The 41,646-nt window shown below is 63.5% G+C and carries 40 protein-coding genes, 1 tRNA gene and 1 pseudogene; 14 read left to right on the forward strand and 28 right to left on the reverse strand.

The window, feature by feature from the left end; translation table 11 throughout:
- Positions 1 to 386: 386 nt before the first annotated feature.
- The 7 genes from argE to ACT9T4_RS23590 all read right to left on the reverse strand — a co-directional run bounded on the left by argE (position 387) and on the right by ACT9T4_RS23590 (position 9,210).
- Positions 387 to 1,550, reverse strand: a complete 1,164-nt coding sequence (argE, locus tag ACT9T4_RS23560; protein ID WP_499119240.1) for an acetylornithine deacetylase — start codon at positions 1,548 to 1,550, stop codon at positions 387 to 389.
- Complete coding sequence (locus ACT9T4_RS23565) at positions 1,543 to 2,220, reverse strand: DUF1028 domain-containing protein (RefSeq protein WP_499119241.1); 678 nt, start codon at positions 2,218 to 2,220, stop codon at positions 1,543 to 1,545. Before ACT9T4_RS23565 ends, argE begins: the two co-directional genes overlap by 8 nt.
- A gap of 10 nt (positions 2,221 to 2,230) precedes the next feature.
- On the reverse strand, positions 2,231 to 2,656 hold the full coding sequence (locus ACT9T4_RS23570; protein WP_042554711.1) for a RidA family protein: 426 nt from the start codon (positions 2,654 to 2,656) through the stop codon (positions 2,231 to 2,233).
- Positions 2,656 to 3,957, reverse strand: a complete 1,302-nt coding sequence (locus ACT9T4_RS23575; protein ID WP_499119243.1) for a flavin-containing monooxygenase — start codon at positions 3,955 to 3,957, stop codon at positions 2,656 to 2,658. The genes ACT9T4_RS23570 and ACT9T4_RS23575 overlap by 1 nt, the downstream gene beginning before the upstream one ends.
- A 174-nt stretch (positions 3,958 to 4,131) precedes the next feature.
- Positions 4,132 to 5,667, reverse strand: coding sequence for a sensor domain-containing diguanylate cyclase (locus ACT9T4_RS23580; RefSeq protein WP_499119245.1), 1,536 nt, complete (start codon positions 5,665 to 5,667; stop codon positions 4,132 to 4,134).
- Between the two features lie 331 nt (positions 5,668 to 5,998).
- On the reverse strand, positions 5,999 to 7,498 hold the full coding sequence (locus ACT9T4_RS23585; RefSeq protein ID WP_042554715.1) for an aldehyde dehydrogenase family protein: 1,500 nt from the start codon (positions 7,496 to 7,498) through the stop codon (positions 5,999 to 6,001).
- 383 nt (positions 7,499 to 7,881) lie between these two features.
- Complete coding sequence (locus ACT9T4_RS23590) at positions 7,882 to 9,210, reverse strand: alginate export family protein (protein ID WP_499119247.1); 1,329 nt, start codon at positions 9,208 to 9,210, stop codon at positions 7,882 to 7,884.
- Positions 9,211 to 9,598: 388 nt separating this feature from the next.
- On the opposite strand from ACT9T4_RS23590, the gene ACT9T4_RS23595 reads away from it, so the two are divergent.
- The 3 genes from ACT9T4_RS23595 (at position 9,599) to feaR (ending at position 12,768) form a co-directional block, all read left to right on the forward strand.
- Entirely contained in the window at positions 9,599 to 11,098 is a 1,500-nt protein-coding gene (locus tag ACT9T4_RS23595) for an APC family permease (protein ID WP_499119249.1), read from the forward strand.
- A complete protein-coding gene (locus ACT9T4_RS23600; protein ID WP_179539865.1) occupies positions 11,079 to 11,654 on the forward strand; it encodes a DUF3156 family protein in 576 nt (191 codons plus the stop codon). The genes ACT9T4_RS23595 and ACT9T4_RS23600 overlap by 20 nt, the downstream gene beginning before the upstream one ends.
- Positions 11,655 to 11,811: 157 nt before the next feature.
- Positions 11,812 to 12,768: a transcriptional regulator FeaR gene (feaR, locus tag ACT9T4_RS23605; protein WP_499119251.1), complete on the forward strand. Its 957-nt coding sequence runs from the start codon at positions 11,812 to 11,814 to the stop codon at positions 12,766 to 12,768.
- Between the two features lie 44 nt (positions 12,769 to 12,812).
- Here the strand turns inward: feaR and ACT9T4_RS23610 are convergent, their stop codons facing one another.
- The 7 genes from ACT9T4_RS23610 to ACT9T4_RS23640 form a co-directional block, all read right to left on the reverse strand.
- Entirely contained in the window at positions 12,813 to 13,580 is a 768-nt protein-coding gene (locus ACT9T4_RS23610; protein ID WP_499119252.1) for an SDR family oxidoreductase, read from the reverse strand.
- The gene (locus ACT9T4_RS23615; RefSeq protein ID WP_042554721.1) at positions 13,577 to 14,374 is read right to left on the reverse strand and encodes an SDR family NAD(P)-dependent oxidoreductase; all 798 of its coding nucleotides are present in this window, start codon (positions 14,372 to 14,374) and stop codon (positions 13,577 to 13,579) included. The genes ACT9T4_RS23610 and ACT9T4_RS23615 overlap by 4 nt, the downstream gene beginning before the upstream one ends.
- A complete protein-coding gene (locus ACT9T4_RS23620) occupies positions 14,361 to 15,182 on the reverse strand; it encodes a molybdenum cofactor biosynthesis F family protein (RefSeq protein ID WP_042554722.1) in 822 nt (273 codons plus the stop codon). The genes ACT9T4_RS23615 and ACT9T4_RS23620 overlap by 14 nt, the downstream gene beginning before the upstream one ends.
- A gap of 90 nt (positions 15,183 to 15,272) precedes the next feature.
- Positions 15,273 to 16,712, reverse strand: coding sequence for an amidase (locus ACT9T4_RS23625; RefSeq protein WP_499119254.1), 1,440 nt, complete (start codon positions 16,710 to 16,712; stop codon positions 15,273 to 15,275).
- A 60-nt stretch (positions 16,713 to 16,772) separates the two neighbouring features.
- Positions 16,773 to 18,002 (reverse strand): MFS transporter, encoded by a 1,230-nt coding sequence (locus ACT9T4_RS23630; protein WP_499119256.1) that lies wholly within the window; start codon positions 18,000 to 18,002, stop codon positions 16,773 to 16,775.
- A gap of 10 nt (positions 18,003 to 18,012) precedes the next feature.
- Positions 18,013 to 18,942 (reverse strand): SphA family protein, encoded by a 930-nt coding sequence (locus ACT9T4_RS23635; protein ID WP_082045825.1) that lies wholly within the window; start codon positions 18,940 to 18,942, stop codon positions 18,013 to 18,015.
- Between the two features lie 63 nt (positions 18,943 to 19,005).
- A complete protein-coding gene (locus tag ACT9T4_RS23640; protein WP_042554975.1) occupies positions 19,006 to 20,016 on the reverse strand; it encodes a helix-turn-helix domain-containing protein in 1,011 nt (336 codons plus the stop codon).
- Positions 20,017 to 20,507: 491 nt separating this feature from the next.
- Here ACT9T4_RS23640 and ACT9T4_RS23645 point away from each other — a divergent pair.
- Together ACT9T4_RS23645 and ACT9T4_RS23650 are read left to right on the forward strand one after the other, a co-directional pair.
- Positions 20,508 to 20,780 (forward strand): annotated as a pseudogene (locus ACT9T4_RS23645) (methyl-accepting chemotaxis protein); the annotation flags it as partial.
- A 108-nt stretch (positions 20,781 to 20,888) separates the two neighbouring features.
- Positions 20,889 to 21,980: a substrate-binding periplasmic protein gene (locus ACT9T4_RS23650; RefSeq protein ID WP_231570193.1), complete on the forward strand. Its 1,092-nt coding sequence runs from the start codon at positions 20,889 to 20,891 to the stop codon at positions 21,978 to 21,980.
- Positions 21,981 to 22,052: 72 nt separating this feature from the next.
- Here ACT9T4_RS23650 and ACT9T4_RS23655 read toward each other — a convergent pair whose 3' ends face one another.
- From ACT9T4_RS23655 to ACT9T4_RS23665, 3 genes are all read right to left on the reverse strand, one after another.
- Positions 22,053 to 22,724 (reverse strand): helix-turn-helix transcriptional regulator, encoded by a 672-nt coding sequence (locus ACT9T4_RS23655; RefSeq protein ID WP_042554725.1) that lies wholly within the window; start codon positions 22,722 to 22,724, stop codon positions 22,053 to 22,055.
- Positions 22,725 to 22,772: 48 nt separating this feature from the next.
- Complete coding sequence (locus tag ACT9T4_RS23660; protein ID WP_042554726.1) at positions 22,773 to 23,138, reverse strand: cupin domain-containing protein; 366 nt, start codon at positions 23,136 to 23,138, stop codon at positions 22,773 to 22,775.
- Positions 23,139 to 23,208: 70 nt separating this feature from the next.
- Complete coding sequence (locus ACT9T4_RS23665; protein WP_042554727.1) at positions 23,209 to 24,507, reverse strand: NAD(P)/FAD-dependent oxidoreductase; 1,299 nt, start codon at positions 24,505 to 24,507, stop codon at positions 23,209 to 23,211.
- A gap of 417 nt (positions 24,508 to 24,924) precedes the next feature.
- Here ACT9T4_RS23665 and hpaR (ACT9T4_RS23670) point away from each other — a divergent pair, with 417 nt between their 5' ends.
- Positions 24,925 to 25,347, forward strand: a complete 423-nt coding sequence (gene hpaR / locus ACT9T4_RS23670) for a homoprotocatechuate degradation operon regulator HpaR (protein ID WP_042554977.1) — start codon at positions 24,925 to 24,927, stop codon at positions 25,345 to 25,347.
- Between the two features lie 48 nt (positions 25,348 to 25,395).
- Here the strand turns inward: hpaR (ACT9T4_RS23670) and ACT9T4_RS23675 are convergent, their stop codons facing one another.
- From ACT9T4_RS23675 to ACT9T4_RS23715, 9 genes are all read right to left on the reverse strand, one after another.
- The gene (locus ACT9T4_RS23675; protein ID WP_499119258.1) at positions 25,396 to 25,944 is read right to left on the reverse strand and encodes a hypothetical protein; all 549 of its coding nucleotides are present in this window, start codon (positions 25,942 to 25,944) and stop codon (positions 25,396 to 25,398) included.
- A 69-nt stretch (positions 25,945 to 26,013) separates the two neighbouring features.
- Complete coding sequence (locus tag ACT9T4_RS23680; protein ID WP_042554729.1) at positions 26,014 to 27,468, reverse strand: NAD-dependent succinate-semialdehyde dehydrogenase; 1,455 nt, start codon at positions 27,466 to 27,468, stop codon at positions 26,014 to 26,016.
- Between the two features lie 39 nt (positions 27,469 to 27,507).
- Positions 27,508 to 28,311, reverse strand: coding sequence for a 4-hydroxy-2-oxoheptanedioate aldolase (gene hpaI / locus ACT9T4_RS23685; protein WP_042554730.1), 804 nt, complete (start codon positions 28,309 to 28,311; stop codon positions 27,508 to 27,510).
- Positions 28,312 to 28,328: 17 nt separating this feature from the next.
- Positions 28,329 to 29,132 (reverse strand): 2-oxo-hept-4-ene-1,7-dioate hydratase, encoded by an 804-nt coding sequence (gene hpaH / locus ACT9T4_RS23690; RefSeq protein WP_042554731.1) that lies wholly within the window; start codon positions 29,130 to 29,132, stop codon positions 28,329 to 28,331.
- Between the two features lie 8 nt (positions 29,133 to 29,140).
- The gene (locus tag ACT9T4_RS23695; RefSeq protein WP_042554732.1) at positions 29,141 to 29,551 is read right to left on the reverse strand and encodes a 5-carboxymethyl-2-hydroxymuconate Delta-isomerase; all 411 of its coding nucleotides are present in this window, start codon (positions 29,549 to 29,551) and stop codon (positions 29,141 to 29,143) included.
- Positions 29,552 to 29,630: 79 nt separating this feature from the next.
- A complete protein-coding gene (gene hpaD, locus ACT9T4_RS23700; RefSeq protein ID WP_042554733.1) occupies positions 29,631 to 30,554 on the reverse strand; it encodes a 3,4-dihydroxyphenylacetate 2,3-dioxygenase in 924 nt (307 codons plus the stop codon).
- Positions 30,555 to 30,665: 111 nt separating this feature from the next.
- Positions 30,666 to 32,126, reverse strand: a complete 1,461-nt coding sequence (hpaE, locus tag ACT9T4_RS23705; RefSeq protein WP_042554734.1) for a 5-carboxymethyl-2-hydroxymuconate semialdehyde dehydrogenase — start codon at positions 32,124 to 32,126, stop codon at positions 30,666 to 30,668.
- A gap of 24 nt (positions 32,127 to 32,150) precedes the next feature.
- A complete protein-coding gene (locus ACT9T4_RS23710; protein ID WP_042554735.1) occupies positions 32,151 to 32,915 on the reverse strand; it encodes a fumarylacetoacetate hydrolase family protein in 765 nt (254 codons plus the stop codon).
- A 10-nt stretch (positions 32,916 to 32,925) separates the two neighbouring features.
- Positions 32,926 to 33,573, reverse strand: a complete 648-nt coding sequence (locus tag ACT9T4_RS23715) for a fumarylacetoacetate hydrolase family protein (RefSeq protein ID WP_042554736.1) — start codon at positions 33,571 to 33,573, stop codon at positions 32,926 to 32,928.
- Between the two features lie 310 nt (positions 33,574 to 33,883).
- Between ACT9T4_RS23715 and hpaR (ACT9T4_RS23720) the strand changes: the two genes are divergently transcribed.
- The 5 genes from hpaR (ACT9T4_RS23720) to ACT9T4_RS23740 all read left to right on the forward strand — a co-directional run bounded on the left by hpaR (ACT9T4_RS23720) (position 33,884) and on the right by ACT9T4_RS23740 (position 39,220).
- Complete coding sequence (gene hpaR, locus ACT9T4_RS23720; RefSeq protein ID WP_499119262.1) at positions 33,884 to 34,306, forward strand: homoprotocatechuate degradation operon regulator HpaR; 423 nt, start codon at positions 33,884 to 33,886, stop codon at positions 34,304 to 34,306.
- Between the two features lie 19 nt (positions 34,307 to 34,325).
- Entirely contained in the window at positions 34,326 to 35,243 is a 918-nt protein-coding gene (gene hpaA, locus ACT9T4_RS23725) for a 4-hydroxyphenylacetate catabolism regulatory protein HpaA (protein WP_179539880.1), read from the forward strand.
- Positions 35,244 to 35,587: 344 nt separating this feature from the next.
- Positions 35,588 to 36,763 carry a Bcr/CflA family multidrug efflux MFS transporter gene (locus ACT9T4_RS23730; protein ID WP_042554740.1) on the forward strand — a complete coding sequence of 392 codons (1,176 nt, stop codon included), beginning with the start codon at positions 35,588 to 35,590 and terminating at the stop codon, positions 36,761 to 36,763.
- Between the two features lie 291 nt (positions 36,764 to 37,054).
- Positions 37,055 to 38,224: a p-hydroxyphenylacetate 3-hydroxylase oxygenase component gene (locus tag ACT9T4_RS23735; RefSeq protein ID WP_499119265.1), complete on the forward strand. Its 1,170-nt coding sequence runs from the start codon at positions 37,055 to 37,057 to the stop codon at positions 38,222 to 38,224.
- Between the two features lie 60 nt (positions 38,225 to 38,284).
- Entirely contained in the window at positions 38,285 to 39,220 is a 936-nt protein-coding gene (locus ACT9T4_RS23740) for a p-hydroxyphenylacetate 3-hydroxylase reductase component (protein WP_499119267.1), read from the forward strand.
- 103 nt (positions 39,221 to 39,323) lie between these two features.
- Here the strand turns inward: ACT9T4_RS23740 and ACT9T4_RS23745 are convergent, their stop codons facing one another.
- Positions 39,324 to 39,845 (reverse strand): BRO-N domain-containing protein, encoded by a 522-nt coding sequence (locus ACT9T4_RS23745; protein ID WP_499119269.1) that lies wholly within the window; start codon positions 39,843 to 39,845, stop codon positions 39,324 to 39,326.
- Between the two features lie 164 nt (positions 39,846 to 40,009).
- Between ACT9T4_RS23745 and ACT9T4_RS23750 the strand changes: the two genes are divergently transcribed.
- The 3 genes from ACT9T4_RS23750 to ACT9T4_RS23760 all read left to right on the forward strand — a co-directional run bounded on the left by ACT9T4_RS23750 (position 40,010) and on the right by ACT9T4_RS23760 (position 41,215).
- Positions 40,010 to 40,300, forward strand: coding sequence for a helix-turn-helix domain-containing protein (locus tag ACT9T4_RS23750; RefSeq protein ID WP_499119271.1), 291 nt, complete (start codon positions 40,010 to 40,012; stop codon positions 40,298 to 40,300).
- Positions 40,301 to 40,432: 132 nt separating this feature from the next.
- Positions 40,433 to 40,509: transfer RNA gene (locus tag ACT9T4_RS23755), tRNA-Ile, on the forward strand.
- A gap of 409 nt (positions 40,510 to 40,918) precedes the next feature.
- Positions 40,919 to 41,215 (forward strand): hypothetical protein, encoded by a 297-nt coding sequence (locus tag ACT9T4_RS23760; RefSeq protein ID WP_499119273.1) that lies wholly within the window; start codon positions 40,919 to 40,921, stop codon positions 41,213 to 41,215.
- A 33-nt stretch (positions 41,216 to 41,248) separates the two neighbouring features.
- On the opposite strand, the gene ACT9T4_RS23765 is transcribed toward ACT9T4_RS23760, so the two are convergent.
- Positions 41,249 to 41,497: a helix-turn-helix domain-containing protein gene (locus ACT9T4_RS23765; RefSeq protein WP_499119275.1), complete on the reverse strand. Its 249-nt coding sequence runs from the start codon at positions 41,495 to 41,497 to the stop codon at positions 41,249 to 41,251.
- Positions 41,498 to 41,646: the final 149 nt, after the last annotated feature.

The raw sequence follows: 41,646 nt of genomic DNA on the forward strand, positions 1-41,646 counted from the left end.
CACGAAGTCACTCTCTCCTCTGTGGGAGCGGGCCATGCCCGCGATTTCGCGCGCATGGCGCGCTCCCCCATAAAAGGGCCAATCGTGGTTGGTGCACGGTGGATGGGTGAAGCGTCGGCTACCCTGCGATTCGCTCGTAGGGTGGCGCTTCAGCCCACCGTTGCGGGGTTGGGTTCGCGCGGACTCGCGGGGTTTTGGTGGGCTGAAGCCCACCCTATGCCACGAAGTCACTCTCTCCTCTGTGGGAGCGGGCCATGCCCGCGATTTCGCGCGCATGGCGCGCTCTCACATAAAGAGGGCCAACCGTGGTTGATGCACGGTGGACGGGTAAGGCGTCGTCCACCCTAAGCTACGCTCTCTTCTATACCCCATCGAACAACCGGGAATCACAGCGGCTCGCGCAGGTAATCCGCCAGTCTCGAGAGCATCGCATCACACCCCTGGAGCTGTTCCACGCTGACGAACTCGTCGGGCTTGTGGCCCTGGTCCATGCTGCCGGGGCCGCAGACCACGGTGGGGATGCCGGCGCCGTCGAACAGGCCGCCTTCGGTGCCGAAGGCCACGGTGCCGAAATCACTCGACCCGCAGATCCTCGTCAGCAGGCGCGCGGCCTCGCTGTCGGGCGGTGTGGCAAGGCCGGGGTAGGCGCTCAGCGCTTGCAGGCGGATGTCGCTGGCGGCGCTCACCGCCTGCATCTTCGGCAGCAGTTGCTGGGCGGCGTATTTCTGCAATTCATCCGCCACGCTCTGCGCGTCGAAGCCCGGCAACGCGCGCACCTCGAAATCGAACTCGCATTCCGCTGGCACGATGTTCAGCGCGCGGCCGCCCTTGATCAGGCCGGTCTGCACGGTGGAGAAGGGCGGGTCGAAGCGCGCATCGTGGTGCTCGGGCTGTGCCAGGCGCGCGCCGATGTCTCCCAGGTGGCCGATCAGCCGCGCCGCGTACTCGATGGCATTCACGCCGTAGGGCGCGTACGCCGAATGGCAGGCGGCGCCATGCACTTCACAGCGCATCGCCAGCTTGCCCTTGTGGCCGAGCACGGGCTTGAGTTCGGTGGGTTCGCCGATCAGGCACAGGGTCGGTTTGTGCGGGCGTTTTTCCAGCTCGGCGAGCATGGAACGCACGCCGAGGCAGCCGACTTCCTCGTCGTAGGAAAACGCCAGGTGCACCGGCACTTGCAGCGGGCGTTGCAGAAACCCCGGCACCGCTGCGAGCACGCAGGCGATGAAGCCTTTCATGTCCGCCGCACCACGGCCGTACAAGCGCCCGTCCCGCTCGGTCAACTGGAACGGGTCGAGGGTCCAGGTCTGGCCATCCACTGGCACCACATCGGTGTGGCCGGACAGCACCACGCCGCCACGATCCTTCGGGCCGATGGTGGCGAACAGGTTGGCCTTGGTGCCTTCGGCATTGTGGAACAGCTCGCTGTCGACGCCGAACCCTGCCAGGTAATCGCGGACGAAGGCGATCAACTGCAGGTTGGAATCACGGCTGACCGTGGCGAAGCCGATCAGCCGCTCGAGCAGGGCGCGGCTGCTGGGCTCATTCATCACCCGGTACTCCGTAGCTTGGCGCGGTCGTCGGGTCGAGGGCGCGGGTCAGGTAATCCTGCATCTGCGGCCGGTAAGCCTGCCACAAGCCATCCAGCTGACCGATGGGGTCATCGTCGGCCCAGTCGACCCGCAGGTCGATGATCGGCCAGACCAGATCGCCCACCACCTTGAGCGCGGCCGAGTGCACCGGGCCGGCTTCGCCGCCAGCGGCCATCGCCCCGTGCATGGCCGCGAGCAGGCGGTCAGCCAGTTGCCCGCTGGCATTCTCGAATGCCTCGACCATGGCCTGGATCACCGCTTCGCCCGACAGCAGATTACCCGCCGCCACGCACTGATCACCGGCCACCGCGTTGTACAGCCCCAGCGCTTCCTTGCCGCTGAACAGCGCAGTGCGGCCATGGCTGTCGATCACCGTCACCTGGCGGTACTGGCTCCAGCCATTGGCGCTCAGCGCGCGCTGCAGGGCGTCGTCCGGTTCCAGCGTCTGTTGCTCCAGCAGGTCGAGAATCTGCGGGCCGAGGGCGGGCAGGGTGACGTTCTGGGTGGCCACCGCCCCCACGCCGGCACGCAGCCAGGGGCAGCGCGCGCCCACGGCAATGCTCGACGAGCTGATGGCGATGCCCAGTTGCCCGGTTTCCGGGCAGCGCCCGACGATGGAAAAGGTCATGCCTGCCTCCTCATTTGGCTTGCCAGTCGTCCGGGATCACGGCGATCACGTCGATTTCCATCAGCCACTGCGGTTGACCGAGGGCCGACACCACCAGGCCGGTGGAGATCGGGAACACCCCCTTCAGCCATTTGCCGACTTCCTTGTACACCGGTTCGCGGTAGCGCGGGTCGATCAGGTAAGTGGTGGTCTTGACGATGTGCGAGAGGTCGCTGCCGGCTTCTTCGAGCAGTTGCTTGAGGTTCTTCATCGCCTGTTCGGTCTGCGCCTGCGGGTCGCCAAGGCCGACCAGGTTGCCGTCGAAGTCGGTGCCGACCTGGCCGCGCACGTACACCGTGTTGCCGGCGCGCACGGCCTGGCAGAGATCATTGTCCAGGGACTGGTTGGGGTAGGTGTCCTTGGTGTTGAACATGCGGATACGGGTATGAGTGGGCATCATTTGACTCCCTGCAGGCGAGTGATGGGGGCGTCTGCCTGGCGCTGCGCGGCATCGCGATAGGCGGTGTACTTGCGTTGCGTGGCGATGTGATCGGCGACGTGCTTGGCGTCGTGCCACACGCCCCAGATGAACGACGAGCCCCGGCGCGACAGCCACGGCAATCCGAGGAAATAGATGCCCGGCTCACGAGACACGCCGCGCTGATGCTGCGGCTTGCCGTTGGCGTCGAAGGTGTCGGCCTCCAGCCAGCTGAAGTCGGTGGCGAAGCCGGTGGCCCAGATGATCGACGTCACGCCGGCTGCGATCAGGTCCAGTTCGCGCAGCGGCTCGGTCATGCAGGCTGGATCTGCAGGGATTACGCGTGCCTCTGGTTCCTCCGGCAGATCCAGGCCGTTGCGGGCGATGTAAGCATCCGCGGCATCGAGCAGCGCCAGGTAGTTCTCGTCACCACGGCGGACGTTATCGACCAGGTCGTCGGCAAACTGCACCACGCCGTTTTCGAACGTGCGGGTCAGGCCGACCAGCGTCATGCCTTCATGGGCCAGCCGGCGGAAGTCGATGGTCTTGCCGCCGCCGGCGCCGCTGACGGCGATGGTCACGTGCTCGCGGCCGGCCTTCGGGGTTTCCTGATCCCATTCGCCGAGCACGCCCAGCCACCAGCAGAAATCCCGGTCGCGATAGCTGCGCGGCGGGCGATCATGGGCGCCGACCGACAGGTACACCTGGCGCCCGGCCTGCATCAGCTCATCGGCGATCTGCGTGCCCGAGGAGCCCGCGCCCACCACCAGTACCGCACCGGCGGGCAACTGCTGAGGATTGCGGTATTCGGCGGAGTGGATCTGCGTCAGGCGCTCGTCCTTAGGGGCGATGGCCGGGATAACCGGGCGCTGGAACGGCCCGGTGGCAGCGACCACGCGGTTGGCCTCGATCACCCCCTGTGAGGTTTCGACGGTGAAACCGGGGCGATTGGCATTGCGGCGGACCTTCTTCACTTCCACGCCGGTGCGAATCGGCGCGTTGAAGGTGCGCGCATAGGCTTCGAAGTAGGCGGCTACCTGCTCCTTGGCGGGAAAGGCATCCTCGTCGAGGTCGAATTCCAGGCCGGGAAAGCGGTCATGCCAGGCCGGCCCGTTGGCCACCAGCGAATCCCAGCGCATGGTGCGCCAGCGTTCGGCGATGCGGTCGCGCTCCAGCACCAGATGCGGTACGCCCAGCTTGCTCAGGTGCTCGCTCATCGCCACACCGGCCTGGCCCGCGCCAACCACCAGGGTGTCTATTTCGATCTTCTCGACAGTCATCTCTATGTTCCTCTGAAGGAGGCCGGGTGCCTTTCGGCCAAGGCTGGCCTTGGGGCACTTCGCGCAAGCCGCTCGTGCATTGAGGCCATTGTGTTCAGAGGCAGGGGATAGCGAAATTAGCGTTTTTGTAGTCGTTGACCAGCAAAAAGCTGGGCACCGCCGCACGGGGCGGCATCAGGCAGGGGCGTCGCCGGGCATCACCCGGTTGCGGCCAGCGCCTTTGGCGGCATACAGGGCCACATCGGCAGCGGCGACCAGGGCCGCTGGCGTCGGCAAATCCCGCCCCGGCACGCAGGAGGCGACGCCGATGCTCAAGGTCAGCGTGGCGTAGGGCGAGCCCTCGTTGGCAATCGCCAGCGCCTCGACATCGGCGCGGATGCGCTCGGCCACGGCCAGTGCCGGCGCGCTTTCCGCGCCCGGCAGGATCAGCGCCAGTTCCTCGCCGCCATAGCGTGCGGTGGTATCCGCGCTGCGCTTGGCGTGGCGCTTGAGCACCGCCGCCACCTGCCGTAGCGCCTCGTCACCGGCCGGGTGGCCGTACTGATCGTTGAAGCGTTTGAAGTAATCCACATCGACCAGCACGAAGGACAGCCACTGCCCCTGGGCCGCCGCCGAGCTGAACGCCGCCTGCAGCGCTTCATCCAACCGGCGCCGTGTGGCCAGGCCGGTGAGGGCGTCTTCACCGGCGATGATCTCCAGCGCCTGGTTGGCCTCCGCCAGCTCCCGGTGCATGCCCTTCAGGCTCGCCTCCATCTGGCCCTGACGCATCAGCGCACGCCAGATCAGCCAGGCCAGCGACACGAATAGCAGCAACACGATGCCGCTCAGCAACCACGTCTGCCGGGCGCGGTTTTTCCAGGCCTCTATCGCCTGCTCTTCGGACACCGCCGCAGCCACCACAATCGGGTACTCGGCGCTGGAGTCGAAGCCATAGATGCGCCGAACGCCATCGAGGATCGCCGTCAGCACCATGCTGCCGCGCGTCACGCCATCGTCGTTGATCATGCGCAGCACCGGGCTCTTCGAGACGTTGACCGCATAGTTCTCGGGCGCCATCTGAGACCGGGCGAGGATGGTGCCGTCGCGTTTGACCAGGCCGATCACCCCTTCGCTACCCAGGTCGATGGTCTGATAGAAGTCCACGAAGCGCTCGATCACCAGTGTCGCCAGCACCACGCCGCGAAACTCGCCGTCGGCCTCGTTGAGGCGCAGCGACAGCGAAATGACCCATTCACCGGTCATGCGGCTGCGAATGGGCGCGCCAATGAACAGGCCATGGTTCGCGTTCACGCGATGCAGGGCGAAGTAGTCCCGGTCGGCGGCGCTGTAGTTCGCGTTGGGTTCGGGGATCGTGGTGATCAGTGCCCGGCCATCCGTCCCAATCACGGTAAAGCCTTCGACATCACGCAGCACCCCCAGCTGGACGCGGGATACCTCCAGCACCTCATGCAGGTTCTGCGCGTTGTAGCCGGTAATCTCCAGCTTGCGCTTGATGCCGATCAGCACCGTGTGTGCATCGCGGATCGTCGACTCGGCCTGCCGGGTAAGCGCCGTCGACAGGTTCTGCATATCGTCGACATGCTGTTTCAGCGCCTCGCGCTTGTCCCATTCGACCTGCAAGTAGGTCAGCGCCAGAAAGGCAACGCCCACCACGAGGGTCATGAGCGCGACCAGGCGCCTGAGGTGACCGATTTTCGAAGTCTGACTCATCGAGTGTGCAGGCCCGGCTTAGGCAGTGTTGCTCGTATCGCCCTGCGCCATTGGCGGACTCGGCGGGATAGGCTGCGTTAGATGAACGCGCTGGTTCACCTAATGATAGAGGGCTATGCGGTAATTATGAATGGCTTGGCTGCAGGCTGGCAGTGCGCGCTCGAATTCCGTGAGATGGCGTCGTTGTGGCTTGTCGTGCAGGCCAGGCGATACTGCGATCCGGGCGGCGCGAGGGGAGAGTGGCGGATGGACACAAACAGCATTTTTTTCATGAGGGTCGGCAAGGCTACAGGCTGTCGCAAGTGCTGGAGCCTTACCGACGTCGTCAGGGTCAGTAGGTGATGCAGACCGACTTCGTCTCGGTGAAACCTTCGATAGCGGCTCGGCCAAACTCCCGACCGATACCAGACTGCTTGTAGCCGCCGAAGGGAAGGTTGGGGTCTACAGGTACGTGATTGTTGACCCACACGGTTCCGGCTTCGATACGCGGGATCAGATCCATCACGCGGCCCAGATCATTGCTCCAGATGCTTGCGGTGAGGCCATAGCGGCTGTCGTTGAGCATGTCCAGTGCCTGCTCGACATCGTCGAACGGCAGCACCGAAAGGACCGGTCCGAAGATTTCTTCCTGCACCGAGGTCATGTGCTGCTGCAGGTTGCTGAGTACCGTGGGTTGCACGAAGTAACCCGGCAGGTCTGGCTTGCCGCCGCCCGTAGTGAACTGCGCACCTTCCCGGCGGGCGATGTCCAGGTAGCGCAGCACGCTATCTTGCTGCTTGCGCGAAACCAGAGCATTGATCTGCGCGTCGGGATCCATGCCAGCGCCGATCTTCAGCGCGGAAACCTGGGCGGTCAGCGCCTCGACGAAATCCTTGTGACGGCTGGCATGCACGTACAGGCGTGAGGCGGCTGCGCACACCTGACCCTGGTTGAGCAGGCCGCCACCGATGGCACCGGCTACAGCCTTGTCGATATCGGCGTCAGCCAGTACCAGCATGGGGTTCTTGCCACCCAGTTCGAGGGTGAAGCGGGTCATGTTGTGCAACGCCGCTACGCCCACTTGCTTGCCCACCGCGGTTGAGCCGGTGAACGACACCTTGTTGACTTTCGGGTGCGCGACCAGTGCCGCTCCGGCCTCCGAACCCTTGCCAATGAGTACGTTGAACACACCTGCCGGTACACCGGCCTCGATGGCCAGCTCGGCCAGGCGCAGCGCAGTCAGTGGCGTCTCGTCGGCGGGCTTGATGATGATGGTGTTACCGCAGGCCAGGGCTGGCATGACCTTCCACAGGGCGATCATCAGCGGGAAGTTCCACGGCACGATACCGGCGATCACCCCGGCTGCCTCGCGGCGTGTATAGGCGTTGAAGCGCGCCCCGGCGGGGACCGGAATCGATACGTCCAGAGTCTGGCCCTCGATCTTGGTCGCCCAACCCGCCATGTATCGCATGTAGTTGAGTGAGGCACCCACTTCGACGGCGCGTGCCAGGTGGATCGACTTGCCCTGATTGAGGGTTTCCAGTTGGGCCAGCTCTTCACCGTGGGCTTCGACCAGATCGGCGAAGCGCAGCAGAATGCGCTCGCGCTGGGCCGGTGCCAGGCCGCTCCATATCCCGGATTTGAAGGCCTGCTGGGCACTCTGCACGATGAGCTCCACCTGATGGGCATCGGCCTGCTGTACGCGGCTGATCACTCTGTTGGTGGCCGGATTGAAGAGATCCTGGTGCGCGCCGGTGCGGGGCTGGCGCTGTTGCCCGTCGATGAACGAGGCATGGGTTCGTGCAAGAAAGGCCTCGACGCTGGCAAGAGTATCGATCTGGGAAGTTGTCACGGGCGGCTCCTGAAACTGGGCAGGTTGATAATTCGCCGATGGCGATCACCTGCTCAGCATAAGCAGGGGCGCCCGAGGTGACTTGACTCTGCCTGCCGGGGTGACATGACTCTGCGTGCATACGCTGGCGATCCGTGAGGCGAGCGGCTGGCCCGTGTCAGAGAGAGGCAAGGCGCGTGGCAAACAGGAGCAAGCGCAGAGTCGCCCGGCTCGTCATAGTCATGGCGTCGCTGCCGCGTGGTGGTTGCGGCGATGTTGGTCCACGTCATTACGCATCTCTTTACCGCCGGCTTGGTCTCTGGCGGTTTTTTTTGCCTGTGCTGCACGCTGCAAAGAAGAACGCCGCGGCATAGCCACGGCGTTGAGGGGCATCGAGGTTATCGTCAGAACGGTACGGCCACCACCAGTTGGCTGTAGACGTTGGTGCCATTGCCGCCTACCTGATTGCCGCCGCTGCGTTCATCCTTGCTCGGCTGGTACAGGCCCAGCAGCGGGCTGATGATCAGGTGCTCGCTGACCGCCCATTCGGCATAGATGTCCAGCTCCCGGGCATCGAGGTTCAGGGCATTGCTCTTGTGCAGCGTATTGAAGTCGAAGTACAGGGCGCCGAGGGTCAGGTTCTCCAGTGGCGTGACCTTGAAACCGACATGATGCACACCGGTGTTGCTGTTGAAGGGGCCTGAGTAGTTGGCCGCCACCTCGCCCTGGAACCAGGTGCCGTAGCCCGAACTCAGGCCATTGAACAGCGAGTCCCAGCTTTCGGAGTAGCGGCTGTAGCGGTAGGTCAGCTTGGGTGCCCAGGCGATATCGGCGAAGGTATAGCCGGCTTCGGCGTACCAGGCTTTCTCGATGCCGGCCTCCTTGTCCTGCCAGGCGTATTCGAAGCCGAAGCTGGCGTTCTCGATACCGGCGTCGCCTTCACCGCGCAGGCTGTACACATCCATGCCGTCGCGTTGTTGCTGGAATTCGCTGGCCCACTGATCAGTAACGTCGAGCCCGTGGATCCAGGTCAGGCCGAGGGTGCCGGCCTTGGTGGTGTAGTCCAGGGTTCCGGCAGCCAACTCGGTTTCCGCCTGGGCACGGTTGTCGGATTTCAGCCACAGCACGCTGCCATGCAAACCATCCTGCCCGCCGAGGCGCAGTATGGCCGTGCGATCGAAGGCATGGCGGGCAGCGAGGTAATAGGCACCACCGCGATTCAGAGCGCCGTCGGCCGGGCCGTTGCCCAGGTTGGGGCCGTCATCGTTGAGCAGGAAACCGCTGCCGATCTTGATGATCTGGCGGCCAAACGAGGCATCCACGCCATCCTCGCCGAGCAGCGGGAAGAGGTTCGCCGAGCGCCAGCCCAGGTAGGCTTCCTCGATCTTGGTGGTGCGCTCGGAGCCGTCGGTGTTGCCGGCGGCATCGCCATCGCCCCAGGTACCCGAGCTCACCAGATTGAAGGCGCCGTAAGCCGTGCCTGCACCGGCAAGGCCCTGGTCACCGCTGATGCCATATTTGATGAAGCCTTCGCGCCAGGTCGAGCCACCCGCGGTGCCGTCGTAGTTCTTGCGGCTGTTGAACCAGCCGTAGACGGCCAGCAGATCGGCATTGAGGTGGGTGTCGTCGTCGGCGTATAGCTCGTACGCGTTGACGCCCTGGCTGGTAGCCAGCGTGGCGATGCTCAGGCAGATGGCCTGGGCCAGTGTTGGACGGCGGGTTGGTTGCGCCATGACGAGTGCTCCCCTGTTGCTGTTATCTGTATCCGGAATTTCTGCCGTTCCGGGTTGGCAGTAGTCTGCTGGCAGCGCAGCAGTTGCGTGCCTCGACGGGCCATTAGTCACGCCCGTGGGGAGCCACGTCTTGTCTGTGGCTGCCAGCGTTGTTGACCGCGATGGCCAGCGGGAGGTGTGGGGATGCTGGATGTCAGGCAGCAACAAGAACAGCGGCAGCCAGGGGCAAGACGACCTGCAGGGGCGGGCGCAAAGTGTCCCGTACTGATCGCTGCAAGCGTTATGTGGTTGGTGATGTGTGCGGTGATCAGGTCGGTCGATCCGCTCACGGTGCCGCAAGAGTGCCGAGAGCCCTAATAATTAAAATCTGCTTTCGAGGTCCACGACGATGTCGACCCACGACAAACTTCATGAGCATCTGAGCCGAGGAACCGTGGGGTTTCCCACGGCCCTCGCCAGCACCATCGGGCTGATCATGGCCAGCCCGGTGATCCTCACAGCCACCATGGGCTTCGGGATCGGCGGCAGCGCTTTCGCCGTGGCGATGCTCATCGCGCTGGTGATGATGCTCGCGCAATCCACCACGTTCGCCGAGGCGGCTTCGATATTGCCCACCACCGGCTCGGTGTATGACTACATCTCCTGTGGCATGGGACGCTTCTTCGCCATTACCGGCACCGTCGCCGCCTACCTGATCGTGCATGTGTTCGCCGGGACGGCGGAAACCATCCTGGCGGGGGTCATGGCGCTGGTGAACTTCGAGCACCTCAATACTCTGGCCGACAGCGCTGGAGGCTCGTGGATGCTGGGCGTGGGATTCGTCATCGTCTTCGGCATCCTCAATGCCTTCGGTGTCAGCGTGTTCGGCAAAGCCGAGGTGGTACTCACCTTCGGGATGTGGACGACCTTGATGATCTTCGGTGTACTGGGGCTGTTGTCGGCACCGGCTGTGGCGCTCGAGGGTTGGTTCGGGGCATCACTGGTGGGCACCGATTTGCTTACCGTCCTGTCGCTGGTGGGCATGGCCATGTTCATGTTCGTCGGCTGCGAATTCGTCACCCCACTGGCTCCTGATTTGCGCCAGTCGCACAAGACCATGCCTCGGGCCATGGCTCTGGGGCTTTTGGGTGTCGCCTCCTGCATGTTCATCTACGGCGCGGCGATGAAGCGCCAGGTCGAGAACGTCCTGCTCGATGAGGCCAGCGGCGTTCATCTGCTGGATACGCCCATGGCCATTCCGCAGTTCGCTCAGCAGGTGATGGGGGATATCGGCCCGGTGTGGTTGGGTATCGGCTTTCTGTTCGCCGGGGCCGCGACCATCAATACGCTGATGGCCGGCGTGCCACGCATCATGTATGGCATGGCGGTGGATGGCGCATTGCCGAAAGTCTTCGCTTATCTGCATCCGCGCTTCAAGACGCCACTGGTGTGCATCGCCGCAGCCATGCTGATTCCCTGTGCGCATGCCGCCTACCTGGGGGGCAATACGGATCATATCGTGCCGCTGATCCTCGCCGCGGTCTGTGCCTGGGGAACCGCCTACCTGCTGGTCACCCTGTCGGTGGTGATCCTGCGCATTCGCCGCCCGGATCTGCCAAGGGCCTACAAGTCACCGTTCTTTCCGCTGCCACAGATCGTTTCCAGCGTGGGCATTCTCATCGGTCTGTGGTTCATCGCTCCGCCAGGCATGGAGCGCAGCGACGTCTACGTACCATTCGCCATCATGCTTGGCCTGACCGCCGTATATGCCCTGTTCTGGACGGTCGTGGTTCAGAAGGTCAATCCGTTCCGCCCGGTGCCGGTCGAGGAAATCCTGGAAAAGGAATTTCGCAACGAATCGGGTGTGCACATCAGCGAGTCCTACGCCCATGCTTCGAAGGCTGTCTGATTTCTTCGCCAGGGCCAGTAGCCCCTCCGGCTATCGGCCGGGGGTAACGCTGGAGCACGTGCGTCGCAACCTGGCCGGGCTGGGCTTCGAGAAGCTGGACGGCACCCGGGGGCGTTTCGACGTTCCCGATGCGGGACTGCAGTTCGAGGCCCATGAGCGCACTCATTCGGAGCTGCTCATGCACCTGGTGCTGACCGACTTCGTGCTCAGCGTACCGTCGTGCAAAACCGAGCAGGCCAGGCTGGAGCTGCGCCACAGTGGTGCGATCAGGCGCGCCGGTATCGTTGCCCAGCGTCGCGTTGGCGATGTGCAGGCGGTGGAGGCCGCCATGCTGGCTGACGAGGCGCTCATGGGCGCCCTGATGCCGCTGGATTTCAAGCGCCTGCAGATCGTGCGCAGCGATGGCAACTGGCACGTGTCCCTGGAGCACATGGCCGCCAGTGAGGTGGTCAACCGCATGCCGAGTTTTCGCCGTTACATCCGCCTCGACGACCGTCAGCGAGGCGCGCTGATCGCCGCCCTGAGCCACCTGCAGCGCATCCTGCGCAGGCATTGAACGCGCCGCTGCTCCGCACGGCGCGCATTCGTTAACCTCTTATCGAACTGGCATCGAATCTGCATATTTTGCTACAGAGGAATCCCTGTTGCGCCTCTATCGATAACATGTTAACTATTTAGCGACAAAAACAAATCAGCATCCCCCGGAGGTGCGTATGAACGGCCAGCTCATGGCTCACGAAGGATTGGAGGGTTGGCAAACCGCCCTGCAGGCGATCTGCGGTCAGTTCGAGACCCAGATGGCGTTCAACCGATCCCTGTTCATCGGGGAAATATCGCTGCAGTGTCATGCCGGCCTGCCGATGGCCCACCTGCGTACCAATGCGGGGCTGATCGCCCGAAATTCGATCAAGGCCGATCACGACAATGACCAGAGCTGTTTTCTGGTCAGCCAGCGCAGCGGCTTTTCCCAGATTTCCCAGGATGGCACCAGCATCCAGCTGGCGCCGGGCGACCTGCTGCTGATGGATTCCGTGGGCTCCTGCGAGATCACGCCATTCGGCCTCATCGAGCATGCCTCGCTGTCCTTGCCGCGCCACGAGGTCGAGCGTGTGCTCAAGCACGCCAAGTTCGGCAAGATCAGCACCGCCAGCCCCAGCGGCAAGATGCTGCACATGCTGGTCGATCAGCTCTGCCGAGAGCCGGAAAGCGAGTATGACCAGGGGGGCGAGAGCGAGGCGCTGCGAACTGCGTTCATTTCCCTGCTGGCCCCTGCGCTGTCGCAGGGCTACAAAGAAGCCCTGCCGGCCGACGCACTGCATGGCGCCAATCTGCGCAGCTACGTGCAGAAGATCATCGACGAGTCCCTGACCCAGCCCAATCTCAATCCGGTAGGGCTGGCAGGGCGCCTGAATATCTCCGTGCGCCACCTGTATCGGCTGTTCGAAGAGCAGAACGACAGTGTTTGCCGCTATATCCAGCGCTCGCGCCTCAAGCGCAGCGCGGAAGACCTTTCCAACCACTTCCTGCGCAGCGAGTCGATCACCTCGATCGCCTACAAGTGGGGTTTCACCGACTCGGCGCACTTCAGCCGTGCCTTCAAGAAGCACTTCCAGTTGTCGCCCAAGGAATATCGCGCCATGGCGCTGATGGAGACGGCAGGCGCCGCCTGACGCCGCCACCGCGTATCCGACGCTCGGCGGATACGCGGCTGGCATCATGCGCAAAGGGTCGCCAGGGTTTCCGGCAAGGTGGCGCCGCCATCGACGATGATGGTCTGCCCGGTGATATAGCGCGCAGCGTCCGAGGCGAGAAACAGCATGGCGCCGGCGATGTCCTCCGGTTCGCCCAGGCGCCCCAGTGGAACCGCCGCAGCGATACGGGCGGCGAGTTGGGCGTCGCCCAGATTATCCATCGCCGGGGTACGGATCATGCCCGGCTCGACACCATTGACCCTCACACCCTGCTTGGCCAGCTCCAGAGCGGCGCTGCGGATGAAGCCGTTGACCCCAGCCTTGGAGGCGGCGTAATGGCTGAGCCCGGGATAGGCCACGCGGGGGCCGGTCACCGATGAGGTGACCAGTACGCAGCCGCTGCCTCGCTGGGTGAACAGTGGCAGAGCGCCCTGAGTCAGCCAGAACAGCGCGCTGAGATTGACGGCCAGGGTGCGTTCCAGCGTTTGCGCATCGATATCGGCGAGTGCTGTCAGCGGAAAGTAGCCTGCGTTATGTACCAGTATGTCGAGCTGCGCGAGGTTGCCCAGCAACTGCAGAGTCGCCTCGCGATCGGCGAGATCGAGCCCGCGTGCCGTGACGCTATGGCCCTCTGCGCCCAGGCGCTGCGCGACACGTTGTGCCGTCGGCAGATCGAGGTCGACGATCAGCACCTCGGCGCCAGCACGGGCGAAGCCCTCGACGATGGCCGCGCCGATTCCCTGAGCGCCCCCGGTGACCAGTACGTGGCGCCCGCTGAAGTCATGATTCATGTGGTGATCCCCATATTGGCGAAGGCGAGCGTCGGCACGTCGACGATGCTCGAGCCACCGTCGGCGACGATGCAGGCTCCGGTGATGATCGATGCCAGGTCGCTGATCAGGAAACGGCAGACATTGGCGATTTCATCGGGTGTGGCAGGGCGTCGCAACGGAACGTTGGCACACACGCGGGCATAGGCGGCATCCAGATCATCGCCATGGTGCTGCATCAGTGGCTGCATTTCCGCATCGGCCATCGGCGTGCGCACCCAGCCTGGGCAGACGCAGTTGACCCGAACGCCAACGGCGCCGTAATCGTTCGCCAGGGAGCGGTTGAGGCCGAGCAGCGCGTGCTTGGCCGTGGTGTAGCCGCAGACCTCGGGGCCTGCAGCGAGGGAGGCGATGGAACCCAGCAGCACGATGCCGCCGCGCCGCTCGATCAACAGGGGCAGGCACGCCCTGGCGCTATAGAAGGCGCTATCCAGGTTACTGCGCAGTGCCGCTTGCCAGGTCGCGTCGTCCGTATCGGTCACACTACCCAGACCGTGCCCGCCGGCGCAGGCCAGCAGGGCGTCGACACCGCCGAAGCGCTCGCGAATCCGTCCGATGAAGCCTGCCCAGGTTTCGCTGCTGGCCGCGTCGCCGACCAGCACCAGGCCACCGGTTTCCTCGGCGACCCGCTGCAGCGGCTCGGCGCGTCGGCCGATCAGCACCAGATTGGCGCCTTCGCCCGCCAACTGACGGGCGCAGGCTTCGCCTATCCCCGTGCCAGCTCCGGTGATGACGACGGTTCTAGTCATCGCCATGCTCCGTGTGGTTGAGCAGGTCGCAATAGGACGCTACCGGGAAATTGGACAGGGTCTCGAAGCCGTCACCGGCGTAGCCGAAGATCTTGCCGTCGCTGCGATGGTTCTTGAGGTCGATCATCACCAGGCCCAGAGTTGGGACGATCTTCTCGCGCCAGACGAACAGGTACAGCTCATCGGTGATCTTGTAGTAGTGACAGCGGTCGGTGTCGCACAGGCCCTGCTCGACGCCTTTCAGGCACTGCCAGGCGTAGTAGTTCTGATTGAGGTAGATGTGTTCGTAGACCTCGGTCGGGCTGTAGCGATAACGGTTGCGGATGCCGACCAGTTCATCGGTTGGCGCATGCGGGCAGGCACCTTCGCGCCAGGGACGATCCAGCGTGCCATGGAAAAACGTCGCTTCGACGCTGGTCAGCGGTTTGCCAGCCAGCGCGCGGGCGTACAGCCCTTCACGGGTTTCGGTGGCGCTCGGCAGTTTGCCGATCACGGCGGTAAAGGACTGGCTGTGGGTATCCAGCACCAGGCTGATCGACCAATCCTGACCCCGCTCGTTCTTGAGAAAGTCGACCAGATAGATGCCTGGGCGGATCGACGTGGCGCGGTAGCTGGCGCTGCCCGTGGAGTGGCCATCGGCGGCATGCCAGTGCAGTCGCTCGGCATCGAAGCGATGCGCGATCTCCCAGCCGTTTGCGAACAACAGCGTGAAGCTTTTGCCAGCCAGCTCGGCGAGGTTCGGCAGGATGAATGCTGCAGGGGCGAAACCGTCGGCCAGGGCGCCTACGGTGATCCAGTCGGATGTCGTGCTCATGATGATCTTCCAGTGGGTTGCGGGAAGTCCATGTTGCGTTGGCCGAGATGCGGCGGGTATCAACCGGATGGTTGATGCCCGCCACCTGTTTCAGCCGTGCAGCGCGTTGATCGGCGGCACGCGTGCCGCCCAGGGTTGGGCCTGTTCGAGCTGTGCCGCCAGCGCGAGCAGGGTGCCCTCCTCGGCGAAGCGCGCGGCGAAATGCGAGCCGATGGGCAGACCGTCCGGCGTCCAGTACAGCGGTACCGACATTGCCGGCTGGCCACTGGCATTGAACAGTGCGGTGAATGGCGAGTAACTGTGGAAGTGCTCGATCAGCGTGGCCAGATCGATACTCTCGTCGAAGACATCCAGGCTGCCGATCAGCGGTGGCTCGCGTGTCAGGGTAGGGGTCAGCACGATGTCGTAGTCGACGAAGAAGTGCGCCAGCCTGCGGCCAAGGGCGTGGATGCCTTCAACGGCGCTTGCATAGCGGGCACCGCTGACACCGCCCTTTTCACGCAGGATCACCCGCGTCCGCGGCTCCAGTTCCTCATTGACCACTGCCCGCCCACGCATCTCGCCGACCAGGTCGAGGTAGCTACGGGTACCGGCGCCGATCACGTCGAATACCTGATCGAGAAACGCCAGTGGCTCGACCGGCAGCACCGCCGGTTCTACATGGTGGCCCAGGGACTCGCACAGTCTTGCCGTATGGCGAACGGCGGCAAGCGCTTGCGGGCCGCTGCTCCAGGGCGCCAGGTTTTCCACCAGGGCGATGCGCAGTCGACGCCGTGGCCGGTGCAGACTGTCGACGAAGGGACCGTCCTGCCAGGGTGCAGCGTAAGGGGCACCCAGGTCGGCACCTGCCGTGATGTCGAGCAGCGCAGCGCTGTCGCGTACCGACAGGGTGATCGCATGGGGTGTGCCCATGCCGGCCCAGCCTTCGCCCACCAGCGGGCCGCTGGGCATGCGACCACGACTGGGCTTGAGGCCGAACACGCCGCAGCACGAAGCCGGTACCCGCAACGAACCACCACCATCGTTGCCGTGGGCGAAGGGCACCACCCGTGCAGCCACCAGTGCCGCTGCGCCGCCACTGGAACCACCCGAGCTGTGTGCTGGATTCCAGGGGTTGCGGGTGGCGCCGAAGCGGGTCGACTCGGTGGTGTACGAAGTGCCGAATTCCGGCGATGTGGTGGTGCCGATGAACTGGCAGCCAGCCTCGCGCAGACGTCCCACCACGGCGTCGTCCAGGCCCAGCCTGGATTCGCCGAGCGCCAGGGAGCCGTTGCTCATCCGCGCTTCGGCGAGTGGCGAAAAAAGGTCCTTGATCAGCGTCGGTACACCAGCGAGTGGCCCATCGACGGGAGCTGCGTTGCGGGCGCTGTCATAGAGCTTTTCGGCTACGGCATTGAGCTGCGGCTCGACCTTTTCCAGGCGGGAGATACTGGCTTCGAGCAGTTCGTTACGGCTAATTTCGCGATTGCCGATCAATTGCGCCAGGCCGGTGGCGTCGTGTCGATCCATGAGGGCGTGGATGTCTTGCATGGTGATCCTCGAACGATGATGGCCACCATGGGCAGTGCCCATGGTGGCGATGGAGGGTATTCAGAGGTGAGTGCCGAGTGCGTCGTGGCGCGGCTTGAACAGGGCCGCCAAGGTCCATGCTGCGGCTGCCACCAGGCTGGCGATGGCCAGCCACTGGATGGCACTTCGCAGGTCGTGGCCGAAGCCGCCGAGCATGGCCACCACCAGCGGGCTGACGAACTGGCCGATGTACAGGCAGGCCGTGAAGATGCCCAGGCCCCGGCCGCGGGTACTGGCGCTCAGGGCGTTCATGACCGGTGCCATGGCGTTGGGTACCAGCAAGCCTGCGCCGAGACCGTGGATGGTCACCGCCAGCAGAACCTCCTGGTAACTCTGCGCCCGCAACAGAAGCCACAGCCCCAGGGCCAGCAGCGTCAGCAGTAGAGCGTTGCAGCCGGCGATGCCCAGGGTTCTGCGCAGCACCGGCCAGGTCAGCGAGCCGCCCAGGGTCGCCAGCAGGCCGAGCCCGGCACAGGCACCGATCATCGTGCTGGAGGTGACGCCCATGCCGACCAGCAGGATGGGGGTCTGCACGGGCACGATGAAGTTGAGGATCATGCCGCCGAGAACCAACAGATAACCGACCAGCAGGACGGGGATGGAGACCTGCTCATCTCCTTCGCGGGTGATGCTCGTGGTAGCTGTTCGCGATGGTTCCCAAAGCACGCGGATCATCGCTGGAACCAGCAGCAGCGGTAGCAGGTACAGGTAAAACGGCAGGCGCCAGGAGTGCTCGCCGAGTATGCCGCCGAGCACGAAGAACAGCGCGCCGACCAAACCGATGGTGACCACCTGCAGGTTGACGAAGTGCATGCGCTCCTCGCCACGCCAGTAGTCGGCGATCAGGGTCGCGCAGCAGGTCATGATCGCGGCCTCGGCGCAACCGAACAGCAGGCGTGCGCCGACGATGCTGGTCAGGTCGTTGAGCAGTGCCGGTACCACACCGAGCACTGCGTACAGCAGCGTGGCGACCACCAGCAGTGCCTTGCGCCCGACCTTGTCGGCGAGCCAGCCGGCAAGTGGCGCGACAATGGCGATGGCCAGTGCCGGGCCGGTAACGGCCAGGGGAACCAGCAGGTCTGCACGTGGATCAACCGGGCCGAACTCGGCGCCGAGTTTGGGCAGAATCGGGGCGACCATTACCGCCCCCATGATGGTCAGGCTGCTGCCCAGCAACAGCACAACCCCTTCACGACGACCGCTGGCCTGGCGTGACGGCGCCACCGCGGAAACGGATTGTTCTATGGACATGGTGATGGCCTCAGAAACTGTGGGACATGCGCAGGGCGATGGTGTGGCCTTCGGCGCGGTTGCGGGCGCCGAACTCTTTGTAGGCGTGCAGCCACACCGGCGGTAAGCCGGGTTTGAAGAAGCTCACAGCTGGGCCGACCGCCAGCACTCGTGCACGGTTGCCGTGATCCAGGTTGGGGCCGTCGTCGTCAGTCAGTTGACGGTAGTAATAACCGCCAAGGCCGACCGTCCATGGGCCTACGTGCTGACCAACCGCGAACTCATGGCGGTACTCGACCCCATTGCGGTAGTCGGTGGCATGGTTGCGGGTGTTGAAGTCCAGCTGGAAGCTTGAGGAGGCTTCGAAGCCGGTATCGCTGATCCAGGTGGCGTTGAGCAGTGGCGAGACTGTCCAGTGGTTGAGGCCCGGCGATATCAGTCGATCTTCGTCGTAGTCACCGGTGGGGGCCTGGACCTGCAACTGGCTGTTGACGAACAGGTTGCGCGACAGGTTCCACTGCAGGATCAGCGGTATCACCTGCAGGTCCGCCTGGCGGAACACTTCCTCCTGAAAGCGCAAGGGGCCGAACGGCGTGTTGACCTTGAGGCGCGCGTCCATCTGGAAGAACGGCATCACCGCGCCGAAGCCGTACTGGGCGCCGAACAGTTGCTGGTCGGTCATGCGGATGTAGGCCAGACCGACCGACAGGACGTCCAGGGAAAAGGCGTTGTCGGCCTTGTCGCCGTGACGATCCTTTTGAACGTTGGCCGAATAGTACGCAGTGCGAATGCCCAATGTGCCGAACGGCGTGGCTGGCGGCGACATACCGGCACCGAAGTCGTAGACCCCGGCCGGTGTAGTGGGGGCACCGTTCTCGGTGGCTTCTGCAGGTGCTGAGATAAGTAATGGAAATAGCAGCAAGCCTGAGGCGATCAGCGGCGATTTTCTTTCTGTGTGCATGGAAAACCCCTTTCTTATGTTGGCTGGTACGGGCTCCAGCCTAGGGGCTCTCAATGGCGAGCGTTATCCGATTTCAGCACAGACGCCACGTGCCCGGCGCAGGGTGTCGGAAGGGCGTTCGCCGAATAGCTGGCGATAATCCGTGGCGAAGCGGCTGAGGTGCCAGAAGCCCCAGTTCGCCGCTACTGCCTGCACCGAGTCGGTGCCGTTGCCCTGACGCAACTGGCGATGCACGGCGTTCAGCCGCAGGGCCCTCAGGTACGCCACCGGGTTGGTGCCCAGGGTTTCCTGAAAGCAGTACTGCAGCTTGCGTCGGCTGGCGCCAATCTGGTTGCACAACTCGAGAATGTTCAAGGGGCGGTCGCAGTTGGCCAGGGCGTAATCGCGGGCGCGGTCGACCATGCGCTTGCGGGCGCTGAGTGGCAGCGGGTGATCGTCTTCGCTGTCCATCAGTTCCAGCAGGTGCATCAGAATGGCATCGCGTATGGCGCCGCGGATGGTGATGTGATCGAGCAGCGCCGTGCCGTTGCCATACTGATCGAGCACGTCACCGAACAGGCGGACCAGCTCCTGCTGATTGGCGTCGCTGAGCAGTCGGTAGCATTTGGGCAAATGCTTCAAGTCGAGCTCGCGCTGCTGGCGCTGCAATGCCTCCTGCAGCGGCTGCTCGTCGATGGCGATGCAGATCAGGTCCAGGCCGCCCGGTACGCGCAGCTCCGGCAGTTGCTCGGAGCGGGCCACCAGCAGGCTGGGTTGATGGATCGAGTGGCCGGTGCAGTGAAAGTGCGGGTCTGCGCTTAGCGGCATGCTGAAGGTGATCGCACCGGGCCAAGCCGCACCATTCTTGACCATCGCCTGGCTGGCACGGTCGCGAATCAGTTGCATGCCACTGAGGTGGATCTCGGTCAGCTCGCCGCTGAATTGGCCGGCGCCGAGCTGGTCGTAGCGCAGCTGCCAGCCTTGCAGGCTCTGGGCATGCTCCTCGATGTCCTGGGTTTGCCGGTAGTGCACGAGGTTGTCTGCGATGGCAGCTACGGATCCGGGATTACTGCTGACGACGGCATGACTGTGCATTTTCGAAACCCTTTCACGACGACCGCTGATATTGCCGTGAACAGGCAATTTTCGTTCCTTCGGGCTGTTGAGGAGCGAGCTTTGCCGAAAACGGATAAAGCCCGCCAGCGCAGGGCTGTAGCCTGGCAGTCAGGGCCAAGAACAGTGGCAAGGCGGAACAAGCATCGGTGTCCGGCAGCGCGTAAGAAAGGGCTCGCCAATCACCCTGGGAGCGTCTCGTCATGCTTAGAAGCTGGTTCAACAAACCGTCACCGCAGGACAGTGCGGTGCCTGTGATTGTTACCGAAGTACCACTTGCACCGCCGAGCGCGACACAGTGGCTGTCGCGGCGCCTACTGGAACTGCTGAGCAGTCTTACCGGCGCTGTCGCCACGGGCTTGGACAGCTCCCGTCAGGCTTGTATCGAAATTCACCGCAGGGGCCAGCAAATGGAGCACGCATTGGCCGACTCGGCCGGGCACATGAGCCAGAGCAGTGCGTTGGCCGAAGCCATGCAGCGGGCGTTGAGCGAACACCTGCAGCAGGTGGAGCGCGATATTCGTCAGCATCTGGATGACGTGGCCGTGCAGATCACCACCAAATCCGACGAGGTGATCACGGTGCTGAGCGACATTGGCGATATCGCCAAGCAGGTCAACCTGCTGGCGCTCAACGCGGCCATCGAGTCGGCCCGGGCCGGGGAGGCAGGACGGGGGTTTGCAGTGGTTGCCGACGAGGTGCGCAAACTGGCGCAGCGCACTCTGCTCAGTGCCCGCGATGCGACCGAGCGCATGGACCTCAGTCACCTGCAGAAACGCATGAACAGTGTGTCGTCCCATAGCCAGGGTAGCTTCGACCTGCTGACTCGCCGCCTGAACGATTCGCTGGGGCAGATGAACGCACTGTTCGCCACCGTCAGCGGTAACGTCGAAGGGCTGCAGCAGACCAACCGGGTTATTTTGGAAAGTGCCCCGCAGCTGGAGCAGCGGTTGGGCTACCTGCTGGGGCTTGCCGAGCGTGCCGCCAGCCTGGGGCGCGGCGCCGCACAGGTGCTGGTCAAGGATGCTGCGTTGCCGGAGCAAGGCCTGCAGCGGCTGCTTGCCGAGCAGCACATCGCCATCCGCCCCGATCAGGATCGCCTGGCCGACGTGCTCCAGCGTGGCCGCCTGCGGGTGGCCATCGAGCCGCAGCTGGTCGGTTTGTCGTTTCGCCAGCGGCCTGGCGAACCGTTGCGTGGCATGGATGCCGATTACGTCAGAGCCTTCGCGCATTGGCTTGGCGTCGAGGTGGAGTTCGTCGAGTATGGCTGGGAGCAGTGCATGTCGTTGCTGGCCTTTGGCCGTCGCCCGGCAGAGGCACCTGCCGACCTGATGTGGAGCGCGCTGCCTGCTTCGCCTGTTTTCGAGGATCTGGCGTTTTCCCGCCCCTACAGTTTCGCTCCGCTGATTCTCGCGCGGCGCAAGGGTGACGAGCGCATCGGCGGTCTGGCCGACCTGCAGGGGCGGGTGCTCGGTTGCGGAAACGATCCCGTGGCCCTGGAAACCCTGGCCCAGCTGGGTGTGCGCTGGTCCGCCAATCGCCACCTGCCCGGTGGCCGTGTCGAGCTGGCCAATCTGATGGTGTTCTCCGATCAGACTCGTATCCACGACGCCCTGGCTGAAGGCGTGGTGGATGCCTTCACCGTCGAGCGACCGATCTATCACTGGGCCGCTACCCATCGCCAGAGCCGCTGGTTCGGCAAGCTGGACATATTGCCGCAACCGCTTGGTGATCGACTTTGGTGCTACAGCGTCGGGGTGGCCAGGCGGGCGGAAAACGCCAGGTTGCTGGCCAAGGTCAATGAGTTCCTCGTGCAGTTCCAGGACAGTCCGCGGCGCAAGGAAATCGAAACCAACTGGCAGGGCGGAGCACTGACTCCACCCGCGGGCAGCTTCGAACTCAAAGGTGTTGTGGATGCCAGTGAGCTGGCCCGTCTACCGTGCTGAGAACGATCAGGCAGGCGACCCGAATCCGCGGCGCCTGCGACGGGTTAGGGCCCCGGCAGCCCAGGCCTGGTTTCAGAGAAACAGGCTGCTGATCAATTCGGTGCGGTTGCTCACACCGAGCTTGCGATAGAGATGCAGCAAGTGCGTCTTGATCGTCGGCAGCCCAAGGCCCAGCTGGCGCGCGAGGAGTTTGTTCGGCAGGCCGTCGCGCAGCAACAGGGCAAGCTCGCGCTCCCGCGGTGTGAGCGCCTTCAGGCGATCGCCGGCACTCTGTGGCTGGCTGCGCGCAGCCAGCTCCATCAGACCATGCAGGGGCAGCAGGCACTGCAGTTCTTCGGGGCGAAAAGGCCCCAGGTGGGCGCCGCGCAACAGCGAGACGCCAGCGCTCGGCTTGCCATCGACATGGGCGATGATTTCCACCACGTCCACCACGGCGTGGTGCTGCAGGAAGCGACGGTATTTACGGTTGTCTGCCTCGCTCTGCTGTGCCAGGCCCGTGCGCAACGGTACCACCGGCAGGCCGGCTGCCTGGCAATGGTCGGGGCGTAGCGGATCGACATGGCGGTAGTGGCGCAGATAGGCATCGTGCATGGGTTCGAGCATGTCCAGCAGGATGAAGTCGTACGCCTGCAGGTGTGCATCGATACGGTAGAACGCACCTTGCGAGGCGGGCACCACCTGGCGGAAGGCATTGAGGCAATGGCGACCGAAGTCGCCGCAGGACCCGCTGGCAGGTGGATGCATGGCGTGTCCTCGGCAAGTGAGGCGCCAGCCGAGGCTGGCGCAGCTGGATCAGGCGACCGCGTAGTAGTGTTTGACGAAGCTGTCGCTGACGATTTCCCACAGCACGGGCGTGCCCTTGGTCACGAACCAGGTGTCGCCGGTCTTGAAGCGACTGGTCTGGCCGGTGGATTCGTCGGTCAGCAGCACTTCACCGGTGACGACCGTGGCCTGCTCGCTGAACGGATAAGTCATGCGGAACTTGCCCTTGGTGGTGCCGAAGTAGGCCGAGCTGACCGGGTCGGTCGGCGCGCCGGCGGTCATCTTGCCAAAACACCTGACTTCGCCTTCGAGGATTTCCGAGCCGAGATCGGCAACGGTGCCCCAGGCATCCAATTGGTCGAGGGTGATGCCGTTCTTGATGGCAGTGAGGGACATGGGTGGTTGCTCCTGTTAGAGGGTGTGAATGCTTCGATGGAGCAAGTACCTGTGATGGCCTTGCCCGGTATCAGCGGCGACCGTTCCAGTAGCCGGACAGTTGGTGCAGGGTCTTGCCGCCGGTAAGCAGCAGAGGGCGGAAGTGATCCTTGCCGATGACGTTGATGCGGCGCACCGAACTGACCAGGTCGTAGCGCGCGGAGCCTTCGCTCATGCCCTCTGCCAGCACCTTGCAGATGATGTGACTGGGCGTGACACCGAACCCCGAGTAGCCCTGCACGAAGAAGGCGTTGGGGCGACCCGGCAGGCTGCCTATCTGCGGAAACAGATTCGGGCTGGTGGCCATCGGGCCGCCCCAGGCCAGGTCGATCTTCACGTCCTTGAGGTAAGGGAAGATCTTCAGCATCAGGTTGCGGTTCCAGGCCTTGAGGTCGTTCGGGATGTGTTCGATGAAAGGCGTGGCTGCCCCGAACAGCAGCCGGTTCTCCTTGGTGACGCGGTAGTAGTCGATGACCGGGCGGATGTCGCTGTAAGCACCGCGGATCGGGCTGATGCGCTGGATCATCTCGTCCGACAGCGGCTCGGTCATGATCTGGAAGGCGTAGGTGTTGATGGTGCTGCGGTGCAGCTCCGGTTCCAGTTTGTTGAGGAAACTGTCACAGGCCCACAGTAGTTTGCTGGCCTTGACCGAGCCCTTGCCGGTGCGCACGGTGATGCGCTCGCCGTAGGTCACTTCCAATGCCGGGCTGTACTCGAAGATCCTCACGCCATGGCTGCTCAGGGCCTTGGCCTCGCCCAGCAACAGGTTCAGCGAATGCACGTGACCGCCGCCCATGTGCAGCAAGGCGCTGCCATAGGCATCGGAGCCGATGATCTGCTTGACCTCGGAGCCACCCAGAAAACGGATTTCATGCGGCGAGCCGAGGGATTTGAATTCCTTCTCCCAGGTGCGCAGGGTCTTTTCCTGGCGCGCGTTGAAGCCCAGGTAACCATAACCGTGGCAGAAGTCGGCATCGATCTCGTACTTGGCGATCCGGTCCTTGATGATGTCGGCACCCATGTCGCTGATCTCGAAAATCTGCCGCAGGCCGTCTTCGCCTACGTCCTTGCGGATCTTCTCCATGTCGTGACCGATGCCGGCCATGATCTGCCCGCCATTACGCCCGGTGCCGCCGAAGCCGAGGTAGCGCGCTTCCAGCACGACGATATTGGTGATGCCTTTCTCCGCCAGCTCCAGCGCCGTGTTGATGCCGGAGAAACCACCGCCGATCACGACTACATCCGCCTCCAGATCCTGATCCAGTGAAGGAAAGCTGAGGTCGTACTTCTTGGTAGCGGTGTAGTAGGTAGGTGTTTCGATGTTGATCATGGCAACGACCTGGAAACGGTGAGAGATACCTGCGTTGAGGGATAGTAGTCCCCTGCACCCCCTGTGCGTCTTGTCCCTGTCTGTCGTCAGTCTTGACCGGGACTGACAAGGCGCCTCGCGCTGCTCTCGCCCGCCTGGCGCAGCGTCCTCGCGCGCGCGAGGGTGCCCCGTGTGCACGACTCATCGAGCGCTTGAGAAACCAGTGCCGGATGGTGTGCGTTCGTCGTGATCGTGCAAGGCCGTGAACAGATTAACGACAGGGCGGGGGTGTGATGGCCCTGGCACGCCGGTGCAAAAGCCTGGCAGGCACGTGCATGACCGCTGGCGTTTCGCTGTTTCAAATGGCGATGCCTGCCTCGTCATGGCGTAAGCTGGCGGCCTGGTTAAATTATTAACGAATCATCATTGCCTGAGATCATGTCGAGCCCACGTCTTTCCCTGACCCTTACCCTGTTGCAGGCCCGCGAGTCGGCCATGCGTTTCTTTCGTCCTCAACTCAATCTGCACGGGCTCACCGAACAGCAATGGCGGGTGATTCGCATCCTGCGTCAGCAGGGCGAGCTGGAGAGCCATCAGCTGGCGCGTCTGGCCTGCATTCTCAAACCGAGCATGAGTGGCGTGCTGGTGCGTCTCGAACGCGATGGCATGGTCTGCCGGCGCAAGATGAGCGAAGACCAACGCCGCGTGCTGGTCGGGCTGACGGAAAAGGGCGAGCAATGTTTCCAGGCCATGAGCGTGGAAATGGAGCGTAACTATCAGCGTATCGAGGAGCAGATCGGCGCGGAAAAATTCGCCCTGTTGCTGGATCTGCTCAAGGATCTGAAAGCGGTCAAGCCCTGATCGCGTGCAGGCCGCGCGCTGCTGGCCGTGACGGCACAGCATCGCCATTCACTGCAGCGGGGCGTTGAACTGCTCTGCGACAAAGCGCTGCAGGGTCGCCGCAGCAGCGTCGTAATCCCCCTCTCTGGCCTGTGCCAGTGCCTCGACCTGAACGCGCTCCTGTTCGATCACATAGGCCCAGAACGCCTGAGTCTCTGCGTCGCCCGGGCGCGGTACGGCCTGCAGCTCGGCAAGGTAGTCGGCCGTGGCATTGGCCAGCATCTTCACGAACGCCTTTTCCTGCAGCCAGGAGAATGCCAGTGAGGCCTGAGCCTTGAAGCCGCCACTGCGTGTTCGCTGCAGATCATGGCGGCGGGCTTGAGCCTGGTAGCGAGGCAACTGGGCGGCCTCGAGCACCGCATAGGCACTCCAGAACCGACCTTGCGCGGTGCCGGCGTGGCGCTCAGCCAATGCCGGTACTACGTCGAGGGCAACCGCTCGGTTGTCCAGCTCCTTGTCCAGCGCAGCGAGATAGGCCGCATCGTCCGCCACGGCCGGACGTACCAGCGCCAGCAGGCACAGCATGTGGACAAGGTGTTTCAGGGGCTGGCGCAGCATCGAGAAATCTCCAAAAAAATGGCCCTATCAAGGGCCCAAGGGTGACAAGCAGCGGGAGATACCTAGGCCTCAGTGGATGCCCAGGCACATGTACTTCAGCTCGATGTAATCATCGATGCCATATCGGGAACCTTCGCGGCCGAGGCCGGACTGCTTGATGCCGCCGAAGGGCGCAACCTCGGTGGATATCAGCCCCTCGTTGACGCCGACCATGCCGTACTCCAGCGCTTCGCTGACGCGCCAGGCGCGGCCCAGATCACGGGTGTAGAGGTAGGACGCGAGACCGAACTCGGTGTCGTTGGCCATGGCGATGGCCTGCTCCTCGCTGTCGAAGCGGAAGATCGGTGCCAGCGGGCCGAAGGTTTCGTCGCGGGCGACCAGCATGTCCGGGGTGACGTCGCCCAGCACCGTAGGCTCGAAGAAGTTGCCACCGAGGCGATGGGACTTGCCACCGGCCAGCACCTTGGCGCCTTTGCCGAGCGCGTCCTCGATGTGCTCCTGAACCTTGGCCACTGCCTTGGCGTTGATCAGCGGGCCTTGCTGGGCTCCTTCGTCATCGGCCGGGGCTACCTTCAAGGCATTCACGGCGGCAACCAGGCGGGCGCTGAATGTCTCGTATACGCCGCTCTGCACCAGCAGGCGGTTGGTGCACACGCAGGTCTGCCCGCTGTTGCGGAACTTGGAGCCGAGGGCGCCCTGTACGGCAGCGTCCAGATCGGCGTCATCGAAGACGATGAAGGGGGCATTGCCACCCAGCTCGAGGCTGACCTTCTTGATGCTGTCGGCGCACTGCGCCATCAGCAGTTTGCCGATGCCGGTGGAACCGGTGAACGACAGCTTCTGCACCTGCGGGTTGCCGGTCAGTTCAGCGCCGATCTCCCGCGAGCGGGTACCCGGAACGATGTTCAGCACACCGGCCGGAATGCCGGCACGTTCGCCGAGCACGGCCAGCGCCAGTGCCGACAGGGGCGTTTCCGAGGCGGGCTTGAGCACTACCGTGCAGCCGGCAGCGAGGGCCGGACCGACCTTGCGGGTGATCATGGCGTTGGGGAAATTCCACGGGGTGATGGCAGCGACCACACCGATGGCCTGCTTGATCACCACCAGACGGCGGCCTTGCTTGTCATGCGGGATGACGTCGCCGTAGATGCGTTTGGCTTCCTCGGCGAACCATTCGATGAAGCTGGCGCCATAGGCGATTTCGCCACGACTTTCGGCCAGCGGCTTGCCCTGTTCCCAGCTCAGCAGGCGGGCGAGGTCTTCTTGATTTTCCAGTATCAGGTTGAACCAGTTACGCAGGATGCTGCTGCGCTCCTTGGCGGTCTTGCCACGCCAGGCAGGCAGCGCAGCTTGGGCCGCGTCGATGGCCCTTGCTGTTTCGGTGCGGCCAAGGGAGGCGACTTCGGCGATCAGCTCGCCGTTGGCCGGGTTGGTCACGGCGAAGCGTGCCTCGTCGTCGGCTTCGATCCACTGGCCATCGATGTAGGCTTGTTCGCGCAGCAGGTTAAGGTCGGTGAGTTTCATTGAGGTCTCGGCAATGCGTGGATATCGTCGTGGCGGCGCTCAGTAGACGCCGCCCCCGCGGGTAGTCGGCGCTGGCGCAGCCTTGAAATCGGCCGCCAGGGTCTGCAGGCCGCGCATCAGTACCGTGGTGTCGACCCCAACCGCGACGAAGCGCGCGCCCAACTCGATATAACGGCGGGCCAGTGTCTGATCGGCGCTGAGAATGCCCGCCGCCTTGCCAGCCTTCTGGATACGCACGATGGCGTCCTCGATGGTGGCCTGGACGTCCGGGTGGCCGGGGTTGCCACGCTGGCCCATCGACGCGCTGAGATCGGCCGGGCCGATGAACACGCCATCGACCCCGTCGACCGCGACGATCTCGTCCAGCCGGGCCAGGCCGTCGAGATTCTCGATCTGCACCAGCAGGCACATCTGTTCGTCGGCCTTGTCCAGGTAGCCGGGGATGCTGTTCCAGCGCGAAGCGCGGGCCAGCGCACTACCAACGCCACGTACGCCCGACGGCGGATAGTGAATGGCGCGCACCAGCTCGCGTGCCTGTTCGGCACTTTCCACCATGGGCACCAGCAGGGTCTGGGCGCCGATGTCGAGAATCTGCTTGATCAGCGCGGTGTCGCCGATCACCGGGCGAATCACCGCTTGTGAGGGGTAGGGCGCCACGGCCTGCAACTGGCCGAGCAGGCCGCGCAGATCGTTGGGCGCGTGTTCACCATCGATCAGCAGCCAGTCGAAGCCGGCGTTGGCGGCCAGCTCGGCGCAGTAGGGGTCGGCCAGGCCCAGCCACAGGCCGATCTGCGCATCGCCCGACTGCAGGCGTTGTTTGAAGCTATTGATGGGCATGTCCATGGCAGGCTCCTTGCGGCTCAGACGAATCGGCAGGCGATGCTGCCAAGCTGGTCGTAGTCGACGTGGAAGGTGTCACCGGGGTTGGCCGCGACCGGGCGGGTGAACGAGCCGCCAAGAATGATCTGGCCAGGCTCCAGGGTGACGTCATAGGGCGCCAGCTTGTTCGCCAGCCAGGCCACACCCTTGGCCGGGTGGTTGAGCACCGCGGCGGAAACGCCGGACTCTTCGATCACGCCATTGCGATAGAGCACCGCAGGCACCTTGCGCAGGTCGATCTCGGTCGGGCGCACGGCGCGGCCTCCCATCACCACGCCGGCATTCGCCGCATTGTCGGAAATGGTGTCGAACACCTTGCGGGTCGCCCTGGTATCCGGGTCGACCTGCTGGATGCGTGCATCGATGATCTCCAGCGCAGGTATCACCCATTCGGTGGCCTCGAGTACATCGAACAGGGTCACGTTCGGCCCCTTCAGCGGCTTGCCAAGGATGAATGCCAGCTCCACTTCCACACGCGGCACGATGAAGCGGTCGAAGGGAATGTCGCTGCCCTCGTCGAAGAACATGTCGTCGAGCAGCGCACCGTAGTCCGGCTCGGTGATGTTCGACGATACCTGCATGGCGCGGGAGGTCAGACCGATCTTGTGGCCGACCAGCCTGCGGCCGTCCTCGATCTTGCGCGCTACCCAGGCACGCTGGATGGCGTAGGCATCCTCGATGGTGATCTGCGGGTGATCCAGGGAAAACTGGCGCACCTGCTGGCGTGACCGCTCGGCGGCGTCGAGGCGGGCGGCAGCCTGCTGGATGAAGGAGGAGTCGAGCATGGAAAACCTCAGGAAGTCTTGTTGAAAAGAGGGTGCAGGCTGCTGTGCTTGCCGTCGTAAACCTGGGCCTGGCCTTCGTCGATCTGCAGGGTGATGCCCACCGGGCGCTGCTCGAGGATGTCGCCCAGGCAGGTACGCAATACCGCCAGCAAGCTGTCGCCGACGCGTCGGTGTACCTCGGCGCTGCGGCCTGTCCCCATGCGCAGATTGGCGTACAGAAAACCGTAATCGCCATTGCCGTCGGCGACCGCGCAGTGCGTCGCCGGGTAGGCCAGCACGCGGGTGCCGCCAGTGGGGAACACCGCCTTGCCTTGCTCGTCACGCTGCGCCAGCATGCTGTCGGCCAGTGCCCGGCACAGGCCGGGAATGTCTGCCTCGCGCTCGAGGTCGGGGGTGTAGAGCAGCACCAGGTGGGGCATGTCGATCTCCAGTTGCGCCAACACGAGCGCAGTCGTGCCAGCGCCAGTTGCACGGTGGCGTTGAGGGGACGGCGTGTGGCTACAGACGGCTGGTCGAGACCACGCCCGCCGGGTTGGCGGCCTGTGGCGGCGGCAGTGCCGAGCCATCCTGGGGCGTCACCGGGAAGACCGCGTTGATCTGCCCGGTGCCCGAGGCGGCGAAGTAGGGCGTCAGCACCTCGACATTGCCGTCGTACTTCGACCAGCCCATGGCACCCAGCAGCATGGCGGTGTCATGCATGAAGCCTTCGCCGTGACCCTTGGCCGCGTACTCGGGCAGCATGTCGCAGAACGCTTCCCACTCGGCGTTCTGCCACATCTGCACGACGCGCTCGTCGAGGGTTTCCAGGAACGGGCTCCAGATTCTGGTGGCGAACTCCGGCGCCTGGCCGTTCTGGGCAAAACGATGCGACAGCGAGCCGCTGGCCAGAAACGCCACGGTGCCGTCGTAGTGCTCTTCCACCGCCTTGCGCATGGCCCAGCCGAGGCGTGCACTGTCGTGCAGGTAGTGCGAGGTGCACAGCGAGGAGACCGAGATCACCTTGAAGTGCTGATCCTTGTTCATGTAGCGCATCGGCACCAACGTGCCGTATTCCGGGGCGAGCGTGGTGGCGTGGTGAGCCATGGTCTCGACGCCGAAGCGGTTGCACGCGTCGGCGAGAATCTTGCCCAGCTCCGGGTTGCCCGGAAACTCGTACTCCATGTTGCTGATGAAGTGCGGCAGCTCGTTGCTGGTGTACAGGCCCTTGAAGTGAGGCCCGCAGTTGATGTGGTAGTTGGCGTTGACCAGCCAGTGGGTATCGAACACCACGATGGTGTCCACACCCAGTTCCCGGCAGCGTCGGCTGATCTCCAGATGACCGTCGATGGCCGCCTTGCGAAAGCCCTGGCGTGGGCCTGGCAGCTCCGATACATACATCGACGGCACGTGAGTGATCTTTGCGGCCAGAGCGAGTTTGCCCATGACGGTTCTCCTTGCGGGGCCGCTGCCGGCCCAGGTTCTTGTGATTGCTATGCACGCAGGAATGGAGCGCCCGTACCGGGTCATACGGCCAGGTACGGGGCGAGCGAGTCGTTACACGCCCCAGCGAGGGATGTGGTGACTGCCCATGGAAATGCACACGTTCTTCACTTCGCTGAATACCTCGAAGCTGTACTCACCGCCTTCGCGGCCGGTACCCGAGCCCTTCACGCCGCCGAACGGCTGGCGCAGATCGCGCACGTTCTGGCTGTTGATGAATACCATGCCGGCCTCGATACCGCGGGCCAGGCGATGAGCCTTGCCGATGTCCTGGGTCCAGATGTACGAGGCCAGGCCGTAATCGGTTTCGTTGGCCAGGCGCAGGGCTTCGGCCTCGTCCTTGAATTTGATCAGGCACACCACCGGCCCGAAGATTTCTTCCTGGGCGATGCGCATGCGGTTGTCCACGTCAGCGAATACCGTCGGCTGGATGAACTGGCCTTTGGACAGGTGCGCTGGCAGGTTGGCTGGGCGCTCCAGGCCGCCAGCCAGCAGGTTGGCGCCTTCCTCGATGCCGATCCTGATATAGCCGGTGACCTTGTCGTAGTGGGCCTGGGTGATCATGGAACCGACCTGGGTCTTCGGGTCCTGCGGGTCACCGACGATCAGGCGCCTGGCGCGGGCCGCGAACTCGGCGACGAACTGGTCGTACACGGTTTCCTGGATGAAGATGCGGCTGCCCGCCGTGCAGCGTTCGCCATTCAGGGAGAAGATGGTGAACAGCGCGGCATCCAGCGCACGGTCGAGATCGGCGTCGTCGAAGATCAGCACCGGGCTCTTGCCGCCCAGCTCCATGGAGTACTTCTTCAGGCCCGCGGTCTGCATGATCTTCCGGCCGGTGGCGGTGCCGCCGGTGAAGGAAATCGCACGCACATCGGGGTGGCGAACCAAGGCGTCGCCGGCTGTGGCGCCATAACCCTGCACCACGTTCAGCACGCCCGGTGGAATGCCCGCTTCCAGCGCCAGGCGGCCCAGCTCGTTGGCGGTCAGCGGTGACAGCTCGCTCATCTTCAGTACGGCGGTGTTGCCCAGCGCCAGGCAGGGAGCGGTCTTCCAGGTGGCGGTCATGAACGGCACGTTCCAGGGCGACACCAGGCCACATACACCCACCGGCTGGTACAGGGTGTAGTTGAGCATCTGATCGTCGACCGGGTAGCTGTGGCCGTCCATGCGCGTGCAGACTTCAGCGAAGAAGTCGAAGTTGTGCGAAGCGCGCGGGATCAGCACGTTTCGGGTCTGGTGGATCGGCAGGCCGGTGTCGAGGGTTTCCAGTTCGGCCAGTTGCGGCACGTTCTGGTCGATCAGCTCACCCAGCTTGCGCATCAGGCGGGCGCGCTCCTTGGCCGGCGTGTTTGCCCATTTCGGGAAGGCGTCCCTGGCGGCGGCGACCGCCAGGTTGATCTCCTCGGCGCCGCCGCTCGCCACTTCGCCAATGGCTTCACCGGTGGCCGGGTTGTAGTTGGTGAAGGCGTCCCGGCTCTCGACTTCCTGGCCGTTGATCCAGTGCTTGATCATCTGCTGTTCCTCTCTTGTTCCGGGTTAGCCGCGCGCGGCGAAGAATTCGCGTTCGCTGACGATGTGGTTGACCAGGCGGCCAACGCCTTCCACTTCCGTCACCACCACGTCGCCCGGTACCACGTCGGCCAGGCCCTCGGGGGTGCCGGTGGCGATCATGTCGCCCGGTTGCAGGGTCATGAAGCTGGAGAAGTATTCGATCAGGTAGGGGATGTCGAAGATCATGTCGGCGGTGGAGCCTTCCTGCTTCAGCTCACCGTTGATCCAGGTGCGCAGCGTCAGCCTCGAGGGATCCGCCACGTCGGCGGCGTCGACGATCCATGGGCCCACCGGGGTGGTGGCGTCACGGTTTTTAACGCGCAGGTTGGGGCGGTAGTAGTTTTCCAGGTAGTCGCGGATCGCGTAGTCGTTGCACACCGTGTAACCGGCCAGGTACTGCAGGGCATCCTCGCGCTTGACGTTGCGCGCCGGCTTGCCGATTACCGCCACCAGCTCGCACTCGTAGTGCATGTACTTGACGTTGTCCGGGCGCCAGGTGACCCCGTGGTGGCCGGTGTAAGTGCCGGGCGACTTGATGAATGCCAGGGGTTCGGTGGGCGCCTTGAAGGCCAATTCCGCGGCGTGGTCGGCGTAGTTCAGGCCCAGGGCGAACATGCTGCCCTCGGCCGGTGGCAGCCACTCGACGGCGCCTTCGGCGAGCAGGCGACCGTCTGGCAGGCGTACGGCGTTGTCGGCTTCGACGGTGACCGCGTGAACGGCATTTTCAAAGCGAATGCGTGCGTGCTTCATGTGCGTTTCCTTATTGCGCCACGACGGTATTGGTCAGGCGGCCCAGGCCGCTGATCTCGACGACCACTTCGTCGCCCGGCTGAACGTCTACGCGCCCCTCCGGTGTGCCCGTGATCAGTACATCGCCTTCGTGCAGGGTCATGAACTCGCTCAGTTCGGCGATCAGCTGGGGGATACTGCGCACCAGATTGGCGGTGCTGTTTTCCTGGCGGACCTCGCCGTTGACCAGCAGCTTGAGGCTCAGTGCGTGCGGGTCGGCCAGTTCGATCACCTCGCTGCCCAGCGCGCAGAAGCCGTCGCGGCATTTAGCCTTGACGGCCGGCCGGTAGTAGCTCTCTTCCGGCAGGCTGAATTCATTGACGATCAGGTACCCGGCCACGTGGGCGAGGGCATCGGCCTGGCTGACCCGGCTGGCGCGCTTGCCGATCACCACGCCGAGCGCCGGGCCCGGTTGCAGGCGCTCGCCAGCTGGCGCGACCACGGCCTGGCCATCGCCGTTGCGGGTGTTCGGCGTCTTGATGAACAGCACCGGCTTGACGGGTGGTTTCTGGTAAGGGGGTTCGTTGAACTCGCTCAGGCGGCTGTCCAGCAGGCCTTTGTAGTTCAAGGCGATACCGAACAGAGTACCTGTGGCGATTTCGCTAGCGGCGCGACCCATGCTTCACTCCTGAATCGGACTGGAGCTATCCCAGGTGGAGAACACAGGCTGCCGTGCAAGGCGACTCGCCCGATCGGGTTAGCATCTCGATTATTTAATTAATATGTTAACGATGATCGGGCCATGGTTCGCATCGGCTCGATCCCCGAGGGCTATTTAAACCGTCATCGACGCTTATCGATTGTCTCGGGCTGCCAGGCTTCTTGATCGAGCGTGCCAAAGGTCGAACGGGCTTCACCCGTGTTTGCGCAGGCCCGGCAGTTGTTGCTTAAATCGGGCCTGCCGTTACCCACCTGCCATGAGCGAGCCGATGTCCGCACCCAGACCCTCACTGACCCTGACGCTGCTGCAAGCCCGTGAAGCGGCCATGGGGTTCTTTCGGCCGTCGCTCAACCAGCATGGCCTGACCGAGCAGCAATGGCGGGTGATCCGCATCCTGCGTCAGAGCGGGGAGATGGAGAGTTACCAGCTGGCGCAGCAAGCCTGCATCCTCAAGCCAAGCATGACCGGCGTTCTCGCGCGCATGGAACGCGATGGCGTGGTGCGCCGCTGGAAGGCACCGCAGGATCAGCGCCGCGTGTACGTGGGCCTCACGGAAGCGGGCCAGCAGCGCTTCGTCGCGATGAGCGAGGACATGGAGCGCAACTACCAGCGAATCCTCGAGCAGTTCGGCGACGACAAGCTGCAGCAACTGCTGGGCCTGCTCAACGAGCTGAAGCAGATCAAACCCTGAGCCCCGGGGAGGGTGAGCCATGGCGAGCCGTCCACCGATTCCCAATATCGACATCGGCCAGGTCTACGACCAGCGCTATGCCGACTCCGATGTGCACTACGAGGCACTGGGCAAACTCGCCGATTTCTTCGGGCGCAACATGCCGGTGCATCGGCATGACCGCTTCTTTCAGGTGCATTACGTCAAGAGCGGCACGGTGCGCGTGTTTCTCGATGACCAGCGCTACCAGCAGCAAGGGCCGATGTTCTTTCTCACGCCACCTACCGTTCCTCACGCCTTCGTCACCGATGCCGAGGCCGATGGGCATGTGCTGACCGTGCGTCAGGAATGGGTATGGCCCTTGCTCGAAGCCAGCCATGGGCTGGCTGATGGCCCGCGCATCGGTGCGGTGTGCGTGGCCTTCGACGAGCTGGGCGGCAGTGTCGATGCGGAAGTCGCCCGGCTCGATCTGTGCTTCGAACAGTTGCGCAGCGAGTTCGCCGCTACCCGTCCTGGCCGGGCCGCCAGCCTGGAGGCGCTGACGCGGCTGATCATGATCGGTCTGCTGCGCTTGTCCACACGCTCGCTCAAGGCCCAGCCGGAGCGGCGTGATGACCTGCAGTTCTTCCATCGCTTCAACGCGCTGATCGAGCGGCATTACCAGCAGCATTGGCCCTTGGCTGCCTACGCGACCGCCATCGGCGTCACCGAGGCGCGCCTCAATGACATCTGCCGGCGCATTGCCGGTCTGCCCTCCAAACGCCTGGTTCACGAGCGCCTGATGCAGGAGGCCAAGCGGCTCCTGCTGTTCGGCGGCGCCTCGGTCAGCGAGGTCGGCTATCAGCTCGGCTTCAAGGATCCCGGTTACTTCAGCCGGTTCTTCGCCCGTAATGCCGGCATGGCCCCTGGTGAATACCGGCAGCGGCACTGGGAAGACAAGCAGGACGCCTGGCGCTGAATCCGCACCGCCGTCCAGGCTGGCGGTCTGCTGTCTGTTTTTTATTTCTGGTGCTCGCCGTGTTGGCGCTTGTTGATCGTTATGAAAATAAATTAACTTATTAACGAAATTGTCGCGGGTCAGCCTGAATCGGCCTGGAGCAGAGGCGCAGATAACCCATGAGTGCCGTAGCCAGAGCGTGGCAGGCACGACTGTCGCCAGCCGCCAGACTGCTCATCCTCGCTGCCGTGCAGTTCCCAACCATCACTTCCAGCGGCCAGCCCTGCGGCGTCGAGCCCGGGTGATCGCTGTGCTCTATCGGTCGCCCGTGGCCGGCGTTCTTCCCTGACTGCCTGGAGTCTTGCATGTCACTCGTTCACCAGCCTAAACGGCTGATCGTCCTGCTTGCCGCCCTGGTGGCGTTCGGCCCGCTGTCGATCGATATGTATCTGCCCAGCGTGCCGCTGATCGCTGGTGACCTGCAGGCCAGCGAACGCCAGGTGCAAATGACCATCGGCCTGTTCCTCGCCGGGTTCAGCCTGGGCATGCTGTTCTACGGGCCCTTGTCCGACCGCTTCGGTCGTCGACGCCTGCTGCTGGGTGGCATCTGCCTGTACATGCTGGCCAGTCTCGGTTGCGCACTGGCCAGCGAGCCGGAGCACCTTATCGCTTGGCGCCTGCTACAGGCTGTTGGTGGGGCCTCCGCGTCGGTGCTGGCGCGGGTCATCGTGCGTGACCTGTTCCCGCTCGACGAGGCGGCGCGGGTGCTGTCGCTGATGCAGCAGGTGACCATGATCGCCACGCTGATCGCGCCATTGCTCGGTGGCTACCTGATTCTGCTCAGTGGCTGGCGAGTACTGTTCTTCATCCTGCTGGGTTTCGCCGGGGTGTGCCTCGTGCTGGTCTGGCGCGGCATTCCCGAGACCCTGCCCAGGGAATCGCGAGGCGCCTCGCTGGGGCTGGCCTTCCGCGCCTTCGTTGATATCGCCCGGCAGCCACGGGCCATCGGCTACATCCTGTGCATGGGCCTGGCGTTCGCCGGCATGTTCGCCTTCATCACCGCTTCACCCTTCATCTACATCGAGTTCTTCGACGTATCGATGCAGCACTATGGCTGGCTCTTCTCGCTGAACATCCTTGGCATCATGTGCATGAGCTTCGTCAATGCCCGCCTGGTGCGACGCCTTGGCTCATCGAGCATGCTGGGTTTTGGGGCCAGCATCAGCGCGCTGTCAGGGATTGCCCTGCTGCTTTGTTGCGCCACGGGTTGGGGCGGCTTGCCGGCTGTGGTGGTGTGCGTGCTGGCCTACGTCAGCGTGACCGGGATGATCGCGGCCAACTGCCTGGCCTGTCTGATGTCGCTGTTTCCCCGTCAGGCCGGTGCTGCTGCCGGCCTCGCGGCGGCCATGCAATTTGGCCTTGGCACCCTGGGTAGCGCCCTGGTCAGCATGCTGTATGACGGCAGCCCTTGGCCGATGGGCCTGCTGATCGGCTGTGCCGGAGTCGGTGTGCTGCTGGCCTACGTTCTGAGCCGTCGCTGAACCCTGGCCAAGCCCCTCACGAGCCATGCGGCGCGCGCAACGGCAACCTCGCGGGGCGCTCGGCCAGCGGCCTGACGCTTTTCCAGAGAACGTCGAAATGGCCATGAAAAGTACATTATTGCCTGTGGAACGTGCATGTTTGCCGCCCATGGTGCTCTGCATAATGACCTCGCAAACGTTCCGGTATACCCGTACAGCACAGGCGCTGCGTGACCTACACGCCGCCTCGACTCCTTCGGGAAGCGTCTCGGGGTGCATGGCCGACATCTAAAAACAAACAGGTCGAACAGCATGAAAAAGTCAAATTCGCTCCTTGTCGCGCTACGTGAAATTCTTCCTGCCATCGCCGCCAACGCGAGCCAGGCGGAGAAGGATCGGATGGTCCCCGCCGAGAACATCGCCCTGCTCAAGGGCATTGGCCTGCATCGAGCCTTTCAGCCCGAAGCCTATGGCGGCCTGGAAATATCCCTGCCCGAGTTCTGCGACTGCATCGCGCTGCTGGCGGGGGCCTGCGCCAGTACCGCCTGGGCCATGAGCCTGCTGTGCACCCATAGCCACCAGTTGGCGATGTTCCCGAAAAAACTGCAGGACGAAGTCTGGGGGGATGACCCCCATGCCACCGCCAGCAGCTCCATCGCGCCCTTCGGCAAAGTGGAGGAGGTCGAGGGTGGCGTGCTGTTCAGCGGCCAGATGGGCTGGAGCAGCGGCAGTGATCATGCCGAGTGGGCCATCGTCGGTTGCCGTCGCCAGAATGCCGAGGGCGGCCAGGATTACTGCTTCGCCGTGCTGCCGCGCAGCGACTACCAGATCCGTGACGACTGGTATGCCGTGGGCATGAAGGGCAGCGGCACCAAGACCCTGAGCATAGACAACGTGTTCGTGCCGGAGTATCGCATCCAGAAAGCCAAGGACATGATGGAAGGCAAGTCCGCTGGCTTCGGCCTGTACCCGGACAGCAAGATCTTCTACAGCCCCTATCGCCCTTATTTCGCCAGTGGTTTCTCCACCGTCAGCCTGGGCGTTGCCGAGCGCATGCTCGAAGCCTTCCAGGAGAAGACCCGCAACCGTGTGCGTGCCTATACCGGCGCCACCGTCGGCGCTGCCACCCCGGCGCTGATGCGCCTGGCCGAGTCCACTCACCAGGTCGCCGCTGCCCGCGCTTTCCTCGAGAAGACCTGGGGCGAGCACGCCGAGCATGGCGAGCGCCACCAGTACCCCAGCCGCGAGACGCTGGCCTTCTGGCGCACCAACCAGGCCTACGCGGTGAAAATGTGCGTTCAGGCCGTTGACCGCCTGTTCGAAGCGGCGGGCGGCACTGCCTGGATGGAGAGCAACGAGCTGCAGCGCCTGTGGCGTGACGCGCACATGACCGCCGCCCACGCCTACACCGACTACGACGTTTGCGCGCAGATCCTCGGCCGCGAGCTGATGGGGCTGGAACCTGACCCGAGCATGGTCTGAGCCCGCCACTCCCTTTTCCGCGATTCGATAGGCCGGGCCACGTCCGGCACTGAGGACATCATGACCGATCAACAACCGACGGGCTTCGACCCGCGTGCCTTTCGCCGTGCTCTGGGCAACTTCGCCACCGGCGTGACCATCATGACCGCCGCCGCTGGCGGCCGGCGGGTCGGCGTTACCGCCAACAGTTTCAACTCGGTTTCCCTGGAGCCCGCGCTGATTCTCTGGAGCATCGACAAACATTCCACCAGCTACGAGGTGTTCAACGACGCCAGCCACTTCGCGGTGAACATCCTCGCGGCGGATCAGATCGACCTGTCCAACCAGTTCGCCCGGCACAGCGAAGACAAGTTCGCCGGTATCGAGCCGGAAACGGGGGCCGGTGGCGCGCCGCTACTGGGCGATTGCGCGGCACGCTTTCAGTGCGAGATGCACCAGCAGGTCGACGGTGGCGATCACTGGATCCTGATCGGCAAAGTGGTCGCCTTCGATGACCTGGGGCGTGCGCCGCTGCTCTATCACCAGGGCGTCTACTCATCGGTGCTGCCACATCCGCGTTCGTTGAAGAAGAGTGAAAGCGTCAGCAAGACCGCCTTTCAAGGTCGCCTCAGCCACAACCTCTACTACCTGATGACCCAGGCGGTGCGCAGCTACCAGAGCGACTATCAGCCGCGGCAACTGGCCACCGGCCTGCGAACCAGCGAAGCGCGCATGCTCATGGTGCTCGAGAAGGACGCCAGCCTCGGCATGGCCGACCTGCAACAACTGGTCGCCATGCCGGTCCGGGAAATCGAAGTGTCGCTGGAAACCCTCAAACGCAAAGGCCTGCTGCGTGATTGTGGGGTAGGGGTAGGCCTTACCGAACAGGGCCTGGAGCAGGCCGATACGTTGTGGAACATCGCCGAGCAGCAACAGATTCGCGCTTTCTCGGCGTTTACTGCAGACCAGATCGACACCTTCAAAACCGTCCTTCGCGGCATTGCCAAGGGTTTGTGACGCGAGGCTACAGCCTGCCTGAGGTGGGCTGCGCAGATTCGAGTACTCGGTGAGCTGCGGCTCACCGGGATTTGGCCGCGTCCGCGCATTGCCGCATCCCTCCTCATCTTCCCTGGCGCAAGCCATCGCGCCACCAGCGCCCCAGCCACGAACCTGCCGGGGAGGGCGCCGCCTGCGGTTGCCCATGCAGGCGCGGCAGTTCATCCAGCGCGACCCACAGCTCACCCTGCCACGCCAGCAGATTCACCTGCCCGTTGCCCCAGGCCATCAGGCAACGTGACGGCTCATGCGCCTCGGCCGCGTCGCTGTCGCGCAAGGCAGGCAGCGCCACGTGGCTGAGCCAGCGCCGCAGGTGACGGTTCTCCGGGTGCGAGAAGCGGCACAGCGCCCGGTACATCCCCGACTCACTGAGCACCTCCACGGACTCCAGCTGCCCGTTGGGCAACTGCAGATGCACCCTGCGCAACTGGTCGGCATCCATCAACCGACAGACCCGCTCCGGGCGCCGATGCCCCAGCAAACGCGCGAACTCCACGGCGCAAACCCAAGGCTGCCGATCGATCATCACCCCGCGCAGCGGTTGGCGATGGCGCATCAGCACCAGGGGAGTAAAGGCTTCATCCATAAGGCCTCCTGAATACAGCTTCGAACGTTAATAGCGTGTGGTCGTACTGTCGGAATCGCAGCGCTCTGCATCCAGATAGTCTCGCAATGAACAGTATACGCTGTAGCAGTATACTGCGCGTAATGGCTCGATTGGCTACTCATCATTAACTGGGTAGTGGATCGGTGGAGCTGAAAAAGGCATTCGGCGCGGCGTTGAAGCACGCGCGAGCGGTTCAAAAAAAGACGCAGGAAGATTTTGCTGTCGTCAGTAGTCGTACGTACCTGAGCGCTCTGGAGCGCGGGATGTACAGTCCCAGCATGGATAAGCTAGATACGCTGGCCTCAGTGTTGGAACTGCATCCGGTCACATTGGTGGCGTCGAGTTACCTGAACGCGGAGCCTGGGATGGGGGTTGATGTGTTACTGGAGAGGTTGAAGGAGGAGCTCATGGTGCTCCATGGTCCTGGTAAGTGATCCATGTGTTCTGCGAGGGCGTTAGCTCCAAACCTTTGTCTGTTCTCACTGAAAATGCCTTGCAGAGATGAGATCCTTGCGCATCGGATTGGCGCTCGGCCAGGTGCATCGGTATAATCCGCCGGCCTCTGAGGGCCTATAGCTCAGTTGGTTAGAGCAGAGGACTCATAATCCTTTGGTCCACGGTTCGAGTCCGTGTGGGCCCACCAATAAAATCAAAGACTTAAGCCAGCCTTCGAGCTGGCTTTCTTCTTTTCTGCGGCCCAAATAAAATTTGGTCACCGTTTTGGTCACCGTTCAGATATCCCTTAGGTACGCTGGCATTTCCGTTCAACCTGGCCCCTCAATCACGATGCAGGCGCTATCGCCTAGATGATTGACAAGGTCGGGGGAGCTCAATAGGGTTGGCATCCCCTTCTAAAGGGGGCGGGATTGGCGTCCCGGTTTCTGAGTGAGTGCGGAGCTTCTCTGCGCTCGTGCATGGCTGTGCCTCTATGGGCCGGCCGTGTGGGGCATCTTCGGATGCGTCGGCCCTCAGACCGATACGCCAACCTGCACGGTCGGCTCACCCAATTGGCGTTGGGTGGGCAGATTTCATCTGCTCTGAGGATCTACAAAATGCAGCAAACTACCGCTCCTCTAGAAAAAACGATTGGCTTCAAACCTCTGCACCCTGATGAGTTTCACTCTCTGCTTGGCTATCGTGGCACTGCTAACGCCAGCGAATTGCGCGATGAAGCATTGCTCCGCCAAGGCGCATTGCTAGGCGTGTTAGATGCTTTAGTGGGCACGGCGAATTTGAATGAGCTCTGCAGTGAGTCCCTGCATGGCTGCATTCTTGCGCTGCGCATCCTTTGCCGCGATACGTCAGCGCTTCATGCTGCTTCATACGAAGCTATGGGCCATGAAGCCTAAGAAAGGTGATAGCCGCGAGCGAGCCTTGCGGCTTTACATCGCGGTTATTTGGTCGTCGAAACGTTGAGTGAACTCAGTTAGCCCAAGCTTCAGGACTGCGCAGTAATCTCGAAGCTGAACAAGATCGAGACGCCGCACTCCACGCTCAACATCGCTTGTGAAGGACTGCGGCCGCCCCAGTGCTTCAGCGACCTGCCCTTGTGTCAGGCCGGCCTCCAGGCGGCACTGCTTCAATAGCGCCAGCAGAACCTGGTTTTCTTCTCTGTGAACTGACTTTTCCACGCAACACCTCAAAATTTCAGAGACCCTCAGTATAAATCGGACGCTCTCATTGCAGGATGGCTGAATTCGTAGTGAATCGCCCCTAGTTTCGTAGACACCTCCAAGCCTCATAATGAGGCCCATTAAGAGGTGCCATGAGCAACCAGCGT

The organism is Pseudomonas sp. SZ40 (assembly GCF_052958135.1).

Excerpts from the sequence above, each read along its gene's own strand:
- argE (WP_499119240.1), bottom strand. The coding sequence starts at position 1,550 with ATGAATGAGCCCAGCAGCCGCGCCCTGCTCGAGCGGCTGATCGGCTTC.
- ACT9T4_RS23565 (WP_499119241.1), bottom strand. The coding sequence starts at position 2,220 with ATGACCTTTTCCATCGTCGGGCGCTGCCCGGAAACCGGGCAACTGGGC.
- ACT9T4_RS23570 (WP_042554711.1), bottom strand. The coding sequence starts at position 2,656 with ATGCCCACTCATACCCGTATCCGCATGTTCAACACCAAGGACACCTAC.
- ACT9T4_RS23575 (WP_499119243.1), bottom strand. The coding sequence starts at position 3,957 with ATGACTGTCGAGAAGATCGAAATAGACACCCTGGTGGTTGGCGCGGGC.
- ACT9T4_RS23580 (WP_499119245.1), bottom strand. The coding sequence starts at position 5,667 with ATGAGTCAGACTTCGAAAATCGGTCACCTCAGGCGCCTGGTCGCGCTC.
- ACT9T4_RS23590 (WP_499119247.1), bottom strand. The coding sequence starts at position 9,210 with ATGGCGCAACCAACCCGCCGTCCAACACTGGCCCAGGCCATCTGCCTG.
- ACT9T4_RS23595 (WP_499119249.1), top strand. The coding sequence starts at position 9,599 with ATGTCGACCCACGACAAACTTCATGAGCATCTGAGCCGAGGAACCGTG.
- ACT9T4_RS23600 (WP_179539865.1), top strand. The coding sequence starts at position 11,079 with ATGCTTCGAAGGCTGTCTGATTTCTTCGCCAGGGCCAGTAGCCCCTCC.
- feaR (WP_499119251.1), top strand. The coding sequence starts at position 11,812 with ATGAACGGCCAGCTCATGGCTCACGAAGGATTGGAGGGTTGGCAAACC.
- ACT9T4_RS23610 (WP_499119252.1), bottom strand. The coding sequence starts at position 13,580 with ATGAATCATGACTTCAGCGGGCGCCACGTACTGGTCACCGGGGGCGCT.
- ACT9T4_RS23615 (WP_042554721.1), bottom strand. The coding sequence starts at position 14,374 with ATGGCGATGACTAGAACCGTCGTCATCACCGGAGCTGGCACGGGGATA.
- ACT9T4_RS23620 (WP_042554722.1), bottom strand. The coding sequence starts at position 15,182 with ATGAGCACGACATCCGACTGGATCACCGTAGGCGCCCTGGCCGACGGT.
- ACT9T4_RS23625 (WP_499119254.1), bottom strand. The coding sequence starts at position 16,712 with ATGCAAGACATCCACGCCCTCATGGATCGACACGACGCCACCGGCCTG.
- ACT9T4_RS23630 (WP_499119256.1), bottom strand. The coding sequence starts at position 18,002 with ATGTCCATAGAACAATCCGTTTCCGCGGTGGCGCCGTCACGCCAGGCC.
- ACT9T4_RS23635 (WP_082045825.1), bottom strand. The coding sequence starts at position 18,942 with ATGCACACAGAAAGAAAATCGCCGCTGATCGCCTCAGGCTTGCTGCTA.
- ACT9T4_RS23640 (WP_042554975.1), bottom strand. The coding sequence starts at position 20,016 with ATGCACAGTCATGCCGTCGTCAGCAGTAATCCCGGATCCGTAGCTGCC.
- ACT9T4_RS23650 (WP_231570193.1), top strand. The coding sequence starts at position 20,889 with ATGAACGCACTGTTCGCCACCGTCAGCGGTAACGTCGAAGGGCTGCAG.
- ACT9T4_RS23655 (WP_042554725.1), bottom strand. The coding sequence starts at position 22,724 with ATGCATCCACCTGCCAGCGGGTCCTGCGGCGACTTCGGTCGCCATTGC.
- ACT9T4_RS23660 (WP_042554726.1), bottom strand. The coding sequence starts at position 23,138 with ATGTCCCTCACTGCCATCAAGAACGGCATCACCCTCGACCAATTGGAT.
- ACT9T4_RS23665 (WP_042554727.1), bottom strand. The coding sequence starts at position 24,507 with ATGATCAACATCGAAACACCTACCTACTACACCGCTACCAAGAAGTAC.
- hpaR (WP_042554977.1), top strand. The coding sequence starts at position 24,925 with ATGTCGAGCCCACGTCTTTCCCTGACCCTTACCCTGTTGCAGGCCCGC.
- ACT9T4_RS23675 (WP_499119258.1), bottom strand. The coding sequence starts at position 25,944 with ATGCTGCGCCAGCCCCTGAAACACCTTGTCCACATGCTGTGCCTGCTG.
- ACT9T4_RS23680 (WP_042554729.1), bottom strand. The coding sequence starts at position 27,468 with ATGAAACTCACCGACCTTAACCTGCTGCGCGAACAAGCCTACATCGAT.
- hpaI (WP_042554730.1), bottom strand. The coding sequence starts at position 28,311 with ATGGACATGCCCATCAATAGCTTCAAACAACGCCTGCAGTCGGGCGAT.
- hpaH (WP_042554731.1), bottom strand. The coding sequence starts at position 29,132 with ATGCTCGACTCCTCCTTCATCCAGCAGGCTGCCGCCCGCCTCGACGCC.
- ACT9T4_RS23695 (WP_042554732.1), bottom strand. The coding sequence starts at position 29,551 with ATGCCCCACCTGGTGCTGCTCTACACCCCCGACCTCGAGCGCGAGGCA.
- hpaD (WP_042554733.1), bottom strand. The coding sequence starts at position 30,554 with ATGGGCAAACTCGCTCTGGCCGCAAAGATCACTCACGTGCCGTCGATG.
- hpaE (WP_042554734.1), bottom strand. The coding sequence starts at position 32,126 with ATGATCAAGCACTGGATCAACGGCCAGGAAGTCGAGAGCCGGGACGCC.
- ACT9T4_RS23710 (WP_042554735.1), bottom strand. The coding sequence starts at position 32,915 with ATGAAGCACGCACGCATTCGCTTTGAAAATGCCGTTCACGCGGTCACC.
- ACT9T4_RS23715 (WP_042554736.1), bottom strand. The coding sequence starts at position 33,573 with ATGGGTCGCGCCGCTAGCGAAATCGCCACAGGTACTCTGTTCGGTATC.
- hpaR (WP_499119262.1), top strand. The coding sequence starts at position 33,884 with ATGTCCGCACCCAGACCCTCACTGACCCTGACGCTGCTGCAAGCCCGT.
- hpaA (WP_179539880.1), top strand. The coding sequence starts at position 34,326 with ATGGCGAGCCGTCCACCGATTCCCAATATCGACATCGGCCAGGTCTAC.
- ACT9T4_RS23730 (WP_042554740.1), top strand. The coding sequence starts at position 35,588 with ATGTCACTCGTTCACCAGCCTAAACGGCTGATCGTCCTGCTTGCCGCC.
- ACT9T4_RS23735 (WP_499119265.1), top strand. The coding sequence starts at position 37,055 with ATGAAAAAGTCAAATTCGCTCCTTGTCGCGCTACGTGAAATTCTTCCT.
- ACT9T4_RS23740 (WP_499119267.1), top strand. The coding sequence starts at position 38,285 with ATGACCGATCAACAACCGACGGGCTTCGACCCGCGTGCCTTTCGCCGT.
- ACT9T4_RS23745 (WP_499119269.1), bottom strand. The coding sequence starts at position 39,845 with ATGGATGAAGCCTTTACTCCCCTGGTGCTGATGCGCCATCGCCAACCG.
- ACT9T4_RS23760 (WP_499119273.1), top strand. The coding sequence starts at position 40,919 with ATGCAGCAAACTACCGCTCCTCTAGAAAAAACGATTGGCTTCAAACCT.